Annotated in this window: 50 protein-coding genes and 1 tRNA gene (2 of these 51 cut by a window edge); 30 read left to right on the plus strand and 21 right to left on the minus strand. The window is 64.7% G+C overall.

Annotated elements, in window-relative coordinates:
- The 6 genes from relA to AC0Z2B_RS05310 all read right to left on the minus strand — a co-directional run.
- A protein-coding gene (relA, locus tag AC0Z2B_RS05285) for a GTP diphosphokinase (RefSeq protein ID WP_416426401.1) crosses the window boundary here: on the minus strand, positions 1–1,474 show its 5' portion. 773 nt of this gene lie to the left of the window's left edge; 1,474 of the gene's 2,247 nt are visible here — the first part of the coding sequence; its start codon is at positions 1,472–1,474; its stop codon lies off the left edge, out of view.
- 85 nt (positions 1,475–1,559) lie between these two features.
- Positions 1,560–2,942 carry a 23S rRNA (uracil(1939)-C(5))-methyltransferase RlmD gene (rlmD, locus tag AC0Z2B_RS05290; protein WP_476295435.1) on the minus strand — a complete coding sequence of 461 codons (1,383 nt, stop codon included), beginning with the start codon at positions 2,940–2,942 and terminating at the stop codon, positions 1,560–1,562.
- On the minus strand, positions 2,942–3,844 hold the full coding sequence (cysM, locus tag AC0Z2B_RS05295) for a cysteine synthase CysM (RefSeq protein ID WP_416426405.1): 903 nt from the start codon (positions 3,842–3,844) through the stop codon (positions 2,942–2,944). Before cysM ends, rlmD begins: the two co-directional genes overlap by 1 nt.
- Positions 3,845–3,924: 80 nt before the next feature.
- Positions 3,925–5,280: a histidine kinase sensor domain-containing protein gene (locus AC0Z2B_RS05300; protein ID WP_476295436.1), complete on the minus strand. Its 1,356-nt coding sequence runs from the start codon at positions 5,278–5,280 to the stop codon at positions 3,925–3,927.
- Position 5,281: 1 nt separating this feature from the next.
- Positions 5,282–6,004 carry a response regulator transcription factor gene (locus AC0Z2B_RS05305; RefSeq protein WP_476295437.1) on the minus strand — a complete coding sequence of 241 codons (723 nt, stop codon included), beginning with the start codon at positions 6,002–6,004 and terminating at the stop codon, positions 5,282–5,284.
- An 81-nt stretch (positions 6,005–6,085) separates the two neighbouring features.
- Positions 6,086–6,667, minus strand: a complete 582-nt coding sequence (locus AC0Z2B_RS05310; protein ID WP_476295439.1) for a TetR/AcrR family transcriptional regulator — start codon at positions 6,665–6,667, stop codon at positions 6,086–6,088.
- Positions 6,668–7,207: 540 nt separating this feature from the next.
- On the opposite strand from AC0Z2B_RS05310, the gene AC0Z2B_RS05315 reads away from it, so the two are divergent.
- From AC0Z2B_RS05315 to AC0Z2B_RS05370, 12 genes are all read left to right on the plus strand, one after another.
- Complete coding sequence (locus AC0Z2B_RS05315) at positions 7,208–8,248, plus strand: SDR family oxidoreductase (protein WP_476295440.1); 1,041 nt, start codon at positions 7,208–7,210, stop codon at positions 8,246–8,248.
- A gap of 35 nt (positions 8,249–8,283) precedes the next feature.
- Positions 8,284–9,798, plus strand: coding sequence for a class I adenylate-forming enzyme family protein (locus AC0Z2B_RS05320; RefSeq protein ID WP_476295442.1), 1,515 nt, complete (start codon positions 8,284–8,286; stop codon positions 9,796–9,798).
- On the plus strand, positions 9,788–10,399 hold the full coding sequence (locus AC0Z2B_RS05325) for an HAD family hydrolase (RefSeq protein WP_476295444.1): 612 nt from the start codon (positions 9,788–9,790) through the stop codon (positions 10,397–10,399). The genes AC0Z2B_RS05320 and AC0Z2B_RS05325 overlap by 11 nt, the downstream gene beginning before the upstream one ends.
- Positions 10,400–10,402: 3 nt before the next feature.
- A complete protein-coding gene (locus tag AC0Z2B_RS05330; RefSeq protein ID WP_476295446.1) occupies positions 10,403–12,172 on the plus strand; it encodes an FAD-dependent monooxygenase in 1,770 nt (589 codons plus the stop codon).
- Between the two features lie 91 nt (positions 12,173–12,263).
- Positions 12,264–13,343 (plus strand): acyl carrier protein, encoded by a 1,080-nt coding sequence (locus AC0Z2B_RS05335; RefSeq protein WP_476295448.1) that lies wholly within the window; start codon positions 12,264–12,266, stop codon positions 13,341–13,343.
- A 41-nt stretch (positions 13,344–13,384) separates the two neighbouring features.
- Positions 13,385–16,717, plus strand: coding sequence for a beta-ketoacyl synthase N-terminal-like domain-containing protein (locus tag AC0Z2B_RS05340; RefSeq protein ID WP_476295450.1), 3,333 nt, complete (start codon positions 13,385–13,387; stop codon positions 16,715–16,717).
- A 47-nt stretch (positions 16,718–16,764) separates the two neighbouring features.
- On the plus strand, positions 16,765–17,259 hold the full coding sequence (locus AC0Z2B_RS05345; RefSeq protein ID WP_476295452.1) for an SRPBCC family protein: 495 nt from the start codon (positions 16,765–16,767) through the stop codon (positions 17,257–17,259).
- A 4-nt stretch (positions 17,260–17,263) separates the two neighbouring features.
- Positions 17,264–17,947, plus strand: a complete 684-nt coding sequence (locus tag AC0Z2B_RS05350) for an outer membrane protein (protein ID WP_476295454.1) — start codon at positions 17,264–17,266, stop codon at positions 17,945–17,947.
- Positions 17,948–18,061: 114 nt separating this feature from the next.
- Positions 18,062–20,821, plus strand: coding sequence for a response regulator (locus AC0Z2B_RS05355; protein WP_476295456.1), 2,760 nt, complete (start codon positions 18,062–18,064; stop codon positions 20,819–20,821).
- 118 nt (positions 20,822–20,939) lie between these two features.
- The gene (locus tag AC0Z2B_RS05360) at positions 20,940–21,929 is read left to right on the plus strand and encodes a 2-hydroxyacid dehydrogenase (protein ID WP_476295458.1); all 990 of its coding nucleotides are present in this window, start codon (positions 20,940–20,942) and stop codon (positions 21,927–21,929) included.
- A 42-nt stretch (positions 21,930–21,971) separates the two neighbouring features.
- Positions 21,972–22,409: a hypothetical protein gene (locus tag AC0Z2B_RS05365; protein ID WP_476295460.1), complete on the plus strand. Its 438-nt coding sequence runs from the start codon at positions 21,972–21,974 to the stop codon at positions 22,407–22,409.
- Positions 22,410–22,432: 23 nt separating this feature from the next.
- On the plus strand, positions 22,433–22,807 hold the full coding sequence (locus AC0Z2B_RS05370; protein WP_416427454.1) for an META domain-containing protein: 375 nt from the start codon (positions 22,433–22,435) through the stop codon (positions 22,805–22,807).
- A 127-nt stretch (positions 22,808–22,934) separates the two neighbouring features.
- Here AC0Z2B_RS05370 and AC0Z2B_RS05375 read toward each other — a convergent pair whose 3' ends face one another.
- Complete coding sequence (locus AC0Z2B_RS05375; protein WP_476295462.1) at positions 22,935–23,390, minus strand: TlpA disulfide reductase family protein; 456 nt, start codon at positions 23,388–23,390, stop codon at positions 22,935–22,937.
- Between the two features lie 104 nt (positions 23,391–23,494).
- Here AC0Z2B_RS05375 and arsC point away from each other — a divergent pair, with 104 nt between their 5' ends.
- The 5 genes from arsC to AC0Z2B_RS05400 are packed head-to-tail and all read left to right on the plus strand — an operon-like array spanning position 23,495 to position 26,373.
- Positions 23,495–23,848 carry an arsenate reductase (glutaredoxin) gene (gene arsC / locus AC0Z2B_RS05380; RefSeq protein WP_416426417.1) on the plus strand — a complete coding sequence of 118 codons (354 nt, stop codon included), beginning with the start codon at positions 23,495–23,497 and terminating at the stop codon, positions 23,846–23,848.
- Complete coding sequence (gene wrbA / locus AC0Z2B_RS05385) at positions 23,845–24,450, plus strand: NAD(P)H:quinone oxidoreductase (protein ID WP_476295464.1); 606 nt, start codon at positions 23,845–23,847, stop codon at positions 24,448–24,450. Before arsC ends, wrbA begins: the two co-directional genes overlap by 4 nt.
- The gene (locus AC0Z2B_RS05390) at positions 24,443–24,859 is read left to right on the plus strand and encodes a DUF2069 domain-containing protein (protein ID WP_476295466.1); all 417 of its coding nucleotides are present in this window, start codon (positions 24,443–24,445) and stop codon (positions 24,857–24,859) included. Before wrbA ends, AC0Z2B_RS05390 begins: the two co-directional genes overlap by 8 nt.
- The gene (locus tag AC0Z2B_RS05395) at positions 24,860–25,531 is read left to right on the plus strand and encodes a DNA-3-methyladenine glycosylase I (protein WP_416426423.1); all 672 of its coding nucleotides are present in this window, start codon (positions 24,860–24,862) and stop codon (positions 25,529–25,531) included.
- 8 nt (positions 25,532–25,539) lie between these two features.
- Positions 25,540–26,373: an SMP-30/gluconolactonase/LRE family protein gene (locus AC0Z2B_RS05400; RefSeq protein WP_476295468.1), complete on the plus strand. Its 834-nt coding sequence runs from the start codon at positions 25,540–25,542 to the stop codon at positions 26,371–26,373.
- 69 nt (positions 26,374–26,442) lie between these two features.
- On the opposite strand, the gene ttcA is transcribed toward AC0Z2B_RS05400, so the two are convergent.
- Positions 26,443–27,267 carry a tRNA 2-thiocytidine(32) synthetase TtcA gene (gene ttcA, locus AC0Z2B_RS05405; protein ID WP_027977162.1) on the minus strand — a complete coding sequence of 275 codons (825 nt, stop codon included), beginning with the start codon at positions 27,265–27,267 and terminating at the stop codon, positions 26,443–26,445.
- Positions 27,268–27,480: 213 nt separating this feature from the next.
- Here ttcA and AC0Z2B_RS05410 point away from each other — a divergent pair, with 213 nt between their 5' ends.
- Both AC0Z2B_RS05410 and AC0Z2B_RS05415 read left to right on the plus strand, forming a co-directional pair.
- Entirely contained in the window at positions 27,481–28,080 is a 600-nt protein-coding gene (locus AC0Z2B_RS05410) for a Yip1 family protein (RefSeq protein ID WP_416426428.1), read from the plus strand.
- 83 nt (positions 28,081–28,163) lie between these two features.
- Positions 28,164–28,658 (plus strand): SprT family zinc-dependent metalloprotease, encoded by a 495-nt coding sequence (locus AC0Z2B_RS05415; protein WP_416426429.1) that lies wholly within the window; start codon positions 28,164–28,166, stop codon positions 28,656–28,658.
- 55 nt (positions 28,659–28,713) lie between these two features.
- Here the strand turns inward: AC0Z2B_RS05415 and AC0Z2B_RS05420 are convergent, their stop codons facing one another.
- From AC0Z2B_RS05420 to AC0Z2B_RS05430, 3 genes are all read right to left on the minus strand, one after another.
- A complete protein-coding gene (locus AC0Z2B_RS05420; protein WP_416426430.1) occupies positions 28,714–30,030 on the minus strand; it encodes a dicarboxylate/amino acid:cation symporter in 1,317 nt (438 codons plus the stop codon).
- Positions 30,031–30,431: 401 nt separating this feature from the next.
- Entirely contained in the window at positions 30,432–31,778 is a 1,347-nt protein-coding gene (locus tag AC0Z2B_RS05425; protein ID WP_416426432.1) for an ATP-binding protein, read from the minus strand.
- Positions 31,775–32,452: a response regulator gene (locus AC0Z2B_RS05430; protein ID WP_268149043.1), complete on the minus strand. Its 678-nt coding sequence runs from the start codon at positions 32,450–32,452 to the stop codon at positions 31,775–31,777. The genes AC0Z2B_RS05425 and AC0Z2B_RS05430 overlap by 4 nt, the downstream gene beginning before the upstream one ends.
- A gap of 193 nt (positions 32,453–32,645) precedes the next feature.
- On the opposite strand from AC0Z2B_RS05430, the gene AC0Z2B_RS05435 reads away from it, so the two are divergent.
- Positions 32,646–33,437, plus strand: a complete 792-nt coding sequence (locus AC0Z2B_RS05435; RefSeq protein ID WP_476295472.1) for a dienelactone hydrolase family protein — start codon at positions 32,646–32,648, stop codon at positions 33,435–33,437.
- 80 nt (positions 33,438–33,517) lie between these two features.
- Positions 33,518–34,225 (plus strand): 4'-phosphopantetheinyl transferase family protein, encoded by a 708-nt coding sequence (locus AC0Z2B_RS05440; protein WP_476295474.1) that lies wholly within the window; start codon positions 33,518–33,520, stop codon positions 34,223–34,225.
- A gap of 97 nt (positions 34,226–34,322) precedes the next feature.
- Here the strand turns inward: AC0Z2B_RS05440 and fhuF are convergent, their stop codons facing one another.
- Positions 34,323–35,000, minus strand: coding sequence for a siderophore-iron reductase FhuF (fhuF, locus tag AC0Z2B_RS05445; protein ID WP_476295476.1), 678 nt, complete (start codon positions 34,998–35,000; stop codon positions 34,323–34,325).
- Between the two features lie 476 nt (positions 35,001–35,476).
- Here fhuF and AC0Z2B_RS05450 point away from each other — a divergent pair, with 476 nt between their 5' ends.
- Positions 35,477–38,356: a ribonucleoside-diphosphate reductase subunit alpha gene (locus AC0Z2B_RS05450; protein WP_473004245.1), complete on the plus strand. Its 2,880-nt coding sequence runs from the start codon at positions 35,477–35,479 to the stop codon at positions 38,354–38,356.
- Positions 38,357–38,983: 627 nt separating this feature from the next.
- Positions 38,984–40,231: a ribonucleotide-diphosphate reductase subunit beta gene (locus tag AC0Z2B_RS05455; protein ID WP_416426443.1), complete on the plus strand. Its 1,248-nt coding sequence runs from the start codon at positions 38,984–38,986 to the stop codon at positions 40,229–40,231.
- Positions 40,232–40,390: 159 nt separating this feature from the next.
- Here the strand turns inward: AC0Z2B_RS05455 and AC0Z2B_RS05460 are convergent, their stop codons facing one another.
- Together AC0Z2B_RS05460 and AC0Z2B_RS05465 are read right to left on the minus strand one after the other, a co-directional pair.
- Positions 40,391–41,545, minus strand: a complete 1,155-nt coding sequence (locus tag AC0Z2B_RS05460; RefSeq protein ID WP_476295479.1) for a S8 family peptidase — start codon at positions 41,543–41,545, stop codon at positions 40,391–40,393.
- An 82-nt stretch (positions 41,546–41,627) separates the two neighbouring features.
- Positions 41,628–42,836 carry a hypothetical protein gene (locus AC0Z2B_RS05465; protein ID WP_476295481.1) on the minus strand — a complete coding sequence of 403 codons (1,209 nt, stop codon included), beginning with the start codon at positions 42,834–42,836 and terminating at the stop codon, positions 41,628–41,630.
- A gap of 422 nt (positions 42,837–43,258) precedes the next feature.
- On the opposite strand from AC0Z2B_RS05465, the gene AC0Z2B_RS05470 reads away from it, so the two are divergent.
- Positions 43,259–43,738, plus strand: a complete 480-nt coding sequence (locus tag AC0Z2B_RS05470) for a hypothetical protein (protein ID WP_476295483.1) — start codon at positions 43,259–43,261, stop codon at positions 43,736–43,738.
- Positions 43,739–44,782: 1,044 nt separating this feature from the next.
- Positions 44,783–45,829, plus strand: coding sequence for a PDDEXK nuclease domain-containing protein (locus tag AC0Z2B_RS05475; protein ID WP_476295485.1), 1,047 nt, complete (start codon positions 44,783–44,785; stop codon positions 45,827–45,829).
- A gap of 441 nt (positions 45,830–46,270) precedes the next feature.
- On the opposite strand, the gene AC0Z2B_RS05480 is transcribed toward AC0Z2B_RS05475, so the two are convergent.
- Positions 46,271–46,933 (minus strand): UPF0149 family protein, encoded by a 663-nt coding sequence (locus AC0Z2B_RS05480; protein WP_473004260.1) that lies wholly within the window; start codon positions 46,931–46,933, stop codon positions 46,271–46,273.
- A gap of 123 nt (positions 46,934–47,056) precedes the next feature.
- Positions 47,057–47,133 (minus strand) — tRNA-Val (locus AC0Z2B_RS05485).
- Positions 47,134–47,257: 124 nt separating this feature from the next.
- On the opposite strand from AC0Z2B_RS05485, the gene AC0Z2B_RS05490 reads away from it, so the two are divergent.
- Together AC0Z2B_RS05490 and AC0Z2B_RS05495 are read left to right on the plus strand one after the other, a co-directional pair.
- A complete protein-coding gene (locus tag AC0Z2B_RS05490) occupies positions 47,258–47,509 on the plus strand; it encodes a hypothetical protein (RefSeq protein WP_473004261.1) in 252 nt (83 codons plus the stop codon).
- A 94-nt stretch (positions 47,510–47,603) separates the two neighbouring features.
- Positions 47,604–48,206, plus strand: a complete 603-nt coding sequence (locus AC0Z2B_RS05495; protein ID WP_476295488.1) for a DcrB/PsbP domain-containing protein — start codon at positions 47,604–47,606, stop codon at positions 48,204–48,206.
- 35 nt (positions 48,207–48,241) lie between these two features.
- On the opposite strand, the gene AC0Z2B_RS05500 is transcribed toward AC0Z2B_RS05495, so the two are convergent.
- Both AC0Z2B_RS05500 and AC0Z2B_RS05505 read right to left on the minus strand, forming a co-directional pair.
- The gene (locus AC0Z2B_RS05500; protein ID WP_476295490.1) at positions 48,242–48,421 is read right to left on the minus strand and encodes a hypothetical protein; all 180 of its coding nucleotides are present in this window, start codon (positions 48,419–48,421) and stop codon (positions 48,242–48,244) included.
- Positions 48,422–48,516: 95 nt separating this feature from the next.
- Positions 48,517–49,176, minus strand: coding sequence for a UPF0149 family protein (locus AC0Z2B_RS05505; protein WP_476295492.1), 660 nt, complete (start codon positions 49,174–49,176; stop codon positions 48,517–48,519).
- Positions 49,177–49,447: 271 nt separating this feature from the next.
- On the opposite strand from AC0Z2B_RS05505, the gene AC0Z2B_RS05510 reads away from it, so the two are divergent.
- Positions 49,448–51,061: a methyl-accepting chemotaxis protein gene (locus AC0Z2B_RS05510; RefSeq protein ID WP_416427455.1), complete on the plus strand. Its 1,614-nt coding sequence runs from the start codon at positions 49,448–49,450 to the stop codon at positions 51,059–51,061.
- A gap of 116 nt (positions 51,062–51,177) precedes the next feature.
- On the opposite strand, the gene AC0Z2B_RS05515 is transcribed toward AC0Z2B_RS05510, so the two are convergent.
- Together AC0Z2B_RS05515 and AC0Z2B_RS05520 are read right to left on the minus strand one after the other, a co-directional pair.
- Positions 51,178–52,356, minus strand: coding sequence for a hypothetical protein (locus AC0Z2B_RS05515; protein ID WP_476295494.1), 1,179 nt, complete (start codon positions 52,354–52,356; stop codon positions 51,178–51,180).
- A 30-nt stretch (positions 52,357–52,386) separates the two neighbouring features.
- On the minus strand, positions 52,387–53,379 hold the full coding sequence (locus tag AC0Z2B_RS05520) for a diaminopimelate epimerase (protein WP_476295496.1): 993 nt from the start codon (positions 53,377–53,379) through the stop codon (positions 52,387–52,389).
- 101 nt (positions 53,380–53,480) lie between these two features.
- Here AC0Z2B_RS05520 and AC0Z2B_RS05525 point away from each other — a divergent pair, with 101 nt between their 5' ends.
- Positions 53,481–54,356: an alpha/beta hydrolase gene (locus AC0Z2B_RS05525; protein ID WP_416426460.1), complete on the plus strand. Its 876-nt coding sequence runs from the start codon at positions 53,481–53,483 to the stop codon at positions 54,354–54,356.
- Positions 54,357–54,429: 73 nt separating this feature from the next.
- Positions 54,430–55,302, plus strand: a complete 873-nt coding sequence (locus AC0Z2B_RS05530) for a formate/nitrite transporter family protein (RefSeq protein ID WP_476295498.1) — start codon at positions 54,430–54,432, stop codon at positions 55,300–55,302.
- A gap of 84 nt (positions 55,303–55,386) precedes the next feature.
- Here the strand turns inward: AC0Z2B_RS05530 and AC0Z2B_RS05535 are convergent, their stop codons facing one another.
- Positions 55,387–56,381 carry the 3' portion of an MBL fold metallo-hydrolase gene (locus AC0Z2B_RS05535; RefSeq protein WP_476295500.1) on the minus strand. It continues 70 nt past the right edge of the window, so the window shows 995 of its 1,065 coding nt (coding positions 71–1,065); its start codon lies beyond the right edge, outside the window — the gene reads right to left on this strand; it ends in the stop codon at positions 55,387–55,389.

Consider the following 56,381-nt stretch of genomic DNA (forward strand, 5'->3'; position numbering starts at 1 on the left):
AGCCCAGGTTGGAGTTCAGCCAGTCGCGGCTCGGCGTGCCGTGCTTGCTGGTGATGATCTCCACCTGCTCGCCGGTCTGCAGGCTGTAGTTGAGCGGCACGATGCGCCCGTTGATCTTGGCGCCACGGCAGTTGTGGCCGATCTCGGTGTGCACCCGGTAGGCGAAGTCCAGCGGCGTGGCGCCCTTGGGCAGGTCGATGGCGTGGCCGTCGGGAGTAAACACGTAGACGCGGTCGGGCTCGATGTCCACGCGCAGCTGTTCGGCCAGGCCGCCGATGTCACCCAGTTCCTCGTGCCATTCCAGCACCTGGCGCAGCCACGAGATCTTTTCCTCGTAGTGGTTGGAGCCGGACTTGACGTCGGTGCCCTTGTAGCGCCAGTGCGCGCATACGCCCAGCTCGGCTTCCTCGTGCATGGCGTGGGTGCGGATCTGCACCTCCAGCACCTTGCCCTCGGGGCCGATCACGGCGGTGTGCAGCGAGCGGTAGCCGTTCTCCTTGGGGTTGGCGATGTAGTCGTCGAACTCCTTGGGAATGTGCCGCCACAGGGTGTGGACGATGCCCAGCGCGGTGTAGCAGTCGCGCATTTCCGGCACCAGCACGCGCACCGCGCGCACGTCGTAGATCTGGCTGAACTCCAGGCCCTTGCGCTGCATTTTGCGCCAGATGGAGTAGATGTGCTTGGCGCGGCCGCTGATGTCGGCCTTGACGCCGGTGGCCAGCAGCTCGTTCTGCAGCTGGGTCATCACGTCGCTGATGAAGCGCTCGCGGTCCAGCCGCCGTTCGTGCAGCAGCTTGGCGATCTGCTTGTACTGGTCGGGCTCCAGGTAGCGGAAGGACAAGTCCTCCAGCTCCCACTTGATGTGGCCGATGCCCAGGCGGTGGGCCAGCGGCGCGTAGATGTCGAACACCTCGCGGGCCACGCGGTTGCGCTTCTCCTCGTCGGCGTTCTTCACCGCGCGGATGGCGCAGGTACGCTCGGCCAGCTTGATCAGCGCCACGCGCACGTCGTCGACCATGGCGACGAGCATCTTGCGCAGGTTTTCCACCTGGCCCTGGCTGCCCAGCACCAGCGACTGGCGCGGGCTGAGGCTGGCGCTGATGGCGGCCATGCGCAGCACGCCGTCGATCAGCTTGGTGACCACGGCGCCGAAGCGCTCGCCCACCTCGGCCAGGGTCACCCGGCCTTCACGCACGGCGCGGTAGATGACCGCGGCCACCAGGGTGTCCTGGTCCAGCTTGAGGTCGGCGAGGATTTCGGCTATTTCCAGGCCGGCCTGGAAACACGACGTGCCGTCGGCCCAGGAATGCTTGGCCATGTTGCCTTGCTGCTCGGCCTGCAGGGCGAACTCGCACGCCGCCTTCAGGGCCTCACGGTCCAGTGCCAGGTCGACACTGACAATGTGGTCCAGCCATGCATCGAGATTGATACTGCCGTCAGTGTTGATCGGCTGGTGTGCTCTCACCTGTACCATCTTGTTTACCTTCCCTATGACACGTTGCTAACGCATCAACAGATCGCTGGCTTTGACCTTCGCTGGGCCGGCGAAGGACTTGCTTTCAAGCACCAGTCGGATTAGACGGACCGTCCTGGTCCGCTTCAAATAACGCCATCGCCTCGACATGCGCTGTCTGGGGGAACATGTCGAGGATTGCGGCACGTTTTAACCGGTAGCCCTGCTTGATCAATTCGACCGCGTCGCGAGCCAAAGTTGCCGGGTTGCAGGACACATACACCAATCGCTTGGCACCCAATGCCGGCAGGTTCCTGACCACCTCGAACGCACCGTCGCGCGGTGGGTCCAAGAGTACCGCAGAAAAGCCCCCGGCGGCCCAGTCGGCGCCAGCCAGCGGCTGGGACAGATCGGCCTGAAAAACCTTCACGTTATCCAGCTTGTTGCTCAGGGCGTTGGCCTGCGCGCGGTCCACCATGGCCTGCACACCTTCCACCGCCACTACCTCGGCCACCCGTGTGGCCAGCGGCAGGGCGAAGTTGCCCAAACCACAGAATAGATCCAGCACGCGCTCCTGGGGTTGCGGCTCGAGCCAGGCCAGGGCCTGTTCGATCATCGCGGTATTGACCCCTTCGTTCACCTGCACGAAATCGCCCGGGCGGTACGCCAGGGTCAGGTCCCACGGCCCCAGGGCAAAGCCCAGCGTGGCGTTGGCATCCACCGGTTGCGGCGCGCCTTCGCCTTGCAGCCACAGCTGCGCGCCGTGCTGGGCACAGAACGCCAGCAGGGCTTGCAGGTCGGCGTCGGGCAACGCTGCGGTATGACGCACCAGCACGCACAGCGCGGTGCCGGCGAACAGTTCCACATGGCCGATGGCCTGGGGTTTGTTCAAGCCGGCCAGGGCCGCGGGCAGGCCGCTCATGATCGGTTGCAAGGGCTGTACCAGCACCGGGCATTCGTCGATGGCGACGATGTCCTGGCTGGCAGCGGCGCGGAAGCCGACGTCGAGCTTGCGCGCCTTGATGTCCCAGCGCACAGCCACGCGGGCGCGGCGGCGGTAGGCGAATTCAGGCCCGGTGAGGGGCGCGTCCCACTGCAGCGGGGCGATATTGCCCGCACGCTGCAGGTGCTCGGCGAGCATGCGCTGTTTCAGCGCCAGCTGCTCTTCACGGGGCACGTGCTGCACGCTGCAACCGCCGCAGCGGTCGGCATGCTTGCAGGATGCGGGGCGGCGCATGGCGCTGGCCTTGAGCACCTTTTCGGTGCGTGCTTCCACCACCTTGCCGTGGGCGTTGAGCACCCGGGCTTCCACCTGCTCGCCCGCCAGGGCGCCCAGCACGAACCAGGTGCGGCCTTCGAGGAAGGCGATGCCGCGGCCATCGTTGCTCAGGCGCTCGATGTCCAGGCGCTGTTTCTTGCCGGTAGGGACCTGCACGGCGCGCTGCCCGCCCGTGGGCTGGAAGCGCAGGCCGACGTTCTTCTTAGCCATCAGTTGGTCGCATCGAAAATGCCGCTGGACAGGTAGCGGTCGCCGCGGTCGCAGATGATCGCGACGATGGTGGCGTTTTCCACTTCCCGGGACAGGCGCAGCATGGCCGCGACGGCACCGCCCGAGGACACGCCGCAGAAGATGCCTTCCTCGCGCGCCAGGCGGCGGGTGACGTCCTCGGCTTCGGCCTGGGCCATGTCGACGATACGGTCGACGCGGTCGGCCTGGTAGATTTTCGGCAGGTACTCGGTGGGCCAGCGGCGGATGCCGGGAATGGCCGAACCTTCCATCGGCTGCAGGCCGACGATCTGCACGTTGGGGTTCTGCTCCTTGAGGTAGCGCGAAGTGCCCATGATGGTGCCGGTGGTGCCCATGGAGCTGACGAAATGGGTGATGGTGCCGTTGGTCTGCCGCCAGATCTCCGGGCCGGTGCTCACGTAGTGGGCCTCGGGGTTGTCACCGTTGGCGAACTGGTCCAGCACCTTGCCGCGGCCTTCGGCCTGCATGCGCTCGGCCAGGTCGCGGGCGCCTTCCATGCCCTGCTCACGGGTCACCAGGATCAACTCGGCGCCGTAGGCGGTCATGGCCGCCTTGCGTTCGGCAGTGGAGTTGTCGGGCATGATCAGGATCATCTTGTAGCCCTTGATCGCTGCCGCCATGGCCAGGGCGATGCCGGTGTTGCCGGAGGTGGCCTCGATCAGGGTGTCACCGGGCTGGATCTGGCCACGCGCTTCGGCACGGCTGATCATCGACAGCGCCGGGCGGTCTTTCACCGAACCTGCCGGGTTGTTGCCTTCGAGCTTGAGCAAGAGAATGTTGCTGGTCTCGCCGGCCAGGCGCTGCAAGCGCACCAGCGGCGTGTTGCCGACGCAATCGGCGATGGTTGGGTACTGCAGGGTCATGGCGTCTTCGCAATCCGGACTGCGGGGGCGCCTATCATACCGGCAAACGCCCCAAGGCCATATCACGCAAAGTGCGCGACTTATTCCATTGAACTATAAGCAGCCGGCACGCGCAGGTTCAGGCGCAGGCCCACGCCGGTGTTTTGCGCCCACATTGCCCCACCCTGGCGGGCCAGGGCATTGCGCGCGATGCTCAGCCCGAGGCCGAAGCCACCGTCGCCGGGGCGCGAGCCGTCCAGCCGAATGAAGGGGTGGAAGATGCGCTCCAGGTCACGCTCGGCCACGCCGCCGCCCTGGTCGTCCAGCCACAGCAACCATTGGTCGCCTTCGCGGCGGCCGTGCAGGCTGACCACGCCGCGCGGCGGCGAATGGCGGATGGCGTTGCGCAGGATGTTCTCCAGCGCCTGGGCCAGGGCGTTGAGGTTGCCCTGCACCCAGCAGTCGGCGCTCACCGCGCAGTGCAGCTGGCTGCTGGGCCAGCCGCTCTCGTAGCAGGCGTTCTCGGCCAGCATGTCCCACAGCGCCTGCACCTGGATGGGTTCCAGGGCCGGGGCGTTGCGCTCGGTGTCCAGCCAGGCCAGTTGCAGGGTGTCGTCCACCAGCCGCTGCATGCCCTGCACCTCGCGCTGCACCCGGTCGCGCAGGCGCGCGCAGTCCTGCTCGCTGTCGCCGGCCACCCGCAAGCGGCTCAGGGGCGTGCGCAGTTCATGGGACAGGTCGCGCAGCAGCTGGCGTTGCAGGGCCACGGTGCTTTGCAGGCGTTCGGCCATGTGGTCGAAGGCGCGGCCCAGCTCACCCAGCTCATCGGCGCGGCTGGTGGCCTGGGCGTTCAGGCGCCCTTGCAGCGGGTCGGCGCGCCAGGCGTTGGCCTGTTCGCGCAGGCGGTTCAACGGCGCGATCAACAGGCGGTACAGGCCCACGCACAATAGAAAGGTGAACACCCCGGGAATGATGCCGGTGATGGTCAGGTGCCACAGCAGCGCATAGCGGCCGGGCATCAGCCGCTCGGGCAGCTCGATCACCAGGCTGCCGGCGCGGGGGTTGCCGGGGAACGGCACGCGCAGCCACGGCAGGCCCATGCTGCGCCGGCTCACGGGCCAGTCCAGGCCGCGCAGGAAGGTCATGCGCTGGGCCTGGGCGTCGGTCAGGGGCTGGCTGCCCAGCGGCTGCAGGTCGTGGCCGATCACGCCCATCCAGCCCTTCTCACGGCGGGCCATGGTCGCCAGCCAGGCATCCACCCCAGCGCTGCCGCCCTGCTGCCAGGCCCGCTCGGCGTCTTCGGCGTAGTCGGCCAGCAGCGCCTTGGCGTCGCGGGAGAGGAAGGCGTTCTGGGTCTCCATGTAGCGCCCCCACGACCAGCTCAGCCAGATCATCAGCAGGCAGAAGGCGACCAGCAGCACCACCAGTTTCCAGAACAGCGACTGACGCCCCGGCACCTCAGACGTCCTCGTTGGCGGTGAACACGTAGCCCTTGCCCCACACCGTGCGCACCTGGCGCGCCAGGTAGCCCACGGCCTTGAGCTTGCGACGGATCTGGCTGATGTGCATGTCCAGGCTGCGGTCGTGCTGGGCGTAGCCGCGCTGCAGCACGTGCTGGTAGAGGAAGGCCTTGGTCAGCACCTCGTCGGCGCTGCGGTTGAGCGTGTCCAGCAGGCGGAATTCGCTGCGGGTGAGGCCGGCGGCCTTGCTTGCGAACGTCACGTCGAACAGCGTGTCGTGGAAGTGCAGGCCGTCGCCCTCGCTGCGCTGCAGCGGTGCCTGGCTACGCCGCCGTTCCAGCGCCACGCGGCGCAGGATGGCTTCCACCCGCGCCTGCAACTCGTCGACGCTGAACGGCTTGGGCAGGTAGTCGTCGGCGCCCCGGCGGAAGCCGGTGATGCGGTCAGCCTCGGCGCCCAGCGCCGACATCAGGATCACCGGCGTGGCCGAGTGCTCGCGCAGGTGCTGCAGCACGTCCAGGCCGTTCATGCCGGGCAGCAGGATGTCCATCAGCACCACGTCGAAGCCTTCGCCGCGGGCCAGGGCCAGGCCGTCGCTGCCGTTCTGGCACCAGGTCACCTGGAACCCGCAGCGGCCCAACTCCTCGTGCACGTAGGCGCCCAGCACCGGGTCGTCTTCGATGGCGAGGATGTGGCCGACACAACTGATTGCAGGATTCATTGGCATCTAGAAGTGATTATCAATAACTAATTATCATTGATCCCACTGCTAGCAGGCAACCGCTCGTCGTCCAACCAGCGTTCAGAGAGGCGCGGCGTGTTCCAGCAAGGCGTCCAGCACCAGCTTGATCTGTTGGGCCGGGTCCTCGTGGCCCTGCAGCACCAACCCCTCGGACAAGGCGGTGAACAGCATGGCGAGGACGCTGCGCTCCATGGGTGCGTGCTTGCCGTGGTGGTTGAAGATCATCTCGATCAGCCTGCCCAGTGCTTCACTGTTTTGCTGGTGCAGGTCGTGGTAATGGCGCGCAAAAGACTCGTCACGGGCAGCGATCAGTTGCAGTTCCACGTCCAGGATCACGCACGCCTTGTTGTTCTTCAGGTTATCGATATAGACAACCAGCCCCTGGCTAAGCTCGGCGGCCGAGGCGCCCGAATTCAGCGCAGCGGCCAGACGGTCGATCTCCACGCCCTTGAAACGCTGGGTCAGCGCCACCAGCAAATCGGCCTTGCTGGCGAAGTTGGAAAAGAAGGCACCTTTGGAAAAGCCAGCCGTTTCTGCGATGTCGCTGACGCTGGCCGCATGATAGCCCTTGCTCACCATGAGTTCGGTAGCAGCCTCGAAGAGTTTCTCGCGGGTATATTGCTGTTTTTCTTCTCGACCCATTCTAGTTTTTATCAACACTTGAAACTCCAGACCTTAACGCTGAAAGGATGCATAGTTGGCCAGGCATCCCAAACCCACAACAACAAGCAAGTTACATTTTATTTCAACACTCATGATAACCCATCACTCCGAGGTTGGGGATGTACCGCCCGAAAAAGCGTTCGGTAGATGATTCCAAAATAATGGCCAAGTCACCTTATGCGAACCCTCCTGAGGCGAGGCCCGCACACCTGAGACCATCGTACCACTGACAAAAAAGCACGGTCACCCTGAAGCAATTTTCATGCTGCTAGCTATTTTAGCAGGCATCGAGCAAGCCTGGAAAATCGCCAAAACATTAGTATTTATCCTTATAAAACATGTACTTATGTAAATAATAAGACTTTAGTACTGAGCCTTAATGACAAATTAAATACCGCTTGATTTTTGAATACCGAATGGTCTTTAATCGTTTCAGCCGCGGATCCGGCGCCGCCCACAGGGCATGGGACACAGGTCTGGGTCCTCCCCACCAAAGCGTGTTATCAGGCAGGTCTTTCAATGGAATGTGCATTTGTTACCGGTGCAACCGGTTTATTGGGCAATAACACCGTACATACACTTTTGCAGCGCAACATCAAAGTCAAAGCACTGGTGCGCTCCGTGGAGAAAGCCAGGAAGCAATTTGGCGACTTGCCGGTCGAATGGATACAAGGCAACTTGTTGGATGTCGAAAAGTTCAGCCAACACTTGCACGGCTGCGACACGTTGGTGCACACCGCTGCTTATTTCCGTGACAGTTACAAAGGCGGCAAGCATTGGCAGGTTCTCTATGACACTAACGTCAAGGCCACCGAACTTCTCCTGACTGCCGCCTATGAGGCCGGCATTCGTCGCGCCGTGCACGTTTCCTCCATCGCCGTGCTGCAAGGCGGCCCGGACGACCTGATCGACGAGACCATGTCGCGCCCCGAGCAAGGGGCCGATGATTACTACCGCAGCAAAATCCTGTCCGAGCAGGTGGTGCATGAGTTCCTGCGCAAACACCCGGACATGGCGATCAGCATGGTGCTGCCCGGCTGGATGTTTGGCCCAGGTGACATCGGACCGACATCCTCGGGGCAATTTCTACTCGATTTCGTCCAGCGCAAGTTGCCCGGCGTACTGCCTGGAACCTTCTCGGTGGTGGATGCCCGCGACGTCGCCCTGCACCTGGTAGCGGCTGTCGAGAAAGGGCGCAGCGGCGAACGCTACCTGGCCGCCGGCCGCCACATGGACATGGGCAGCATTTTCAAGGCCCTGTCCAGCGTCAGCGGCGTGCCTGCCCCCCAACGCAAAGTACCGTTGGCAATGCTGCGCCTGATCGCCTCGGTGTACGAGGTGTACCACCTGATCACCGGCAAGCCGGTGCTGATCAGCACATCGACGGTCAAGCTGATGGCCCAGGAACGCGGGCGCACCCACTTCAGCCACGACAAGAGCGCACGGGAGCTGGGCTGCAATTTCAGGCCCGTGGAGCAGACCCTCTCCGACACGCTGCAGTGGTACCGCAAGAACGACTATCTGACCGACAGCGGTGTGCCGCTTTCAACGCTCGACTAAACACAGTCCCCATCCAGGAAGGAGGTTTTGCAGCAATGGCACCCATCACACGCCCAACCGGCTTTGTGCATCGTTTCGTTGAGTTCGCCCATGCCCAGCCCGACCAGTGCGCAATCCGCAACCTGGACGAAAGCAACGCCGACTTCACCTACGGGCAACTGCATGACTACGCGCGCCGGTGCAAAGGTGCCCTGGACACGCTGGCGGTCAGCGAAGGCGAGCGCGTGGCGCTGGTACTGCCCAACGGCGCGGCATTCATTGCGTACTACCTGGCCTTGCTGGGCAGCGGCGCAACGCCGGTGATCCTCAACTGCAAATTGACCCCCTTCGAGATGGCCGGCGTGCTGCGCGCCGCACGTCCTGCGCTGGTGATCACCCTGGCCGAATTGGCCGAGCAGCATGCCACCGCGCTGGAAGCTGCGCCGGTACGCCAGACGTTGCTGATCGATACCCCGGCAGCGGGCGCCGCCCTGCCGGCTGCTGCCGTGGCCCTGGACAGCCTCGCGGTACGAGAGGCTGCGCTGAACCTGCCCCAGGGCAACCCCATCGCATCCCTGCAATACACCTACCGCGGCCTGGGCCGGCCACTGGGGGTGCCGCATCGCTACCTTGACCTGACCCAGTCGAGCGATGGCCTGCACGAGCACTTTCACCCCCAGGGCCCGGGCTCGGTGCACCTGGTGACACTGCCGCTGTACGCGATATTCGGGCTGTCGGTCATGCTGGTGTTCCCGCTGAGCATCGGCGCCACGCTGCTGATGACCAACACCCTGCTCAACCGTGACCTGGCCGAGGTGCTCTCGCAGCACCAAGTGAGCTTTGCCTGCCTGGTGCCGGACGTGATCCGTTATTTCAACCTGCGCCTGGCCAAGCGCAAGGCCGCCCCACTGCCACTGCACCCGCAGCTGATGCTGTACTCGGGGGGCAGCCATTTGCCCGCCGAGGAAGGGCAGAAACTGGGCGAGCTGCTGGGCTGCGCGCCCGTGCTGCAAGGCTATGGCCTGACCGAAAGCATGCCAATGCTGGTGCAGAGTTCGTTGCAGCCCGCCTCGCGTGGTGCCATGGGCTTGCCCGTGCGCGACGTGCAGTTGCAGGTGGTGGACAGCGAAGGGCAGCCGGTGCGAACCGGGCAGATCGGTGAATTGCTGATTCGCGGCCCCATGGTAACCCTGGGCTACGACAACGAACCTGAAGTCAGCGCCCGCTTTATCCGCGACGGCTGGCTGCACACCGGCGACCTGGTATGGCGCGATGCAAGCGGGCACGTGTTCTTCTACTGCCAGCGGCTGCGCATCTCGAAAATCAAGGCGCAAATGATCGACTTCAGCGAGATCGAGGCCGTCGCCCTCAGCCACCCAAGCGTCATCGCCGCCAAAGCCTACGTGGTGGCTGACCACAAGCAGGTCAACGCCCTGTACCTCAGCGTCCAGTGCCGCGGGCCCCTCGCCATCGCCGAACTCAACAGCGTGCTGGCCAGCCGCCTGTGCAGCTTCAAGCTGCCGCGCGCCATCGAAATCGTCCCCCACAAGGAGCCTGCCCATGCAAGCTGAAACCTCACGTCCGGTGCTGGCCGTCTTCGACTTCGATGGCACCCTGACCGACCGCCACACATTCTGGCGCTACATGCGTTACATCCAGGGCAGCCCGCGTTTCTGGCTGCGCATGGTGCCAATGCTGCCGAAAATGGCGGGGGTATTGCTGGGCGTCGTGCCGTTGATGGAGGCGCGCCTGTCGTTCATCCAGCGTTACCTCAAGGGCCTGAGCGTGGATCAGGAGCGCGAGCACGCACGTTTTTTCATCACCGAACACCTGGCCCACTGGCTGCGCCCCGAAGCGTTGCGTCGCCTGCAGTGGCACCAGGCACGGGGTCACGTCACGGCATTGGTCAGCAACTCCCCCGAGAATTACCTGGCTCCCTGGGGCGCACTGGTGGGGTTCGACCACGTGTGCGGCACCCGCCTGGCCGTCGACAAGCACGGCCTGACCGGCGGCCTGGACGGCCGCAACTGCGTGGAGCGGGAAAAGGTTTTGCGGCTGCGCGCCTGCGTCGGCAACCTCGACGACTACGACATCTATGCCTACGGCGACTCTTCTGGTGACGCCGCCTTGCTGGACGTCGCCACTTTCCCTTTCTACCGCAACTGGTACTGACCGATGAACAGCCCCAAGCCCAGCGCACCCGACACCCGCAACCCGTGCCAGCCATCGCCGACCGTGCTGATCGTCGGTGCCGGCCCCGTAGGCCTGACGCTGGCTATCCTGCTCAAGCAGCGCGGCGTAGCCTTTCGCATCATCGAAAAGAACGCCGGGCCGTCGACCGCCACCAAGGCCATTGCCGTGCATTCGCGCACCCTGGAGATCTTCCGCACCATGGGCGTGGCCGAACAGGCCGTGGCGCAGGGGTTCAGCATTAACCAGTTCTCGGTGCAATCGGACGGCAAGCGCATCCTCAACTACGACTTCGCCCAGTTGCAGGCGCCCTACCGCATGTTGTTAAGCCTGCCGCAGCCCAAGACCGAAGCCATTCTGCTACAGCGCCTGCAGGCACTGGGCGCAGAAGTGGAATGGAACACCGAGCTGACCGAGCTGCTGCAGGGTGACGACCACGCTGCCGTGCGCCTGCTGCACGCCGACAAGGGCGAAGAACACCTGAGCGCCCGTTGGGTCGCCGCGTGCGACGGCGCCCGCAGCCCTATCCGTAAACAACTGGGCATGACGTTCGAGGGCGCGTTCTACGACCGCTTCTTCATGCTCGCCGATGCCGACATCCAGTGGAACGGCAGCCAGGACGAAGGCGCCTTTTTCCTGGGCGCTGCCCAGGGGTATGTGGCCGTGGCGCCCATCAACGCCCAGTCACGCTACCGGCTGTTCATTGAAATGCCCTACGAACTGCCTGCGGACGAAGCCGACCGCCCGCCCCTGACGCTGGAAAACTTCCAGCGCCTGTGCGAAGGCCGTGGGCAGACCATGACCCTGTCCAACCTGTCGTCCACCACCATTGCCTCGTTCCAGCACCGCCGGGTACAGAGCATGCACAAAGGCTCGGTTTTCCTGCTTGGCGACAGCGCCCACATCGGCAGTCCGATCGGTGGCCAATGGATGAACCTGGGGATCTCCGAAGCCTTCAACCTGGCATGGAAACTGGCGTTCGTCGACCAGGGCCATGGCGACGTTGCCCTGCTCGACAGCTATCACCAGGAACGCTACCCGGTGGCGCTGGAGGTGGAAAACACCGCCCACCGGCTGACGTCGCTGATTACCGTGCAAAAGCGCGCACTGGTGTGGGCGCGTGACAACCTGCTGCCACTGCTGACCCGCCGCAAGAAAGTCCAGCGCGTGCTGCCCTCGATGATTTCCGGCCACCAGTACCACTACACGCCCAGCGAATATATCCAGCAGTCGCTGACTGCCAAACAGCGCAATAGCTGGAAACGCAAGGGCGACAAGCAGCACGACAGTGGGCGCGCGCCGCTGGCCGGCCAACTGGCCCCCGACGTGCAGCTGTGGCAGAGCCAGGTCGATTCGCTGCCCAGCCACTTGCTGGACCTGTTCGGCCAGGGCTTCACCCTGCTGATATTCACCGGCGCCGACCAGTTCTCTGCGCTTCTGCCGGGGCACTTCCAGCTGGCCGCCCAAGTGGAGCGCGACTACCCCGCCGTGCAGGCGTTCTGTGTGCTGGACGCGTTGGACAGCAACGACTTTGCCCCCCACCAGCGCACGCTGCTGGACCCCGACTGGCGCCTGCACAAACGCTACCACGCGCCGGCCGGCAGCCTGATGTTGATACGCCCCGATGGCTACATCGCCTTCCAGGGCCTGGAACCCTTGGCACTGACCAGCTTCCTGCAGCTGCGCTCAGGCCTCATAAAAACAATAACACCCGCCGCCGCCACGGCACGGGTGCCGGTGCCCCAGCCCGCCTGAGCACCCCCTGCCTGCTGTCATTGCCGATACGACCTGCCGCACCACTGCTGCGGCAAGGCCAAGTTCATCCCAAGTTTTATGAGGCGACTCCATGCGTGTAGCACTTGATAATGTGGTTCAGGATTTCATCGTTTCAAATGGCAAGATTGCCCAGAGCTACTTCGATCTTTCGGGCAAGATCATCGATTCGCTGTGCGATACCCATGAATCACGCGAAAGCGTGCTGATGCGCCTGCTGGAGCAGGCCCAGACAGTCACTTCGCACTATCTGGACGCGCACCAGCAAGTGGTGCAGAGCCTCTACCTGAACCAACACAGCCCGGCCGTGCGGCTGGTCACTGCGCCCGTGGCGGCGCCCACCGTGGTGGCCAGCGTCCCCGCCCCCCAGGCGGCCGCCAACAGCCCGCTGCCTGAACCAGCAACAGGCCCGGAACAGTGGCTGCGAGACGAAATCAGCGCGGTCAATGGCCAGCCTTGCGTCGACATCGACCTGGGCCAGCGCTTCGATGCACTTGGGCTGGACTCCCTGGGCCGGGTCGACCTGTTCGATGCCATGGCCAAGGCCTTCCCCGACGCCTGCGAACACACCAGCGCCTTTTTCGACCTGGCGACACCGGCCGCCGTGCTGGCCTTGCTGCACGCCCAACCCATCGCGCAGGCCGCCGCCGGCGAACAGCCCGATGATGATGAAGAAGACGTGCACACCCGCGTCATGGCACACCTGGCCAGCATCACCGGTTTCGCCATGGCCGATCTCGACCCGCGGCAGGCGTATGAAGAGCAGGGCCTGGACTCCCTGATTCGCCTGGATTTCCTCGACCTGCTCAGCCAGCAGTGGCCTCGCCTGAAGGCCCATGAAAGCGCCCTCACCGATAGCCGCTGCGCCCAACACACGATCGAGCAGATCAAGGCCTTGCTGCGCAACGATACTGCCGCCCCGCTTCCCGACCACGACACCTTGCTGCACGACGCCATGTCGCCACTGCTCAGCACCGCGGCCGCCAGCGACAGCACCCGTCCTTTCGCCGAGCTGGGCTTGAACGGCTTCGACCGCGCGGCGCTTTGCCAGAACCTGGCCCAGGCCTGCAAGACCAGCGCTTTCGCCGGCGAGGCACTGATGTCGCGACGCAGCTCCAGCGAAACCCTGGACCTGCTGGCCCGCATGAGCTGAAGCCGCCTTCGGCAGCACCGTCGCACAATAAGGAGATCGTCATGACGGCAACCGCCTCGAACAAACCCGCGCTGTGCTTCAGCGCCATGGCCGGCCGCTTCCCGGGCGCCGATAGCGTCGACGGCCTGTGGGAGCTGCTGCAAAGCGGCCGCAGCGCTAGCAGCCAATCCATGCTGCCGCGCTGGAACCTGGACGCCGCCAGCATTTACCACCCACGTCCCGGCAGCAAGGACCGCGTCTACCTGCACAACGCCTTTGCCGTGGCCGATGACGAACACACTCAAGGGCTGCACCAGGGCCGGCAATTGAACATCGGCCAGCAGGTGCTGGGCAACCTGCTCGCCCAGTGCCAGGGCCTGGATCGCCAACGTACGGCGCTGATCGTAGCCACTTCCTGGAGCGACGAGAGTTACTTCCTCGCCAGCGCCGGTGACGTTGCCGCCGCAGGCCTGACGCCTGGGCAACAGATTGCCCGCCTGGCAGCCGAGGCCCACCTGGGGGGGCCGGCCCTGACCGTAGACACCGCCTGCAGCTCGTTCCCCTATGCCTTGGACATGGCTGGAGCGCTGATGCGCAGCGGCCAGGCCGACCAGGTGGTGGTGATGGCGCTGAACACGCTGATGCCACCCGCGCTCTTCCTGGGTTTCTCGCAACTGACCGCCTTCTCGCCTCGAGCCCGGCTGCAGGCATTCGGCCAGGACGCCGACGGCATCGTGCCAGGGGAGTGCGCGGTAGCCTTCCTGCTCGAACCCGAAGCCTGCGCCGTGCACGCAGGGCGTAAACCACTGGGTCGGCTGCAGGCCGTCGGGCTGTCGGCAGATGGCGCCGAAGGCTCGGCGTTCGCGCCTGGCGCGCGTGCCCAATACACCGCCTACCAGCGGGCTTGGGCCGACCTGGACCCCGCCAGCGTCAGCTACCTGGAAAGCCACGGCACTGGTACGCCCCTGGGCGATGCCACCGAGCTGGGCTCGTTGCAACGTTTCTTCGGCCCGCACAGGGCCGACGACCACCCCCTACCCCTGGGTTCGGTCAAGACCAGCATCGGCCATACCCTGGCTGCGGCGGGCGGCCCGGCGCTGGCCAAGGCGCTGTTGATGCTCGCCCATCGGCAGGTGCCACCCCAGGTCGACTATGCCCCCAGCGACAAACTGGCCGCCACCTGCCTGCGGCTGGCCACGTCTGCGGCCTGCCCACTGCCCACGGCCGCCGAACCGCTGCGCATCGGCATTTCCAGCTTTGGCTTCGGCGGCGCCAACGCCCATGTGGTGGTCGAAGAATACCGGCCAAACCCCGCCGCCCTGGCGCCTGCCACCTCGGCGGTCGTGCCCCTGGACCTGATGGTGGTCGAGGCCGAAGCCGCTTTCGCCCACGCCGCATCGCTGCAGGAACTGGGCGGCCAGCTTGGCCAACCACCGGCGCAGCCGCGCGCCTTTCCGGCCGGGCGCTTCGGCGACAGCCTGGCCGGCCAGCCGGCCCTGCACGGGCACTTCCTGAGTGACAATCGCGTCATCGACATCGATGGCTACGGCATGGGGCCCAAGCCGCTGAACCATGTCGATCCGTTCAAACTGTTGATCACCGACCGTGTCGGGCACCTGCTGCGCCGGCTCCCCGGGGTAGCGGGCAACAGCAGCACCGCGATGATCATGTGCTGCAACCTGGGCGGTGAGCGCTTCACCAATGCCTACAGCGATGCAAGCCGGCATTACGGCGACACCACCGGCGCCGCGCCCGGCATCGAAGTGGCGGACGTAGCCACCATGTTGCCCTGCATGCTGTCCGGCTACCCGGCAAAGATCTTTGACCTGCGCGGCTTCCACCAGACCCTGGCGGGCAGTGCCGGGCTGTTCTGGCAAACCCTGCTGGCCGCGCCACAGTGGTTTGACCAGGGCATCGACACCCTGTTGCTGGGCGCCGGGCGCTTTCTCAGTGGCGCCGTGGAAGTGCGGCAGGCCCAGCAGGCTGCGGGTGCCGAAGGTGAAGGCATGGGTATCCTGGCGCTGCGCCGCTATCGGCAGGACGATACACACAAGCCGCTGCTACGCCTGCACTCCGCCCTTCCCGGCCACGCCGCGGCTAGCCTGGAACAGGCCCGCAAGCAGCTTGGGGTAGCAGCCCACGCGCCCGTCAGCCGATGCCAGCTACTGGCCACGCCGGCCGACCCATTGCAGCGCGTCACCGGCTACCTGGCAGAGGCCACCGGCATCACCACCCTGTTGGCAGCCCTGCTCGATGGCCCCGGCCACCGCCTGATTGAAGTCCGGCAAGGTGGCCAGGTGGTGCTATGGCTACACGCCGAACAGCTCAACGCCTGGCAGCCGCCGGCCACCGCCGTGCCCGTCCGCTCACCATTCACGCTCAGGTTCGCGCCAGCGCACACGGTCGTCGCACCGCCGCAGCCCCGGCAGACCCTGCAGGTAGCCGAGGGCGTGGATATGCTGGCGCTGGGCGAAACCATGGCCCAGACCTTGCTCAGCAGCCTGCACCTGCGCAGCCGTGCGCTGCGGGCGCTGCTGGAACACAACCACGCCCCGGCAGCGCCCCAGGCCCTGCAGCGCCACCCGCGCCACTGTGTGATCCAGCATGTGGTGCGCCGCAGCCCCCAGAGCCTGCACGCGCAATTATTGGTAGACGAAGCGCATCCTTACTTCTTCGATCACCCGCTGGACCACGTCCCAGGCATCCTGCTGATCGAGGGTGCCCTGCAACTGGCCGAATACGCAGTGCCAGGCCTGCAGCAGGCGCACTTTATCCATGGCTTGAGCATCCGCTTCCATCGCTACGTGCAGAAAGAGCGGCCAGTCACGATCGAGCTGCAACAACAAAGTGATGCCCAAGTGTTCGTCGCGCGTCTGGTGCAAGATGAGCAACTGATGTGCTTGTGCACCTTGTCCATTGCCCGCGGCGACGCCCAGGCCGGACAAACTCAGCCCAACGCGGTCGCCCCCTGCACGCACCAGGCGTGGCTGCACAAAGTGCGTGCGGAGAACATTCTGGTGGGCGACATGGACGCCCGCGGCCACGTGCTGACCACGGCGATCGCGCCCGGGCACTTTTTCCACGAAGGCCACCCAACCTGGCACTCCATGGTGTATTTCCTGGAGATCGCCCGCCAGGCCTACATGCAGGTCGCCCACGGGCCCCTGGGCATTGCCGTGAACACCCCGATGAACCTGCTGGCCCTGGATTTCAGCCTGCACCGCCCGCTGCCTCGCGGGCAAGTGTTGACGCTGGCCACCCCGAGCGGGCCTGCCCTCACACAACGGGCCTTCAAGACCAACCGCACGGTGATTCAGTTGCTGGCCGACGGCACGCCCATAGGGCAAGCCAACCTGACGGCCCAGGTCCTCAGCGAGCAACTGCAACCCGCATGAACCTGCAATCCAAGGCTCACCCCTGAATTCATTGCCCAGGTGCAACCATGAACGAGCTACGACTGGAAATACGGGTGCAAGCGCCCGCTGCCGAAATCTGGCATCTGTGGAGCGATGTCGCCAGCGCCCCGCTATGGGACACCGATGTGCGCCACTGCACCCTCGACGGCCCTTTCGTCACGGGCACGCGCGGCCTGTGCACCCTCAAGAACGGCCTGAAAATGCCGCTGCGGCTGGAGGACGTCAAGCCCACCTACAGCTACACCAACAGTGCCCGCCTGCTGTGGATGGACCTGAACTTCAGCCATCACCTGCGGCGCATCGGCGCCCGCGAGACGCATGTCATCCACACCGTGCGGCTCGCCGGGCGTTTCAGCTTCCTGTACCGCGGGCTGGTGCACAGCCTGTTGCGCGCAGCCATGGGCAAGGCGTTGCGCAACCTGCGCACCTTGGCCGAACAGCGCGCCGCCAAAGCCCTCACGCCGCCATTGGCGTCCCCGACAGCAACGCCCCTGGCGTTCCCACCTGCCCAAGCGAACTGACCTCATGACAGCATTGCCACTGCGTTACCTCTGCACCCCACTGTTGCTGGGCCTGGCCTGCACGGCCCAGGCCGACGACAGCGGCCTGTACGCCAGCCTGCTGGGCGGCGCCAACTGGGTTGCGCCACAAGACTTGCGGCAAAATTCGCTGAATTTCGTGCAGATGCACTACGACCAGCCATTGTCTTCGGGCTATGCCGTGGACGCGGCAGTGGGCTGGCGCTCGCCAATCGGCCTGCGTCCGGAACTGGCGCTGGCCTACCGCAAGAACTCCCTGGATCGCTTCGAGAACCGCGTCTATGAAGGCGGCAGCACTGCATCAGGCAGCGGCCAGGAGGCGGGGAGCAGCCTGATGGCCAACCTGTGGTACGACCTGCCCATGCCAGACGCACTCTCCCGGGTCCGACCTTACGTTGGCGGTGGCCTGGGCTACACCCGCCTGACCATCAAGGGCCTGTCGGCGAACGGCGTCTCGTTCGGTGCCACGCACCGCGACGATGTGCCCACCTGGCAACTGGGCGCAGGGGTGGCCGTGCCGTTGACCAGCCACTGGTCGGCGTCGGTCGACTACCGCTACCTGCAGACTCGCTCAGCGCACTTTGGCGACATCAATGGCCTGCCTGCAGGGGACGTCAGTACTCGCTACAACGCCCAGTCCTTGATGTTCGGCGTGCAATACTGGCTGTAAAATCGATATAAAGCGCCCTTAACGGATGCACGCGTGCCCACGGCAAGGTATTTTGCCGTGTGGCGCGCGGCTGTGTGCGCCCATTATCGAAAGCCATGGCCGGGAGAGACAGGCGTGCTGAAACGACTCGGGATCCGCGGCCGCGTGCTGTTGCTGGCGCTGCTGCCCGCCACCTTGATGGCGGTGCTGCTGGGCGGCTATTTCAGCTGGATGCAGCAGGCCGAACTGCAGGCGCAGCTGCTGCGCCGCGGGCAGATGATTGCCGAGCAGCTGGCGCCGCTGGTGGCCCGCGGCATGGCACGCAACGACTCGCCGCTGCTGGAGCGCATCGCCGCCCAGGCGCTGGAACAGGCCGACGTGCGCGCGGTGTCGTTCCTGGCCGCCGACCACACGCCCCTGGCCCACGCCGGGCCGAGCATGCTCAACCCGGTGCCCATCGGCAACAGCACCCACCTGCTGCTGCGCAGCGGCAACGACGCCACCCGCTACCTGCTGCCGGTGTTCGGCCACCACCGCGACCTGGCAGGCGAGGTGGTGCCCAGCGAGGCCGACCTGCTGCTGGGCTGGGTGGAGCTGGAGCTGTCCCACGACGGCACGTTGCTGCGGGTGTACCGCGGCCTGTTCGCCAGCCTCATGCTGATTGCCGGCGGGCTTTTGGCCACGGGCCTGCTGGCCATGCGCATGAGCCGCGGCATCAACGGCCCCATCAGCCAAATCAAGCAGACCGTGGTGCAGCTCAAGGACGGCAACCTGGAAGCACGCTTGCCGGCGCTGGGCAGCCACGAACTGGACGAGTTGGCCGCCGGCATCAACCGCATGGCCGAGACCCTGCAAGGCGCCCAGGAAGAACTGCAGCACAGCGTCGACCAGGCCACCGAAGACGTGCGCCAGAACCTGGAGACCATCGAGATCCAGAACATCGAGCTGGACCTGGCGCGCAAGGAAGCCCTGGAGGCCAGCCGCATCAAGTCCGAGTTCCTGGCCAACATGAGCCACGAGATTCGCACCCCGCTCAACGGCATCCTGGGCTTCACCCACCTGCTGCAGAAAAGCGACCTCACGCCGCGCCAGCTGGACTACCTGGGCACCATCGAGAAATCAGCCGACAGCCTGCTGGGCATCATCAACGAGATCCTCGACTTCTCCAAGATCGAGGCCGGCAAGCTGGTGCTCGACAGCATTCCGTTCAACCTGCGCGACCTGCTGCAGGACACCCTCACCATCCTCGCCCCCGCCGCCCACGCCAAGCAGCTGGAGCTGGTGAGCCTGGTGTACCGCGACACGCCCATCTCGCTGATCGGCGACCCGCTGCGGCTCAAGCAGATCCTCACGAACCTGGTGAGCAATGCCATCAAGTTCACCCGCGAAGGCACCATCGTCGCCCGCGCCATGCTGGAGGATGAAAGCGACGACGGCGTGCAACTGCGCATCAGCGTCAAGGACACCGGCATCGGCCTGTCCAGCCAGGACGTGCGCACCCTGTTCCAGGCCTTCAGCCAGGCCGACAACTCCCTCAGCCGCCAGCCCGGCGGCACCGGCCTGGGCCTGGTGATTTCCAAGCGCCTGATCGAACAGATGGGCGGCGAGATCGGCGTTGACAGCACCCCCGGCGAAGGCTCGGAGTTCTGGATCAGCCTGCGCCTGCCCAAGGCGCGCGACGACGCCGAAGACCTGCCCAGCGAGCCGCTCAACGGCCGCAGCATCGCCGTGGTCGAACAGCACGAATTGGCGCGTCAGGCCCTGCAGCACCAGCTGGAAGACCTGGGCCTGAACGTGGTGACCTTCGCCTCGGTGGAAAAACTGATCACCGCCGCCGACGCCGCGCACCTGGCCGGCCAGCCCATCGACCTGGCCGTGCTGGGCCTGACCAGCTACGACGTCGGCCCCGACCGCCTGGCCCAGCAGGTGCGCGACGTGGAGAAGTCCGGCTGCCGGGTGCTGGTGCTCTGCCCCACCACCGAGCAGACGCTGTTCCACCCCGCCGTGCCCAACCCGCATAGCCAGCTGCAGCCCAAGCCGGCCTGCACGCGCAAGCTGCGCCGCGGCCTCAGCGACCTGATCAACCCCAAGCGCCTGCGCCACGACAGCCCCGACGGCAGCGAACCGCTGATCAACCGCGCCCCACGGGTGCTGTGCGTGGACGACAACCCGGCCAACCTGCTGCTGGTGCAAACCCTGCTCGAAGACCTGGGCGCCGAGGTGCTGGCCGTGGACAACGGCGCCAGCGCCGTGCGCGCGGTGCAAGAGGAGCGCTTCGACCTGGTGCTGATGGACGTGCAGATGCCGGGCATGGACGGCCGCGAGACCACCGAGAAAATCCGCCTGTGGGAAGCCGCGCAGCCGGGGCCGGCGCTGCCCATCGTGGCGCTCACCGCCCACGCCATGGCCAACGAGAAACGTGCCCTGCTGCAAAGCGGCATGGACGACTACCTGACCAAGCCCATCAGCGACCGACAGTTGGCCCAGGTGGTGCTCAAGTGGACCGGCCTGGTGCTGCGCACGCGCACCAGCGAGCGCGGCGAATGGGCGCAGGAAGACGACGTGCTGCACGTGCTCGACCCTGACGAAGGTTTGCGCCTGGCGGCCGGCAAGGAAGACCTGGCCGCCGACATGCTGGCCATGCTGCTGGCCTCGCTGGAAGAGGAGCGCCAGGCCATCCAGGCCGCCCGCAAGGACGCCGACCACACCCTGACCATCGAACGCGTGCACCGCCTGCACGGCGCCACCCGCTACTGCGGCGTGCCGCAACTGCGCGCGGCCTGCCAGCGCAGCGAAACGCTGCTCAAGCAGAACGACAGCGAGGCCCAGGACGCACTGGATGAGCTGGATGCCGCCATCCTGCGCCTGGCCGAGCACGCCCGCATTTCTGCCTGAAGACCGCGTTGGCCCCATCGCGGCCAAGGCCGGCTCCTACCACGATCCGCGTAGGAGCCGACCTTGGTCGCGATAGCCGCGCCACGGTTCCAAACCTCCCGCCAAAGGAAGCCCGACCATGCGCACCCTCCTGTTCAGCAGCCAGCACTACGACCAGGACAGCTTCCTGGCCGTGCCTCGCGACCTCGATATCGACCTGCACTTCCAGCCCGCGCGCCTGACCCCGGACACCGCGCCTCTGGCCGCCGGCTTCGAGGTGGTATGCGCCTTCATCAATGATGACCTTGGCGCTCCGGTGCTGGAGCAACTGGCCGCCGGCGGCACGCGCCTGATTGCCCTGCGCTCGGCCGGCTACAACCACGTGGACCTGGCTTGCGCCCGGCGCCTGGGCCTGGCCGTGGTGCGCGTGCCGGCCTATTCGCCCCACGCCGTGGCCGAGCACGCCGTGGCGCTGATCCTGGCGCTGAACCGCCACCTGCACCGCGCCTACAACCGCACCCGCGACGGCGACTTCACCCTGCACGGCCTGACCGGCTTCGACCTGGTGGGCAAGACCGTGGGCGTGGTCGGCACCGGCCAGATCGGCGCCGCCTTCGCGCGCATCATGCACGGCTTCGGCTGCCAGCTGCTGGCCTACGACCCCTACCCCAACGACGCGGTGCTGGCCCTGGGCGCACGCTACCTGCCGCTGGACCAGGTGCTGGCGCAGGCGCAGATCATCAGCCTGCACTGCCCGCTGACGGCCAGCACCCAGCACCTGATCAACGCCCACAGCCTGGCGAACCTGCAGCCCGGCGCCATGCTCATCAACACCGGCCGTGGCGCGCTGGTGGACACCCCGGCGCTGATCGACGCGCTGAAAAGCGGCCAACTGGGCTATCTGGGCCTGGACGTGTATGAAGAGGAAGCCCAGCTGTTCTTCGAGGACCGCTCCGACCTGCCCCTGCAGGACGACGTGCTGGCCCGGCTGCTGACTTTCCCCAACGTGATTATCACCGCGCACCAGGCGTTCCTGACCCGCGAGGCCCTGGCCGCCATCGCCAGCACCACCCTGGCCAATATTTCCGACTGGGGGCGTGGTTGCCCGCAGAATCTGGTCGAGGCTTGACCCGCCGCCCGTGCTAGCATGTCGCGCAGATTTGGAGGACCCATGGTCGAACACGATTTTCGCTACAGCCTGCTCAACCCGCACCACACCCTGATTGAATGCCGCGCCCTGGCGCCAGGCCGCTATCAGGTCACCGGCAACGGTGGTTCGATTCACAACGACGACGTTCTGCTGGTGACCCTCAAGGGCAGCAAGACCCTGTCCATGCGCCTGACCATCGAAAAAGTCCGCCACCTGATCAACCCGCCGGGGCAATGGGTAGCCGTGGCCCGTGGCCCGGTGTTCGGCGAGCTGGCCATTCATCAGTGGCACGTGCAGTGCGACGCCTGTGAAGCGGACCTGGAGTTCGAATTCGCGGTCGACGCCAAGCTGGGCACCAAGGCGCAGAAGCCTGCCGCCACGGCGCGCATCGCCGAGCTGGGCTGGAGCACCGAGGGCGACAAGCACCTGTGCCGCAAATGCCAGGAGCCGCGCCCGTGAAACAAGCCCTGCTGCTGGCGGCAATGACCGCCACCCTCGCGGGCTGCGCGTCCGGGCCCAAGCTGCAACAGGAACAGGCGTACACCCTGGAGTGGATCGGCGACAAGCCGCTGATGGACTACAGCCACATCAGCCTGACCCTGGGCGAAGACGGCCGCGCCTACGGCAACGCCGGCTGCAACCACTGGTTCGCGCCGTACACGCTGTCGCATCACCACCTGACATTTGGTGCAGTGGGCAGCACCCGGCGCCTATGCGACCCGGCCACCATGGAGCAGGAACAGCGTTTCCTGCAGGCCCTGGGCGGCGTGCAGCGCTGGAGCGTGTCCAAGGAAGGCCAGATTCGCCTCTGGCCCGAGGAAGGCAAGCCGCTGCGCCTGTGGCCTGACGAAGGCTGACCGAGCCGGCCCTGACGCGCCTGTAGCCGCTGCCGTCCGGCTGCGCTGGCCCTGTGCCTCACTGGAGATTTCCAGGGTTCACACGGGCCAGCGCAGCCGGGCGGCAGCGGCTACGGGCCGCGTCGGCTCACGAACTCTTCAACTTCGCCAGCTTCTCGCTGATCCCCGCCGCCGTCTGCTCCCCCACCAACTGCTCGCGCACCTTGCCCTTGGCATCGATGATGTAGGTGATGGGCAGCGCGTCATTCTGCGGCAGGTCGAAACGCGGCGCTGGGTCGTCGGCCAGCACCGTGAAGGTGATGCCCAGCTCCTGGGCGGCCTTCTTCAGGTCATCGCCGTGCAGGCCGTCGAAGTTCACCCCCAACACCGCCACACCCTTGCCCTTCATCTGCTCGGCCAGGGCGTTGAGCTGTGGCACCTCGCTGCGACAGGGCCCACACCAGTCGGCCCAGTAATTGACCACCAGCCATTGATCGTCCAGTTGCCGCGCCTTGACCAGCTTGCCGTTCTGGTCCACCCCGTAGTCCGCCCCGCACCCGCTCAACAACACCAGGGCCAGACACACCGCCACACGCCATGCCATGATTGCTACCTTCCTTAAAGTGCTGCCAAAAAGGCGGCGAGCGGTTAGACACCGCCCGCCACAGGGTTAGAATAGCCCCCACTTGACTCAAGGTGCGACCGCAAATGACCGACCTGACGCTTTATCACAACCCGCGCTGCTCCAAGTCCCGTGCCGCGCTGGAACTGCTGCAGGCCCGCGGCCTGGAACCCAACGTGGTGAAATACCTGGAAACCCCGCCTGATGCCGCCGCCCTCAAGGCCGTGCTGGCCAAGCTGGGCCTGCACGCACGGGCCCTGCTGCGCACCGGCGAAGACGAATACAAGGCCCTGAACCTGGCCGACGCCACCCTGGGCGAAGACCAGTTGATCGCGGCGATGGTGCAGCACCCGCGCCTGATCGAACGGCCCATCCTGATCGCCGGCGACAAGGCCGCCATCGGCCGCCCACCGGAGAAAGTGCTGGAGATCCTGTCGTGACCCAGCCGTACATCCTGGTGTTGTACTACAGCCGTGGCGGCGCCACGGCGCAGATGGCCAAGCACATCGCCCGCGGCGTGGAGCTGAGCGGCATCGAGGCGCGCCTGCGCACCGTGCCGCCGGTGTCTGCCGACCACGAGGCCACCGGCCCCAGCATTCCCGAGCACGGCGCGCCCTACGCCAGCATCGACGACCTGAAAAACTGCGCCGGCCTGGCCATGGGCAGCCCTACCCGCTACGGCAACATGGCGGCGCCGCTCAAGTACTACCTGGACGGCACCAGCAGCCTGTGGCTGAGCGGCGCCCTGGTGGGCAAACCGGCCTCGGTGTTCACCTCCACCGCCAGCCTGCACGGCGGCCAGGAAACCACCCTGCTGTCGATGATGATGCCGTTGCTGCACCACGGCATGCTGATCAGCGGCATTCCCTACAGCGAATCGGCGCTGCTGGACACCCGCGGCGGCGGCACGCCCTACGGCGCCAGCCACCACGCCGGGGCCGACAGCAAGCGCGCCCTGGACGAGCACGAGATTGCCCTGTGCCGCGCCCTGGGCCAGCGCCTGGGCGGCATCGCCCAGAAGCTGGAGCCGGCGCGTGGCTAAACGCGCCAAGGTGCTGCCCGGCGTCGACTGGTTGCAACCGCGGGTGCGGGCCGCGCGTTGGGCCAGCCTTGGCTGCTTCCTGGGCTTCATCGCGCTGCTGTGCGGCTACTACCTGCTGGTGGCCGACCTGCACGGCGCACGGCCCTGGGTGATCTTGCTGATCGAGCTGGTGCCACTGCTGCTGCTTACCCCGGGCATGCTGCTGGGCAGCCCGCGCGGGCATTCGTGGACCTGCTTTGCGGTGAACCTGTATTTCATCAAGGGCGCCCTGGGCGCCTTCGACCCCAACCGCCAACTGTTCGGCCTGCTGGAAATGGCCGCCAGCCTGGCGGTGTTCACCAGCGCCCTGCTGTACGTGCGCTGGCGCTTTCAATTGAATCGGAAACTGGCCGGAGAGGGCCTGGTGTGAATGCAGGACTACAAGTGGCTACACGAATACTGCCTTAACCGTTTCGGCTCGGCGCAGGCACTGCAAGACCATCTCCCCGACGCGAAAACCCCGGCACAACTGCGCAAGATCCCCGCTGACCGCTACCTGTCGACCATGGCCCTGCGGGTGTTCCGTGCCGGCCTCAAGCACAGCCTGGTGGACGCCAAGTGGCCGGCCTTCGAGCAGGTGTTCTTTGGCTTCGACCCGGAAAAAGTGGTGCTGATGGGCGCCGAGCACCTGGAACGGCTGATGCAGGACACGCGCATCATCCGCCACCTGGGCAAGCTCAAGAGCGTGCCGCGCAACGCCCAGCTGATCCTCGACATAGAGCACGAACACAAGAGCTTCGGCGACTTCATCGCCGACTGGCCAGTGACCGACATCACCGGCCTGTGGCAGTACCTGGCCAAGCACGGCAACCAGATGGGTGGCCTGTCGGCGCCACGCTTCCTGCGCATGGTGGGCAAGGACACCTTCATCCCCACCTGGGACGTGGTGGCTGCGCTCAACGCCCAGGGCATCGTCGACAAGGTGCCCAGCAGCAAGCGCGACCAGGCCAAGGTCCAGGAAGTATTCAACCAGTGGCAGGCCGAGAGCGGGCGCCCCATGTGCCAGCTGTCGGCGATGCTGGCCTACACCGTCAACCATTAAGGACAATGATGAAGTTCAAATCGCTGTTGTTGCTGGCCGCCGTCCCCGTAGTCGGGGCACTGGGTTTCCTGGGCTGGCAACATTACTGGCCGGTGCAGGCTGCCTCCGGCTGGAGCACGCGCCTGGTCTACGACAAGGTCGAGAAGGCCGCCGGCCTGGGCCTGGACGGCGCCAACGTGCTGGTCACCGAGGAACTGCGTGACGACAAGGGCCGCCTGAGCAGCATCGCCCCCGACGGCACCCGCACTCTCATCGTCGACGGCCTGAGCAAGCCCGATGGCTTGGCGCCCTTCCTCGGCGGCCACGCCTTCAGCCAGGAATACGACAACAGGCCAGTGCAGCTGCTCAAGGACGGCAAGGTCACCCAGCTGTTCATGGGCCGCGACGTGCAAGGCCTGAAGGCCGACGGCGACAAGCTCTATGCCATCGAGGACCGCCACGACGACGGCCGGCTGATGCGTTACGACGCCGCCGACGGCTCGCTGACCGTGCTGCGCGACAAACTGGCACAGACCGAATCGGTGGAAATCTGCCCCGGTGGCAAGCTGCTGTACACGGTGAAGAAGGAAGGCGTGATCCGCCAGTTCGACGAATCGGGCAAGGACCCGGTGTACGCGGACGGCTTCACCAACCCCACGTTCATCCTGTGTGACAAGCGCGGGCTATGGATAGTGGAAGACCAGACGCACCTGGCGCGGCTGTGGCTGCGCACGCCGGATGGCAAACTGCAGGTGATCCTGTCGCATCTGCGGGCGCCGCAGGAGTTGCTGCCAACGGGCGACAATACGTATCTGCTGGCCGAGGGTGGGCGTAACCGGGTGATCGAGCTTAAGGCGGAGTAGTGACGGGACGCGGCCTTTGGCCGCTGCTACGGGGTTTGTAGCAGCGGCCGAAGGCCGCGTCCAGCAACCTCAGATATTCAACACGTTCAACACGCGCGAAGGCGCGCTTTCGTCGATCGCCAGGTTGACGAAGTCGAACAGGTTGCGGTCCGCCAGCTGCGACGGCACCACGTTCTGCAGGCCGCGGAAGATGCTCTCGGTGCGCCCCGGGTGCTTGCGCTCCCACTCCACCAGCATGTCCTTGACCACCTGGCGCTGCAGGTTCTCCTGGGAGCCGCACAGGTTGCACGGGATGATCGGGAACTGCTTCAGGTCCGAATAGGCCTGGATGTCCTTCTCGTTGCAGTACGCCAGCGGGCGGATCACCACGTTGCGGCCGTCGTCGGCGCGCAGCTTGGGTGGCATGGCCTTCATGCTGCCGTTGAAGAACATGTTCAGGAAGAAGGTCTCGACGATGTCGTCGCGGTGGTGCCCCAGGGCCATCTTGGTGGCACCGATCTCGTCGGCGAAGGTGTACAGCGTGCCACGGCGCAAGCGCGAGCACAGCGAGCAGGTGGTCTTGCCTTCCGGAATCAGCTCCTTCACCACCGAGTAGGTGTCTTTCTCGACGATGTGGTATTCCACGCCCAGCTCTTTGAGGTAGGCCGGCAGCACGTGCTCGGGGAAGCCAGGCTGCTTCTGGTCCATGTTCACGGCGACGATGTCGAATTTGATCGGCGCAACCTTCTGCAGGTGCAGCAGCACGTCGAGCATGGTGTAGCTGTCCTTGCCGCCCGACAGGCAGACCATGACCTTGTCACCGTCCTCGATCATGTTGTAGTCGGCGACGGCTTCGCCCGCCAGCCGGCGAAGGCGTTTCTGCAGTTTGTTCTGGTTGACCGAAAGGGTGCCCATGGCGCTTGAAATCCGCGTGGTGAGACGAAAAGCCGGGCATTTTACCTGTAAAGCCGGCGCGGGGGTACGGTATCTGGTCAACTCACCTGCCCGCCCAGGCAAATACTGCAAAGTCATTACAGCCCGCCCCTACAGCGCGATTTGCTCTAAAAGTGCCGACATCTGCGCCCTATACTCCCGTGTGAGGCTGTAACTACCGTAGGAGTGACTGGCATGATCCATCACGTCGTGGGGTTGTTCACCCATCCCGATCAAGAATGGCACCAGATCCGTGGCGAAGAAGAATCCATCGGCCACATGTACCTCACCCACACCCTGATATTGGCGGCGATACCGCCCATATCGGCGTTCATCGGCACCACCAAGGTGGGCTGGGTGATCGGCAACCGGGCGCCGGTGATGCTGACCCTCGACAGCGCCATCTGGATGACCATCATGTCGTACATCGCCATGCTGGCCGGCGTGGCGGTGATGGGCGCGTTCATTCACTGGATGGCCCGCACCTACGACGCCAGCCCCAGCCTGGCGCGCTGCATTGCCTTTGCCACCTACACCGCCACGCCGCTGTTCATTGGCGGGTTGGCGGCACTGTACCCGCACCTGTGGCTGGGCATGATGGTGGGCACCGCCGCCATCTGCTACACCGTGTACCTGCTGTACGTGGGCCTGCCCACCTTCATGAACATCCACGCTGACGAGGGTTTCCTGTTCTCAAGCTCGGTGCTGGCGGTGGGCCTGGTGGTGCTGGTGGCGATCATGGCGTTCACGGTGATCATCTGGGGGCTGGGCGTAGGCCCGGTCTACACCAACTGAACAGCGCTGGCCGCCCGGCGACGGGCGGCTCGGCATGCCCTTGTGGTTGCGGCATAATCGGCACATATGGAGTGTCGTCTAGCATGCCCGAAGTACTCAATTCCCGCGTCGAATCCTGTTTCCAGCAAGCCGAAGCCTTCTTCAAACGTTCCTTCGCCCGCCCCCAGGTGAGCTTCAAGCTGCGCGGGCAGAAAGCCGGCGTTGCCCACCTGCACGAGAACCTGCTGCGCTTCAACCCGCAGCTGTACCGCGAGAACAGCGAAGACTTCCTGCGCCAGACCGTGCCCCACGAGGTGGCCCACCTGGTGGCGCACCAGCTGTTCGGCGACCGCATCGCGCCCCATGGCGAGGAGTGGCAGCTGATCATGCGCGGCGTGTACGAGCTGCCGCCCAACCGCTGCCACACCTACGAGGTCAAGCGCCGGCGGGTGACGCGCTATATCTACCGCTGCCCCTGCGCCGACAGCGACTTCCCGTTCAGCGCCCAGCGCCACAGCCTGGTGCGCCAAGGCCGGCGGTACCTGTGCAGGCGTTGCCGGCACACGCTGGTGTTCACCGGCGAGACCCGCGTCGAATAACTTGCAGGCATGAAAAAACCCATCCGAAGATGGGTTTTTTCTTTTGCGCCAGCGCTTAACGCGGAGCGTCGACTGCCACGGCTTCGTGGGCTTCAGCCACTTCGATGGCGGTAGGGCCTGCAGCCAGTTGCGCCTTCATGGTGTCTTCGTCCAGCTCACCGACCCACTTGGCAACCACCAGGGTGGCCACGGCGTTGCCGACCAGGTTGGTCAGGGCGCGGGCTTCGGACATGAAGCGGTCGATGCCCAGGATCAGCGCGAGGCCAGCCACCGGCAGGTGGCCAACGGCCGACAGGGTGGCGGCCAGCACGATGAAGCCGCTACCGGTAACGCCGGCGGCGCCCTTGGAGGAGATCAGCAGCACGGCCAGCAAGGTCAGCTGGTGGAACAGGTCCATGTGCGTGTCGGTGGCCTGGGCGATGAACACTGCGGCCATGGTCAGGTAGATGGCGGTGCCGTCCAGGTTGAACGAGTAGCCGGTAGGAATCACCAGGCCAACCACCGACTTCTGCGCGCCCAGGCGTTCCAGCTTCACCAGCATGCGCGGCAGGGCCGATTCCGACGAGGAGGTACCCAGTACGATCAGCAGTTCTTCACGGATGTAGCGCACCAGCTTGATGATGCTGAAACCGTGGAAGCGTGCGATCGAGCCCAGCACCAGCAGCACGAACAGGATGCAGGTGATGTAGAAGCAGATCATCAGCTGGCCCAGCTGCACCAGCGAGCTCACGCCGTAGGCGCCGATGGTGAAGGCCATGGCGCCCAGCGCACCCAGGGGTGCCAGCTTCATGATCATGCTGATGATGTTGAACATCACGTGGGCGAAGCGATCGATCAGGTCCAGCAGCGGCTTGCCGTAGGCACCCAGGCGGTGCAGGGCGAAGCCAAACAGCACGGCGAACATCAGCACTTGCAGGATGTCACCGGTGGCGAAGGCGCCAACGATGGTGTTGGGGATGATGTTCAGGAAGAACGCGATCACGCTCTGGTCTTTACCGGCGGCCACGTAGGTGGCGACCTTGGAGGCGTCCAGGGTGGCGGGGTCGATGTGCATGCCGTTGCCCGGGCCAACCACGTTGACCACGACCAGGCCGATCAGCAGGGCGATGGTGGAGACGATCTCGAAGTACAGCAGCGCGTAGCCACCGGTCTTGCCCACGGCCTTCATGCTTTCCATGCCGGCGATGCCGCTGACCACGGTGCAGAAGATGATGGGGGCGATGACCATTTTGATCAGTTTGATGAACCCGTCGCCCAGTGGCTTCAGGGTTACCGCGGTGTCAGGGTAGAAGTGCCCCAACGCGATACCGATGATGATCGCGATGATCACCTGGAAATACAGCGATTTGTACAGTGGCTGACGAGTCGTCATTGCAAGTTCCTCAAGTGCATCGCCTGGCATCCATTCCTGTGATGCACACGACACCTAAAGCACGAACCCTCCTGTACTGGAGGGATTTATTGTCGAGCTGCGCGCGGCAGACCTTGCGTGTTGTATCGCAAGGGCCGTGCCAGGTCGCGCGCCAAGGCGAACGGTCAATGATTGTGGGGGTTGGGTGCCATCATGTTAGCCACTATTGGGGAACTTACCTGGCGGAAATCCGCCATTTGCCCGGGACAACTTCCGCCACATGGCGGATTTCCGCCGCAATATCGCGACGCACATTCTCTGTAGCAGCGGCCGAAGGCCGCGTCACAGCCACCCCGCAATTCCCGTAGCAGCGGCCGAAGGCCGCGTCACCGGCTACCCCCTACCTAAAGGTATAGCCCACTTCAGAGCGGTTTAAAGCGCACCCGGAACGCCGCCCCACCCAAGGGCGAATCATCCAGGATCAGCTGCGCGTCATAGCTCTCGATGATGTCCTTGACCACCGCCAGGCCAATGCCCTGCCCCGGGTTCTGCCGGTCCAGCCGCTCACCCCGTTGCAGGATGCGCGCGCGCTGGCTCTCGGGCACGCCCGGGCCGTCGTCCTCGATGCTCAGCTGGGTGCCGAACTCGCCAGAGGCCAGGCTCACCCGCACCTCGCCCAGGCACAGGCGGTAGGCGTTCTCCAGCAGGTTGCCGAGCATCTCCAGCAGCGCGCCCTCCTCCATCGGCACCTGGGCCGAGTCAGCCACATGGAAGCTGACGTGCACGCGCTTGTCGCGGTACACCTTGGCCAGGGTGCTGCAGAGGCTGTCCAGCAGCGGCATCAGCAGCACCTGGTGGCGCACCAGGCCGCTCTTGCGCAGGCTGGCGCGCTGCAGCTGGTAGCCGATCTGCTGGCTCATGCGCTCGATCTGGCTTTGCAGGATGCGCGCCTGCTCGATGTTCTCCGGGCGCTGGGCGATGGTCTCGCTCACGCCCTGCAGCACCGCCAGCGGCGTCTTCAGGCTGTGGGCCAGGTCGCCCAGGGAGTCACGGTAGCGGCCGCGCTGCTCGCGCTCGCTGCTGAGCAGGCGGTTCAGCGAGCCGGTCAGGCGCAGCAGCTCGCGCGGATGGGTCTCGCTGAGGCTGTCACGCTGGCCGGACTCGATCTGGTCCAGTTCCAGGCTCAGCTGGCGCAGGGCGCGCAGGCCCCAGGTCAGGCCGGCCCACAGCAGCACCAGCAGGGCCAGCAAGGCGGCGCCAAAGCCCAACGAGAGCTTCTCGCGCAGGCCCGAGAGAATCATCTTGTAGCCCTTCACCGATTGCAGGGCCACGATGCTGTAGGCCGCGCTCTTGCCGCCCAGCAGCTTCACCTCCACGTCGTAGACGAAGTATTCCTCGCCATTGGGCTCGTGGATGTGCGCGAACTGCGCGCCCATGCCGTCATAACGCGGCTTGTAGTTGATGCTCTGTTCGGTGGTGGCCCGCGAGCGCCACACCAGCTCGCCCTCGCGGTTGTAGATGTAGCCCAGCAGGCGGCTGTCGGGCAGGTTGTAGCGCTCGTCGGGCAGCAGGTCGGGCATCTGCAGCTTGCCGTTCTCGACCCGGGCGGCAGAGATCAGGGTGGTCACGTCCGACGCCAGGCGCTGCTCGATGGACTCGCGCAGGGCCAGGCTGAAGGTGCTTTGCAACGCTGGCAGCAGGCCGATCATGAACAGCACCGACAGCAGGAAGGCCGCCAGCATCAACCGTACGCGCAGCGATCGAATCATTTACACCGCTCGGTGAACAGGTAGCCCAGGCCGCGCACGGTCTCGATGGGCTTGAAGCCGTTGGTGCCTTCCAGCTTGCGGCGCAGGCGGCCCACCAGCACTTCGATCACGTTCGGGTCGCGCTCGTCGTCGTCCGGGTACAGCTGTTCCATCAGGCGGTCCTTGGCCACCACCTGCTGGTGGTGACGCATGAGGTATTCGAGAATGCGGTATTCGTAGGCGGTCAGGGCCAGGGGCTGCTCGTCCAGGCTCGCCTGCTTGCGGTTGAGGTCCAGCAGCAGGGGGCCGGCGACGATGGTCGACTGGATGAAACCGCTGGAGCGGCGCAGCAGGGCGTTGAGGCGCGCTTCCAGCTCTTCGAACTGGAAGGGTTTTACCACGTAGTCATCGGCGCCGGTAGCCAGGCCTTCGACCTTGTCCTGCCAGTTGCCGCGGGCGGTGAGGATCAGCACCGGGAAGGCCTTGCCGTCGGCGCGCAGGCGCCGAATCAGCTCCAGGCCACCCATGCCGGGCAGGCCCAGGTCGACCACGGCCAGGTCATGATTGTACTGCGAGGCCTGGTACAAGGCTTCCTCTGCATTGGCCACGGCCTCCACCACATGACCGCTCTCGGTCAGGCGGGTATACAAGTGGTGCCGCAACAGCGCCTCATCTTCTACCACCAGCAGTTTCATAGTGCTCCCCGGTTGGTGCCCTGCTTTGCGGGCCGCCGTGTTACCTCATCCGTATGACGGCACCGGGCGCTTGCACGAACAAGCCCCGGCGCCAAGAGTGTACCTGTAACAAGCTTAGTCAGGCAGCGCTGAACCCTTACTGAACCAGCCATGGTCTAGGCTGAGCTGACTGCTTATACGAGGAGCCACGAACATGCGTGTACTGTTGATGTGCCTGCTGCTGGCGGCCAGCACCCTGGCCCAGGCCGAAATCAAGACTCAGGAACTGCACTACAAGGACCTCAACGGCACGCCGCTGGTGGGTTACTTTGCCTACGACGATGCCATCCAGGGCCCACGCCCAGGCGTGGTGGTGGTGCACGAGTGGTGGGGCCTGAACGACTACGCCAAGGGCCGCGCCCGCGCGCTCGCCGCCCTGGGCTACAGCGCCCTGGCCATCGACATGTACGGCGAAGGCAAGAACACCGAGCACCCGAAAGATGCCATGGCCTTCATGCAGGAAGCCTCGGCCAACGCCCAGGTCTCCAGCGCCCGTTTCGACGCCGGCGTGCAACTGCTTAAAAAGCAGCCGCAGACCAACCCGGCGAAAATCGCCGCCATCGGCTACTGCTTCGGCGGCACCGTGGTGCTCAACGCCGCCCGCCATGGTGAAAGCCTGGCCGGTGTGGTGAGCTTCCACGGCGGCCTGGCGGCCAAGACCCGGGCCACCAAGGGCAGCGTGAAAACCCCGATCCTGGTGGAGCACGGCGAGTTGGACAGCATGAGCACGCCCAAGGACGTGGCGGACTTCAAGACCGAGATGTCCACCGCCGGAGTCAACTACCAATTCGTGGTGCAGCCCGGCGCCAAGCATGGCTTCACCAACCCCGACGCCGACCGCCTGGCCCATGGCGACCATGGCGGCCCGGACATTGGCTACAACAAGGCCGCCGACGAGAAATCCTGGGCGGACATGCAGGCGTTCCTGAAGAAGGTATTCGGCTGACCCGGACGCGGCCTGTAGCAGCGGCCGCAGGCCGCGTCCCGCCAAACCTGCGCCATAAACATTTATGGCAAACTACCGCCATGAACGCGCCCATCGCCTGCTGCACCGCCCCCCACGCCCACTGGCCCCTGCCCTTCGCCCTCCCCGGCGTGGTGCTGGCCAGCAACCGCTTCGACCCCAAGGCCCTGGCCGCCGACGATTTCGTCCGCGCCGGCATCCAGCCGCCCGCCAACATCCAGCGCTCGGTCGCCAAGCGCCAGGCCGAATTCCTCGCCGGCCGCCTGTGCGCCCGTAGCGCCCTGCAGCAGTTGGCTGGCATCGATCACGTGCCCGCCATCGGCGACGACCGCGCGCCCATCTGGCCAGCCGGCATCAGCGGCTCCATCACCCACGGCACCGGCTGGGCCGGCGCCATCGTCGCCCGCAACGGCGATTGGCAAGGCCTGGGCCTGGACATGGAAACCCTGCTGGGCGACGACCGCGCCACGCGTCTGGCGGGGGAAATCCTCACCCCAGACGAGCTGGCGCGCATGGACCCGGCCCAGGTGTCACTGACCGTGACGCTGACCTTCTCCATCAAGGAAAGCCTGTTCAAGGCGCTGTACCCCATCGTCGGCCAGCGCTTCTATTTCGAACATGCCGAAGTGGTGGAATGGGACGCCGCCGGCAGGGTGCGCATGCGCCTGCTGACGGACCTGTCAGCGCAGTGGTGCCACGGGCGCGAGATAGAGGGGCAGTTCGGGCTGGAGAACGATCATCTGCTGAGCCTCGTGGCGATACAAGCTTGACACCGATCCCGTAGCCGCTGCCGCCAGGCTGCGCTGGGCCGTGTGAACCCTGGAGATCTTCAGCGAGGCGCAGGGCCAGCGCAGCCTTCGGCAGCGGCTACGGGCCAACCAACGGGCAATGCTCGCAATGCCCCACCCAGTCCACCTTGTACGCCAGGCAGCAACTGCGCCGCTGGCGCTTGCCATCGGGCAGGTAGCGCACCGGCTCATATAAAGGGTTGCCACGGCCATCCGCCGCCTTGCGCGAATGCAGCAGCGCCAGCGCCGGCCCCACCGCCACGCCCAGCGCCTGCAGGCGCACCGCGGCCTGCTCCAGGTAATCGCCGGCGTTGCCCCACAGCACCGCCGTCGGCACCTCGCCATAGGCACTCAGGCGCTCGATGAACGGCCGCAGGCTGGCCTGCACCACCGGCTCCAGCGACTCATCGGCCTCGCCCGGCTCGCCCTCCTCCAGCAGCTTCACCGCCAGCGGCAAGCCACGCTCGTTGAGCACCAGCCCCAGCTGGTCCAGCTGCAGCGGCAGGTACCAGCCATGCACCAACTGCGTCACCAGGATGGCCGGCCACCAATGCATGAAAAAATACTTCGACCATTGGGAAACCAACACCGGCTTCTGCTCATCGAACAGCGGCTGCCCATAGATGCGTAAAAGTGCCGCATCCAGCTCGGCCGTCTGCAGGGCCTGGTGCAGCGGTTGCGCTGGCCTTGAGTCGTCCATGGGCAACAGGCCCTGTAGGAAAGCGGCGTAGGGACCAGTGGTCCAGTCGTGGTTCATCGGGACTCCAAAGGGCGCTGCGGGGAGCCGTCGAGCGCTTGAAACAACAGCATGCCAAAAACGTGTCGGTGGCTGTGTTTTTTTGTGTTAGGGTGCGCGCCCGCAAAAAACCGGGCGCCATTTTCGGGGCTAAAAAAAGCCGGACAAATGGTCCCGAGGGTGTGGGACGCGGCCTACATGGGCTACGCAGGTTCTCCCACAAATTACTCACAAGTTATCCACAACCCTAGCGTGTTGCAAAGTTGCCGGAGGGGCCTTATCTTGTATCGATTGCTCGCCGAACCACTACATGTTGGGTTTTTGGCGCATTGCCAACCACATTTTTTACGCTAATCTCAAGCCCGTTTTACCAATTTTTTTTTCTTGAAACCGTACATTTTTGCTCTTTAACACTCCCGAACGGATCCAGCACGACCCAGGGTCGATTGCTGGATTTTTCCGTTTGCGAGTCAAGACTTTTCCTCATGGAGAAACCGATGCAGACCGACACAACTCGCGAGAACCCAGCGGGCAAGGCGCCCCAGGCTACAGAGTCCAACCTGGACCTGAACGCCACCGCGCCGGGCCAACTGCGCGTGATCAAGCGCAACGGCACCGTCGTCGCCTACACCGACGACAAGATCACCGTCGCCATCACCAAGGCATTCCTCGCAGTTGAAGGCGGCACCGCTGCCGCCTCGTCGCGCATCCACGACACCGTGGCGCGCCTGACCGAACAAGTCACCGCTACCTTCAAGCGTCGCATGCCTTCGGGCGGCACCATCCACATCGAGGAAATCCAGGACCAGGTCGAACTGGCCCTGATGCGTGCCGGCGAGCAGAAAGTGGCCCGCGACTACGTCATCTACCGTGACGCCCGCTCGAAAGAACGCGCCGTGCGCACCACCGCCGAAGCCCCGGTCGATGCCCACCCAAGCATCCGTATCACCCTGGCCGACGGTTCCCTGGCGCCGCTGGACATGGGCCGCCTGAACACCATCATTACCGAAGCGTGCGAAGGCCTGGCCGAAGTCGACGGCGACCTGATCCAGCGCGAAACCCTGAAGAACCTGTACGACGGCGTGGCCCTGAAGGACGTCAACACCGCCCTGGTGATGACCGCCCGTACCCTGGTAGAGCGCGAGCCGAACTACTCGTTCGTGACCGCCCGCCTGCTGATGGACACCCTGCGTGCCGAAGGCCTGGGCTTCCTGGAAGTGGCCGACAGCGCCACCCACCACGAGATGGCCGACCTGTACGCCAAGGCGCTGCCTGCCTACGTGGCAAAAGGCATCGAGTTCGAACTGCTGAACCCGGTACTGGCCGAGTTCGACCTGGTGAAACTGGGCAACGCCATCAACCACGAGCGCGACCAGCAGTTCACCTACCTGGGCCTGCAAACCCTGTACGACCGCTACTTCATCCACAAGGATGGCGTGCGTTTCGAACTGCCGCAGATCTTCTTCATGCGCGTGGCCATGGGCCTGGCGATCGAAGAGAAGCAACGCGAAGACCGCGCGATCGAGTTCTACAACCTGCTGTCGTCCTTCGACTACATGGCCTCGACCCCGACCCTGTTCAACGCCGGCACCCTGCGTCCACAGCTGTCCAGCTGCTACCTGACCACTGTGCCGGATGACCTGTCGGGCATCTACCACGCCATCCACGACAACGCCATGCTGTCCAAATTCGCGGGCGGCCTGGGCAACGACTGGACTCCGGTCCGTGCGCTGGGTTCGTACATCAAGGGCACCAACGGCAAGTCCCAAGGCGTGGTGCCGTTCCTGAAAGTGGTGAACGACACCGCCGTGGCCGTGAACCAGGGTGGCAAGCGCAAGGGCGCTGTCTGTGCCTACCTGGAAACCTGGCACCTGGACATCGAAGAGTTCATCGAACTGCGCAAGAACACCGGTGATGACCGTCGTCGTACCCACGACATGAACACCGCCAACTGGATCCCTGACCTGTTCATGAAGCGCGTCTTCGATGACGGCAAGTGGACCCTGTTCTCGCCGAACGAAGTGCCAGACCTGCACGACCTGACCGGCAAGGCCTTCGAAGAGCGCTACGAGTACTACGAAGCCCTGACCGAGTACAACAAGATCAAGGTGTTCAAGACCATCCAGGCCAAAGACCTGTGGCGCAAGATGCTGTCGATGCTGTTCGAGACCGGCCACCCATGGTTGACCTTCAAGGACCCATGCAACCTGCGTTCGCCGCAGCAGCACGTGGGCGTGGTCCACAGCTCGAACCTGTGCACCGAGATCACCCTGAACACCAACAAGGACGAGATCGCCGTCTGCAACCTGGGCTCCATCAACCTGCCGAACCACATCGTCGACGGCAAGCTGGACACCGCCAAGCTGCAGCGCACCGTGAACACCGCAGTCCGCATGCTCGATAACGTTATCGACATCAACTACTACTCGGTGCCACAGGCCAAGAACTCGAACTTCAAGCACCGTCCAGTCGGCCTGGGCATCATGGGCTTCCAGGACGCGCTGTACCTGCAGCACATCCCGTACGGTTCCGACGCTGCCGTCGAGTTCGCCGACAAGTCCATGGAAGCGGTGAGCTACTTCGCCATCCAGGCTTCCTGCGACCTGGCCGACGAGCGCGGCGCCTACGAGACCTTCCAGGGTTCGCTGTGGTCCAAGGGCATCCTGCCACTGGACTCGCAACAGATCCTGATCGAAGCCCGTGGCCAAAAGTACATCGACGTCGACCTGAACGAATCGCTGGACTGGGCTCCGGTCCGTGCCCGCGTGCAGAAAGGCATTCGTAACTCGAACATCATGGCCATCGCACCGACCGCCACCATCGCCAACATCACTGGCGTGTCGCAGTCGATCGAACCGACCTACCAGAACCTGTACGTGAAATCGAACCTGTCGGGCGAATTCACCGTGATCAACCCATACCTGGTACGCGACCTGAAGGCCCGCGGCCTGTGGGACGCGGTCATGATCAACGACCTGAAGTACTACGACGGTTCCGTGCAGCAGATCGAGCGCATCCCGCAAGAGCTCAAAGACCTCTACGCGACCGCCTTCGAAGTGGAAACCAAGTGGATCGTCGACGCCGCCAGCCGTCGCCAGAAGTGGATCGACCAGGCTCAGTCGCTGAACCTGTACATCGCTGGCGCCTCGGGCAAGAAACTGGACGTGACCTACCGCATGGCCTGGTACCGTGGCCTGAAAACCACCTACTACCTCCGTGCCCTGGCCGCGACCAGCACCGAGAAGTCGACCATCAACACCGGCAAGCTGAACGCTGTGTCGAGCGGTGGTGACAGCGCACCGGTGCAGGCCGCAGGCCCAGCGCCAGTGCCTAAGGCTTGCGCGATTGACGAGCCGGATTGCGAAGCTTGCCAATAAGGCTTAGCTAGCAGCACGAAAAGGCCAACCTTCGGGTTGGCTTTTTTGTGCCTGCTATTTCATACCCCGTAGCAGCGGCCGCAAGGCCGCGTCACAACCACCCCCTCTTCACCTGCCCCCCACCCGCACCAACCTCAAACCCAACCGCGACACACAGCCACACACGCCGGAAACACCCCGAAATCCGCCTTGCGATTCCGCCACCAAAACACTATATTTAGTGCCTGCAAACGCACAGCAACACCACATACGCGATTCGCCCGCCTACTCAGGCAAAACCCGTTTGCAAACAAAGGGCTCCATGACGCCCTATCCAAAATAGCGAATTGATTGCGCCACGATGAACACGGACGCTGCAATATTCCGTATAATCGCGTCCCCCAACACAGGGCAAAAACCATGACGACTTGCATACCTGACTTCGGCCTCAACCCCGCCGTTCACCGCAAGCGTCACTGCTGATTCCGATCATGCGCAGCGGTCGCCACGAAACGTAGCGGCCGGGCAATCCGAACAATTTAGCAATGCCATCCGTCCAGCCTTCGTGCGCTAAACGGCCAATGGCAACCTCATCTTAAAATCCATCCGGTCGCCCGCGGGCAGACCCAAGCAGGAGCCTTCATCACCATGCTGAGCTGGGACGAATTCGACAAAGAAGACGGCGAACAACCCGCCAAAGGCGCCAACGCCGGCCACGCCGCTGAAGCAGCCATGGACAAACTCGACAGCGCCGGTGCCGGTGCTGCCCAGGAAGCCCGCGCCGTCACCGCCAACGACTCCGCCGCCGTAGCCCGCGCCAAGGCCGCCCTCGACAAGCTCGACGTCGCCGAAGGCCTGGCCGAGCTGGAAGGCTCCGCCGCCCGCGTCGCCGTTGACGAAAAGCGCATGATCAACTGCCGCGCCGACCTCAACCAACTCGTACCGTTCAAGTACGACTGGGCCTGGCAGAAGTACCTGGACGGCTGCGCAAACCACTGGATGCCGCAAGAAGTCAACATGACCGCCGACATCGCCACCTGGCGTAACCCGGAAGGCCTGACCGACGACGAGCGCCGCATCGTCATGCGCAACCTGGGCTTCTTCAGCACCGCCGACTCCCTGGTTGCCAACAACCTGGCCCTGGCCGTGTACCGCCTGATCACCAACCCGGAGTGCCGCCAGTACATCCTGCGCCAGGCCTTCGAAGAGGCGATCCACACCCACGCCTACCAGTACTGCATCGAATCGCTGGGCATGGACGAAGGCGAAATCTTCAACATGTACCACGAGATCCCATCGGTCGCCAAAAAGGCAGCCTGGGGCCTGAAGTACACCCGCGCCATCTCTGACCCGGAATTCAACACCGGCACCCCAGAGACCGACAAGGAACTGCTGCGCAACCTGATCGCCTACTACTGCGTACTGGAAGGCATCTTCTTCTACTGCGGCTTCACCCAGATCCTGTCCATGGGCCGCCGCAACAAGATGACCGGCGTCGCCGAACAGTTCCAGTACATCCTGCGCGACGAGTCGATGCACCTGAACTTCGGTATCGACGTGATCAACCAGATCAAGATCGAAAACCCGCACCTGTGGGACGCCGAGCTGAAGGAAGAAGCTTCGCAGATGATTCTGCAGGGCACCCAGCTGGAAATCGAATACGCGCGTGACACCATGCCTCGCGGCGTGCTGGGCATGAACGCGGCGATGATGGAAGACTACCTGAAGTTCATCGCCAACCGTCGCCTGTCGCAGATTGGCTTGAAGGAAGAGTACCCAGGGACTACTAACCCGTTCCCTTGGATGAGCGAGATCATGGACTTGAAGAAGGAGAAGAACTTCTTTGAGACGCGGGTTATCGAGTATCAGACTGGTGGGGCGTTGAGCTGGGATTGATTTGATCCTGGATCACTCGAAGAGGCTGCCAATTGGCAGCCTTTTTTGTGCCCGACGATCCAGCGCCCCCATGAGGTGATGGGGGCATGCGTTCATTGCGGCCCGAACTGGTTCTGCCTCTACACGAAAAGCCAGTTCGGCAGCGGCTAAGAGCCCGCTCTAAGGCGCCACCACCACCCCCTGCCCCACATCCACCTCATCCAGCTTCTCGAACCGGCCTACCTGCGCAGTCCCCACCAGTTTGGCCCGCACGTTGCGCGCATTGGCCTTCTTTCCCGTGGCCGCGATCGCTTCCCACCACAGCGCCGCCACGCCCGCCACGTGTGGGCAGGCCATGCTGGTGCCGCTCAGGGTCTTGAGGCCGCCGCCGGGCCAGGCGGAGGTGATGTCGACGCCGGGCGCGCTGAGGGTGGCGAAGCAGTTGGAGAAGTCGGCGACGCTGTAGTACGCGCCGTCACGGCCGATGGCGGCGACGGACAGCACGTCGTCGGCGGCGGCCGGCAGGGAGGCGGCAATGCGGTATTCCGGGTCGGTTTTGCGGCGGCTTTCATTGCCGGCGGCGGCGATGACCAGGGTGCTGCTGCCGAAGGCGGCGCGGGCCTTGGTCATGGCCATGATGGCGTCGAACATGCGCAGGTTGGCACGGTAGGTTTCCAGCGCGTTGGAGGTCGCCAGTTGCACCGGCCAGCCGTTGCCAGCCAGGGTCTTGACCATGCCGGTGAAGTCGAAGCCCAGGGACAGGGAGATGATACCGGCGCGCTGGTCCAGGGCCCACAGCAGGCCGTCGAAGACCATTTCCGAGCTGCCGCTGCCGTCGTTGGCCAGTACCTTGCCGATCAGGCCGCGACTGACGCCCGGGGCGACGCCGATGCGTTCGTCCAGGCCACTGCCGAAAATAGTCCCGGCGCAATGGGTGCCATGGCCTTGGACGTCACCGTTGCCGTCGCCGCTGAAGTCCTTTTCCAGCAGCACCAGGCCGGCGAAGGCTGGATGCGTGGCGTCGATGCCGGTGTCCAGCACGGCAACGCTGACGCCAGCACCGGTGTACTGGCTGGCGGTGGCCCCCACGGCGTCGGCGCCCCAGCAGGGCTTGTGGCGGGCGGCCCGGGAGTTTTGGGGGGCGATGAGCCGGGTCGGCATTTTCGGCGCGACCAGGGCCACGTCGGGCTCGGCGTTGAGCTCGGCCAGGGCGTGGGCGGGTATGCGTTCAAGGGACAGGCTGGGCTCGGCGGGTTCGGCGTCCTTGCTGGCCAGGCTGGCGAAGCCGGTGCGGCCTTGGGGGGCTTCGCGGCGTAGCACGATGTACTCTCTCATGGTGACGGTCCTTGTGGTCGGGATGGCGATGCCATCGGGACCTTAGGCGCCCGGTACCGCACCACGGCAGAGGGAAAGCCGCTTACAGGTAGTCTTGGGTGCAGGCACTGGCGACGATCAGCAGACCAATGAAGGGCACGATCAGCAAGGTGCTGATGGCCATGGACACTACATTCGCCACATAGGGATGTACCCACCGAGGCAGCTTCTGCGCCACCCCATCCGCCAACGGCGCCGCCACCAGGGCACCGAGCACGGCGCTCAGCGCCACCACCAGCGCGCTGCCGCCGTGGGTGAGCACCGCGGCAGGCACCACGGAGACGATGGGGATGTAGGTGGGGTACCAGCCCTTGGCCATCCAATGCCCGCGCCACAGGTAGATGCCGATGGCCGAGCTCAGCGCCTGGCCGATGAGAATCGGCAGCAGCAGGCCTGTGCCGTAGACCGGGCTGGCGGGGTTGAGCCACCAGGCCAGCAGCACGCCGCCGAGCAGGCCAAGACTGGCCAGTTCGTTGCCAAAAAACGGCATCTCGGAGAAGTCGGCGAGCACGCGGCGCAGGCCCCAGACCAGGCCGTGTTTTTGCGCAGGCGCGGGGAGCGCAGTGACGGCTGCCACGCTGCCGGGCTTGACCAGGGCCGGGAACCATTTGCACAGCAGGAACGCGACGAAACCGGCCAGCGCCATGCCGGACACTGCCCCCACCACGGCGGGAATTTTCCACGGCACGCAGACATAGTTGACCAGCACCAGGCTCGCCGGGGTGACCAGCAACGCGCCGAACACCGCACCGGTGACGGTGATGCGCCAGCCGGGGCCATGCATCAGCACCAGCGCAGCGGGCACGGAGACGAAGGCGACGAAAGTGGGCTGCCAGGTGTCGGCGTCCAGGGTCCAGCCCCACAAGAGGTTGCTCAGCACCAGGCTCAGCAACGAACTGGTCACCAGCCAGGGCCACAGGCCGCTGCCGTAGGCGATGGCGAAGCCCTGCCAGCGCTTGCCGGTGCTGTTGGCCCACCAGGCCAGACCGGCACCCGCCAGCAGGCCGATGGCGGCGAACTCATGTTTGTAGAAGGCGAACTCGCTGATGTCGCCGATCCCCCAGCGCAGCCAGGCGCCGGGCTGGTCGAGGTTGTTGACGATGTCGTTGTAGGTGGGCCAGTTGGCCTCCAGCACCAGGCCATGGGCCAGCAACAGCCCGGCGATGAAGCTGAGCGCTGCCACGGCCAGCAGCAGGCAGAGCACCGGACGGGCCTGGATGGGCAAGGTGGGGCTGAGGGTGTCGCGGGGCATGGGAGGTCCTGTTCATTCACCTGGATGGTTTACCAATCAGAAACCAATCGTTCAGGTGTAAAAAATCAGCCGTTTCCGGTTAGTGCGTAGGACCTTTCCCAATAGCGGCTTTTGCTGCATAAACCGCGCCCATGTGCGTATGCCGGGCGGTACACGCATTCATGTTCGGGACAGGTGAAAAGGATTACTGTTTAGGTAGGCCCTGGCTGGCGTGGCAGGGCTGCGGTGCCTGGGGCGCGTGTGCCACCGGGCGCCTGACCGGCTTGGGCATCGGACTTGGGCTATTATCAAGTGGGATGCACGGGTGTTTTCCGGCCACCGCGGCGACCGGATGACCTGGACGCGACTGTCCACTCCCCACGGGAGCGAAGCTCAACCGCCCACGCGAAAACCGCCGTAGGACTTTTCATCTGGCAGGCATCATGAACATCAATCGGATCAAACGCAGTGTGCTTATTGGCGTACTCGCTGCTGCAACCGGGCTGTCGGCCCCGGCGTTCGCCGGCCCCCATGGCGGCGGATGGCATGGTGGTGGCGGCTGGCATCGCGGTGGGGGCTGGGGCGGTGGCGGCTGGTGGGGGCTGGGTATCGGCCTAGGCCTGGGGTATACCGCAGCGGTGGTAGCGGATTCCTACTACTACCCGCGCACGACCTATTACTACCCTGCCACCAACTATTACTACCCAGCGTACGGCTACTACGCGCCGGCGCCGGTGTACCAGGCAGCACCGGTTTACCAGCAGGCCGCGCCGGTACAGACCTCGGCCGTACCGCCGCCACCCGCCCAGGCGAATTCGGACTGGTATTACTGCCGGTCCAGCCAGGCGTACTACCCGAACGTGCGCACGTGCAGCGTGCCATGGCAGCAGGTACCGGCCACCCCACCGGGAAACATCCGCTGACAGCCCTGTAGCAGCGGCCGCCAGGCCGCGTCTGGGCCCCTGCGCAGCATCGGATGCAACGCGTGCGGCCTGACGCAGCCTGGCGGCAGCTGCTACGGGGGGTCGTTTTCCGGGCAATAAAAAACCCGCCGAAGCGGGTTCTTTTGTGGCCTTCCAACATCCTGTCGGAGCGCATCCGTGCTGGCCTGTCTTCCGTGACTGAGCGCGTCCTGCGCATCACCTGTGTAGCTAGATTAAGCCTGGATCCGAGTCGGCAATAGAGGAGATCACTGGCACCGCGTGTAAGCCTTTCGCCATGCCCTATGTAACCTCCGTTTATCACCGGCAACAAAAAACCCGCCGAAGCGGGTTTAGTGTCCTGGCCATTCCAACCTCCCTGTCGGGCTGCGTCCTTTCAATGGCCAACCATCCTTGGCGCTGAAGCGCTTCCTTGGCTTCAGTTGTTGGATCCAGAATATCGATACATCTCCCCCGACAAAAGAGGAGATCGCTGCGCCCGCGTGTAAGCCTTTCGCCATAAAACCACCAAACACAAAATCCCGTAGCAGCGGCCGCAGGCCGCGTCCTAGCCGCCAAGCGTCATTTCAAAGGCAATAAAAAACCCGCCGAAGCGGGTTCTTTTATGGCCTTCCAACATCCTGTCGGAGCGCATCCGTGCTGGCCTGTCTTCCGTGACTGAGCGCGTCCTGCGCATCACCTGTGTAGCTAGATTAATCCTGGATCCGAGTGGGCAATAGAGGAGATCGCTGTGGCGGCGTGTAAGCCTTCGGCTATGGGCGGTGTAACACGACGCTGAGCCTGGTGAAGGGCGCGGCCGAGTTGGCTGGTTTCCATTTCCGGTATTGCTGAAGGACGCTTCCTACGTATGTGAATGAGTTTTCGCATGGCCTGGCGAGAGCCCACGGCTAGAGCGTTTGTCTTATCCCATGGGTTGGCCAACCTGAGTTATCGAAGCGCGGTGGTGGCGCTGGTCGGTGCGTCGACTCACTGCCCACCTGCCCCTATTGTCGTTGGTCTTTTCTGACCATCGAGCAGCGACTGATCATGACCAAGACTTCAAACGACCCGGGCTTGCAGACCAGCTTTACCGAGGTGGCCTTGTTGATTTCAGGGGCACGGCAACGGGCGGCACAGGCGGTGAATACGCAGTTGATTGAGCTGTATTGGCAGGTGGGTGGATATATTTCCAAGAAATTGGAAGAGGCTGAATGGGGTGAAGGAGTTGTCGCTCAACTGGCGGCCTACCTTGAGAAGACCCAGCCAGGGCTCCGCGGCTTTACCGCCCGCAACCTTTTTCGCATGCGACAGTTCTACCAGGCTTACGCAGGCAACGAACTAGTGTCAGCACTGCTGACACAATTGCCATGGACGCAGAACCTGATCATCCTCAGCCAGAGCAAACGCCCAGAAGAAAGGGAGTTTTACCTCAGGATGGCAATCCGGGAAAAGTGGTCGACGCGCGAGCTTGAACGCCAATTCAAAACCGCTCTCTTCGAACGCACCGTCCTGGAGCCCGCCAAATCCACCCCCTCCATCGCCACCACCCACCCTGCCGCTCTCGACGTGTTTCGTGACGCTTATGTAGTGGAGTTTCTCGGCCTGCCCAACAAGCATGGCGAAGCCGACCTGCACGCTGGCCTCCTCCTGAGGCTCAAGGACTTCCTGGCTGAACTGGGCCGCGACTTCTGCTTCGTCGGCTCACAGTACCCGTTGCAGGTAGGCCACCGCGATTTCACCCTGGACCTGCTGTTCTTCCACCGTGGCCTCAACTGCCTGGTGGCGCTGGAACTCAAGGTAGGCCGCTTTGAGCCGGAGTATCTGGGCAAGCTGGAGTTCTACCTGGAAGCCTTGGACCGCGACGTGCGCAAGCCCCATGAGAACCCGGCGATAGGCGTGCTGCTGTGCGCCAGCAGTGATGATGAAGTGGTGGAGTACGCGTTGAACCGATCACTGTCGCCGGCTTTGATCGCGGAGTATCAGACGCAGCTGCCAGACAAGCGCCTGTGGCAGGCCAAGTTGCAGGAGTTCTTTAACCTGGATGCCCCCTGCGCCGAACCCCAGGCAACAAAAAACCCGCCGAAGCGGGTCTAGTGTCCTGGCCATTCCAACCTCCCTGTCGGGCTGCGTCCTTTCAATGGCCAACCATCCTTGGCGCTGAAGCGCTTCCTTGGCTTCAGTTGTTGGATCCAGAATATCGATACACCGCCCCCGACAAAAGAGGAGATCCCCGCGCCAACGTGTAAGCCTTTCGCCATAAAACCACCAAACACAAAATCCCGTAGCAGCGGCCGCAGGCCGCGTCCCAGCCGCCAAACGTCATTTCAAAGGCAATAAAAAACCCGCCGAAGCGGGTTCTTTTGTGGCCTTCCAACATCCTGTCGGAGCGCGTTCCGTGCTGGCCTGTCTTCCGTGACTGAGCGCGTCCTGCGCATCACCTGTGTAGCTAGATTACCCAGCCACCCGGGGGCGCAATAGAGGACATCGCTGGCAGCGCGTGTAAGCCTTTCGCCATGGCGGCTGTAAACGCTGCGATCAGCGCCCGCAGCACTGCTTGTATTTCTTGCCGCTGCCGCACGGGCACGGGTCGTTGCGGCCCACTTTCACTTCGTTGCGCACGGTCTGCAGGTCGATCGGCTCGTCGCCGGTGCGCTGCTCGGCCCAGTAGGCGTGCAGCTCGCGGGCGGCGTTGGCCAGGGCGTCTGGCAGGTCGGCAGCAGGTTTGCCGGCCTGCTTGTCGGCGTCCAGTTGGCTGAAGATGAAGTTCAACGCGGCGGTGGGCGCTTCGGGCATCTGGCTCCAGCCGCTGACCAGGGTGGTGGCGCCACGCAGGTAGCCCACGCACCAGTCCAGCACGTCCAGGCCTTCGCCGTCTTCGGCCTGGTTGAAGATGGGGTGGTAGTCGGCCGGTTGCTCGACCAGCAGCATGGAGATCTGGTTCAGGTGCTGGATCAACGCGTCGAAGAAGCGCTGGTAGGTATCCTCGCTCTTCCATTTCGGCAGGTCGCCGCCGCCCCAGAACGACAGGTACCAGGCGTCGAACGGGATGTCGCTCTTGTAGGACATGACGGCCGTCAGGTAGCCGTCCATTTCCGACACCGTGCGCACGCCGGACTCGACCGCGAACGCGTCCAGCTGAGCCTGGATGAAGTCGAACTGCTCGGGGGTCAGGGGGTCGTTGCTGATGGTGTAGGCCATGGCGGGTGTCCTGTAGGGCAAAGGGGGCACAATCAAGGGTATCAGGGTAAAACGTCAGGCAACAAAAAAGGGTGACCCTTTCGGATCACCCTTTTCTCACCGCCCAGCAGAGCGGATTTTGTTTGGTAGGCGCGATTGGACTCGAACCAACGACCCCCACCATGTCAAGGTGGTGCTCTAACCAACTGAGCTACGTGCCTGCTGTGGGGCGGCATTCTACGGATTTAACGCGGGCTGTCAACACAGGCGTGCGCAATTGTGACAACTGCGCCAGGCAGGGGGCTACACTGACTACCTGGAATGTTGAATCAGGGAGGCTGTCTCGTGAAAAGAACAACGCTGTCACTTGCCCTTTGCTCTGCCCTTCTCGCGCTTTGCGCCTGCTCGCCCGACCCCAACGCACCCAAGGTGGACTACCGCAGCCTGCTCACCGCCGACCAGCAACTGGACCCTGCCAAGGTGCAGGACGCCCGCGCCAAGTGCGCCGCCATGCCCGCCAGCCAACAGAACGACAATGACTGGTGCGCCGCCGTGCGCAAGGCGGCCGATTGCGCCAAGGAAAGACTCTGCCCCTGACGTGCTGCACTTGCGCGCAGGATAAGCTTGCAGCACCCTTGCTTCCCCGCGCCGTGCCCCACCCCCCGGTGGCGCGGCTGTCCAGGAGCAACCGATGGTTCGTACCCTTTCCCACGCCGCGCTGATCGCCGCGGCCCTGGCACTGGCCGCACCGGCCATGGCCCAGACCCACGCCCATGCCCACGCCAAGCACGCTGCCCCCGCGAAAAAGCCTGCGCCTACCGGGCCGAAGGTAGCGACGCTCAAGGGCAAGTTCAGCTTCACCCTGCCGGCCGGCTACGTGGCCAGCAGCATGGACGCAGGTGATGAAAAGGACGGCACCACCGGCGCCACCGGCACCCTGTACCAGAGCGAAAAGGAAAAGCGCGTGGTGATGGCCAGCGAAGGCCCGACGCCGCAGCAGGCCAGCGTCAGCGACTACGACCCGGCGTTCCTCGACGCCGCCGTGCAGGACTTCGTCAAGCAGCAAAGCGCCGGCCTGCCGGACTTCAAGAAGACCGGCGAGAAGGAATTCACCATCAAGGGCCTGGGCGTGCGCGAAATCGACAGCACCGCCACCCAGGGTGGTGGCCGCACGCTGTCGAGCACCTTCCTGGCCGGGTCAGGCACCAGCATGTCGATCGTGCAGGTGATCTCGCGGGCGGATGACCAGAAAGGGCATGAGGCGTTGGTGAAGCGGATTACATCCGGAAAGTAAGCCGGCCCCGCAGCCTTCGGCAGCGCTACGGAGCGTCAGGATTCCGAGGTGATAGCACCGCTCAGGAATTCTTCAGCCACTTCCTCTGAGGCGGCTTCGAACTGATCGGATATCACCAGGCGCCCCTTTAAGCGCCCTGGTATACGTAACACGCTATCACTCTGGTGATGGCGCTCACTGTCTTCAGCATGATGATTGACGGTGGGTTCGCGCATGCTGGGTAGTCCTGTCGTCTAAGGGCGACCATTCAACCACTAAATACACTTCACCAATTCCGAAAACCGTGTGAGCAGTTTCCCAGCGCTTAGCCTCAATGCAAACAGCACTGCTTGAACTTCTTCCCACTTCCACAAGGACAAGGGTCATTGCGCCCCACCTTCTCCCCCGCCCGCACCGGCTCGCTCGGTTTGCGCTGGGCCAGCCAGTAGGCGTGCAGGGTCAGCGCGCCGATGCAGACCATGTCGGCCGCTTCTTCCGGGTCGATTTCTTCCTCTTCGGTTTCGTCGTCGTAGGTGTGGATGAGGATGCCGGCCAGCAACTCCTGTTCCTCTTCCGGCAGGCCCGGCCAGCCGTCGCCCATGACCACGCCGCGCTCGTAGCCAAAGCACCAGTCTTCGACGCTGAGGGTGAAGTGGCCGTCTTCGTGCTCGTCTTCCATGAAGATGGGCGAGAACTCTTCGGCGTTTTCGATCAGCTTGCCGGCGATTTCGTTCATGTGCTGGATGACCAGGCTGATGAAGCGCTCGCACTGCTGATCGCTTTCCCACTTGGGCAGGAATTCGACGCCGCCCCACAGCGCCTCGAACCACTCTTCGAACGGGATCACCACCGGGCCGGACACCAGCGCGGTCAGGTAGCCGTCCAGCTCCGAGGTGTTCCAGACGGAGGTTTCGCTCTTGTGTTGCTCAAGCATCGACTCGATGAAGTCCCATTGGGCATCGGTCAGGGGTGCAGCGCTTGGAGTGGTCATGGGTTTGGGCCGTGGGGAGATAGATAACAGTGTAAGTCGATTTACCGCGCAACGTAGTCCGCTGGGCAATAGCTGGGCGGCATTATGACGGTTTGCCGTGGGAAGCACGGCTTGGATGACACATTTATTTCGCAAAAGTGATGGAGTGTCATAAAGCCATCATGCGCAACTGTTACAACCGCTGGCGTCGTTTTCAAATGAGTCAGCCGCCGTGAACCTTCGTTTTTCCCTGCGCCGCACGCCTTCCTCCCGCCCTGCCCTGCTGCGCCGCATGAGCATCGGCAAGCGCCTGCTGGCCAGCTTCGGCCTGTGTGCCCTGCTGCTGGCCGGGCTTGGCGGCCTGTGCCTGGCGGCGATGCAGCACATTCGCCACCAGGGCGAACTGATTGAACAGGGGCCGCTGTCGAGCATCGCCCAGGCCGATGCCATCGCCATCGACTTGGGCAAGATGCGCACCGAGGCCGCGCTGCTGCTGGTGTACGCCAATGACCCGGCCGAGCTGGTGAACCGCAAGATCAACCTGCAGCAGCTGAGTACCGAGGTGGACCAGGGCTTCACCCAGTACCTGGCCAAGGTACCGGAAGGCACCGAGCATGACTCGATCAAATTGCTGCAGGACGCTTCCCAGCAGTTTGTCAGCCTGTTCAAGCAGGCCATCGACCTGGTGGAACAGAAGCAACTGAGCGAAGCCACCAACCTGTCCAACAACGGCCTGGCCAACCAGGGCGCGCTGATGGACATGCAGGTGCAGTTGCTGCGCGAACTGAACAAGCAGACCAGCGCCCAGGCCCTGGAAAACACCGCCAGCACCTTCGGCAAGGTGCAACTGGTGCTGCCCATCGCCATTGCCGTGGCGCTGGCGTTGATGCTGCTGCAGGCCTGGCGCCTGAGCGTGAGCATCACCCGGCCGCTGCGCCAGGCGTTGCAGGTAGCCACCACCGTGGCCAACGGCGACCTCAGCCAGCCCGTGGTCGCCCACGGCCAGGATGAGGTGGCGCAACTGCTGCAGGCATTGGGGCACATGCGTGACCAGCTGCACGGGGTGATCCAGCAGATCGGCGGCGCCGTGGGCCGGCTCAACTCGGCCACCCAGGAAATGGGCGCGATCATGCACGACAGCGCCCAGGGCCTGCAGCAGCAATACAGCGAGATCGAGCAGGCCGCCACCGCCGTGACGCAGATGAGCCAGGCGGTAGAGGAAGTGGCCGGCAATGCCGTGGAGACCTCCACCGAGTCGCGCAGCTCCAGCACCGCTGTGCGCGAAGGCCAACAGCAACTGGACGAGACCATGGCCGACATCGGCGCCCTGGCCGACCAGGTGGAGCAGGCCAGCCTGCGCGCCCAGGCCCTGGCCACCGAAACCCTGGGCATCAGCAAGGTGCTGGAGGTGATCCGCAACGTCGCCGACCAGACCAACCTGCTGGCGCTGAACGCGGCCATCGAGGCGGCGCGCGCGGGCGAAGCCGGCCGTGGCTTTGCCGTGGTGGCGGATGAGGTGCGCGGGCTGGCCCATCGCACCGGAGCCTCGACGCGGGAGATCGAGCAGATGATGGCCGGCATTCACACCGGCACCGGCCAGACAGTGCAGGCCCTGGCCGAAAGCGCCGCCCAGGCCGGCCGCACCCGTGAGCGGGCGCAGGTGGCCAAGGACGTGCTGGGCAGTATTTCCAGGTCGGTGGCGGGTATCGACGAACGTAATCAGGTGATTGCCACCGCGGCCGAACAGCAGGCGCAGGTGGCCCGTGAAGTGGACCGCAACCTGGTGCGCATTCGCGACCTGTCGATGCAGACCGCCAGCGGCGCGGCGCAGACCAGCACCGCCAGCCAGGAACTGGGCCGCCTGGCGGTGGAACTGGACGGGATGCTGGGGCGGTTTTCGCTGTAACCTTGTAGCCGCTGCCGCCAGGCTGCCCCGGCCCTATGCCTCGCTGGAGATATCCAGCGGACGCCAGGGCCAGCGCAGCCTTCGGCAGCGGCTACACAGTAGCGGTAGCGCCGGGATCAGTTCGCCGGCAGCGCCAGCTTCACCCCACCCGGATGCTGCGCGATCATGCCATAAGGCAACACCGACCACTCCGTGCCCTCGCACATCCGCGCCACCCGCGCAAAGCTTGGGCCGAAGGCGATGCCCTTGTCGGTGAAGTGCCAGGTCGGGAAGTTCCACACCTGGGGGTCGCTGTAATCGCAGTCGTTTTCATCCGCCGGTTTTTTCATCTCGTTGGGGTACAGCTGCTTGAACTGTGCCACCAGCCACGGCGCCAGGGATTTCTCCCGGTAGTTGGAGAATTTGTCGAAATCCACGTCAGCCTCTTCCGATTGCTGCGCACCTTCACGGTCGTCGTAGTGGAACGCCGGGCCCTCGCCCACCCACAGCACATCTTCCAGCGACAACGGCTTGCCGTGGTTGACGTCGAAGTTGATCGGCGCATCGCCGAAGTCCGGGTGCGCGCCGCCGCAGTAGTAGCTGGTGTAGACGCTGACGCTGACGACGGCGGGCGACAGGAAGGTGGGCGTCACGGTCTGGTCGTACTCGCCCTCGCCGAAGCGGGTGCTGCCCAGCATGCACTCGTGGTAGCTGACCACCTCGCTCCACAGCCGCGCCCGCAACGCCTGGTTGACCCGGGTCAGTTGTGGCTCGGGGTAGCCGGACGCCACTTCGAACAGCTGGATCTTCGAGTTGGGCTCGCCGCGCCACTGCAGCGGGTAGCCCATGAAGCTGTCGCGCTTGCCATTCACCAGCGGCAGTTGCAGCAGGCGCAGGTAGTCATAGGGGGCGTTGTCGTGCAACTGCACCCAGAACGGATCGGCGCCGGCGGCGGTGTCGGGTACCTGCGCCGGCTTGAGCTGGACCTTCAGCGCCTTGCCGCCGCTTTTCTGCCACTGGCCCTCCCAGCCGTCATCACTGGCGTGCTGCAGCTGCAGGCGCGGGCGCGGGGTGTCGCTGTTGTCGTCCAGGCCTTCGTCCAGGGTCAGCTGGTCGTCGGCCAAGGTGCCGGACAGGGCCAGGTCACGGTGGTATTTCTCATAGAAATAGCGCCCGCTGACCTGCTCGGGGTTGGTCATGTCGAGGTCGACCACCACCGGCATGCCTCCCAGGGTACCGGTGTACACCTGGGCTTGAACCGCGCCGGCCACCAGGCTCAGCGACAACACACAAGGCCGCAGCCATCCATTGGTCATGGAGAAAATCCTTACAGGGCAATACGCCGATTATGGCTGAAGGCTGGCGGTACCGAACAGCTGCACCGCCACCAGTTCGCCCTGCTGCTCCTGCAACCGCAGCGGCGCGGTGCCGCCGGGCATCTGCACCCGCACCTGCCCGGCCTGCACCAGGCCCACGCGCCAGGCCGCGCAGGCCACGGCGGTGGCGCTGGTGCCAGAGGACTCGGTAGCGCCCTCGCCGCGCTCGAACACCCGTGCCTCCAGGTGCTGCGGGCCACGCCACGCGGCCCATTGCAGGTTGATGCCAGCCGGGCATGGCAGCCCCTTGCCCTGGCCACCGCTGCGCGAATAGGCAATGGCGGTCAGCGCCGCGTCCAGGGCCGGGGCGCGCAACTGGGCCATGCTCGGCAGGGCCTCGGCGCTGTCGAGCCACGTCACGCAGTGGGGGTTGCCGATGCGCACGAAGACGCTGCGCTGCCAGTGCTCGTCGATGGCTGCCAGGCTCGGCACGGTAAACACCTGCTGGCCGTTGAACGTGGCCGCCTGCACCTGCTCGGCGCCCACGGCCTGGGGCCCGAACGCCGGCGCGCCCAGGTCCAGCCAGAAGCCCGGCACGCCCTCGACGCTGGCCGGCTCGACGCTGACCGATACTGGCGACGGCGCGTCGGTTTTGTCATGGTGCACGTTGAGGGTGAAGGCCTGCCCGCCGCTGACCTGGCCCTGGTCGCTCAGGGCCTGGGAGAAGATGGTCAGGCCGTTGCCGCTGCGTTCGGCCAGGCTGCCGTCGGTGTTGACGATCAGCAGGTCAAACGGCGCCTGCGCCTGGAAGGGTCCCACCAGCAGGCCGTCGCTGCGGTGGGCCTTGGCGCCAGCCGGGCGCGCGCCTTCGGGCCAGTCGCACAGGGCGGCGACGGCGACCTGGGTCCACTGCTCGCGTGTGGCGGCGGCCTGGGCAGCGCTGGCCGGCACGTCGACGCCCAGGCGGCGCAGGTGTTCGGGGGAGCTCACTACGTAGCGATTGCCACGTGCGTCATACAACATGGGGACAGCCTCGCAATGACTGGAAATACACCGACCTTACCGGGAAACGCTGCCGCTGAGTACACTCCTACCTCTTGCCTTTCAACCCCAGGAGCGGCGCCATGCCCTCGCTGATCCGTCGCCGCTGGCGCGCCCTGAGCCTGCTGGTGCTGATACTGCTCGCCCTGCCCTACGGCTGCTCGCGCCTGGCCTACAAGGAGCGCGAGCTGCTGTACAGCATCGAACCGGGCACCGCCAGCTGGTTCAACGGCGTGCCCGCGGGCGTGCAGCAGATGAACATCCCGCTGGACAACGCCCAGCACCTGCACGCCTGGTGGTGGCCGGCGCCGGGCCGGCACGCGCCCACGGTGCTGTACCTGCACGGCACGCGCTGGAACCTCACCGCCCAGGTGCGGCGCATCACCGAGCTGCGCAACCTGGGCTTCTCGGTGCTCGCCATCGACTACCGCGGCTTCGGCGACAGCCCCGGTGGCCTGCCGTCGGAGGCCAGCGTGTACGAGGACGCCCAGGTGGCCTGGCAGCGCATGAGCCAGCTGCAACCCGACGCCGACAAGCGCTTCATCTACGGCCACTCACTGGGCGGCGCCATTGCCATCGACCTGGCCCAGCGCCTGACCCGGCAGCCCGAACCCCAGGCCGCCGGGCTGATCATCGAGTCCACCTTCACCGACCTCGGTGACGCCGCGGCGGCGGTGATCCACACCTCGTTGCCGGTGCGCTGGATCATGTCGGAGAAGTACGATTCCATCGACAAGATCGGCAGCGTCGGCCTGCCGGTGCTGATCGTCCACGGCACCGACGACCGCTACGTGCCGCCGCGCTTCAGCCAGGCGCTTTACGACGCCGCCCACGGGCCCAAGCAGCTGCTGCTGGTGCCCGGCGGCACGCACCTCAACAGCATGACCCTGGGCAGCGCCGACTACGCCCGTGCGCTGCACCAGCTATTCGGCCTGAAGGCCACGCAGGGCGCTGGCTGACGCAACTTTCGGGGGCCGCGCGGGGTCATCTTCATAGGCATCCGCCGGTCCCGTGAACGCAGTCAGGAGCCCCATGGACAGTCAACAAGGCAAGACCCCGGGCCTGTCGCCCGACGAGGAACAGGAAGTCCATGAGAACCAGCCGCCGCGCGCGGCCGTGCTGCACGAAATCATCCGCACCCAGGGCGAGCACGAGCTGTCGCGCAGCGTCGCCGCGCTGTGGTGGTCGGCGCTCGCCGCCGGGCTCACCATGGGCTTGTCGCTGATGGCCATGGGGCTGTTCAACTCACGGCTGCCGGACGTGGAAGCCAGCAAGGTGATCGCCAGCCTGGGCTATTCGGCCGGGTTCCTGGCGGTGATCCTGGCGCGCCAGCAGCTGTTCACCGAGAACACCCTGACGGCGGTGCTGCCACTGATGAGCCACCCTACCCTGGCCAACGCCGGCAAGCTGCTGCGGCTGTGGGCGGTGGTGCTGGTGGGCAACCTGGTGGGGGTGCTGCTGGTGTCCTACGTGATGCTGCACCTGCCGATCTTCGACACCCAGACCGACAAGGCCTTCCTGGAAATCGGCCGCAAGGTGATGGAGAACGACGTGTCGCAGATGTTCGCCAAGGGCATCGTCTCGGGCTGGATGATCGCCACCATGGTGTGGATGATCCCGTCCCAGGAAAGCGCGAAAATGTGGATCATCATCCTCATCACCTACCTGATGGCGCTGGGGGACTTCACCCACATCGTCGTCGGTTCGGCGGAGGTGTCCTACTTGGTGTGGGCCGGCGAGCTGGGCTGGAAGGAGTTCTGGCTGACGTTCGCCGGGCCTACCCTGGCGGGCAACATCATTGGCGGCAGCTTCATCTTCGCGCTGATCAGCCACGCGCAGATCCGCAGCGACAGCGGCACCCCGCCGCCAGACAAGCCCGCGAAAGGTGCGCCGAAAACCCTGTAGCCGCTGCCGCCAGGCTGCGCTGGCCCTCGCATACACTCGAGATCTCCAGCGCGGCCCAGGCCCCGCGCAGCCTGGCGGCAGCGGCTACGCGATCGATACCGGCCGTGCCTCCCCCGGCACACCCTCCCACCACGCCACGCCCTGTTGCGGCGCACGCAGGTTCACCCGCTCACCCATCTGCGGCGTGCTCACCGGCACGCCTTGTGCCCGGGCCAGTGCCACGATGCGCTGGAACGGCTCTTCCCAGTTGTGCGAGGACAGGTCGAAGGTGCCGTTGTGGATGGGCAACAGGCAACGCCCGCGCACGTCCAGGTGCGCCTGCAGGCTTTCCTCCGGTTGCATGTGCACGCTGGGCCAGTTGACGTTGTAGGCGCCGGTTTCCATCAGCGCCAGGTCGAACGGCCCGTAACGCTCGCCAATCTGCTTGAAGCCGTCGAAATAGCCCGAGTCGCCGCTGAAGAAGATCCGCAGGTCAGGCTCCATGATCACCCACGACGCCCACAGGGTGCTGTTGCTGTCGAACAGGCTGCGCCCGGAGAAGTGCTGGGTGGGCGTGGCGGCGAAGCGCGTGCCAGCGACCTCGGTCTCCTGCCACCAGTCCAGCTGGCGTACCTTCGCGGCCGGGATACCCCATTCGATCAGGCGGTCGCCCACGCCCAGGGTGGTCAGGAAGCACTCGGTCTTGTCGGCCAGCTGGCGAATCGCGCTTTCGTCCAGGTGGTCGTAATGGTCGTGGGAAAGAATGACCGCGGTGATGGGCGGCAGCTGCTCGATACCCAGCGGTGGTTGGTGGAAGCGCTTGGGGCCAGCCCATTGCACCGGCGAGGCGCGCTCGGCGAAGACCGGGTCGGTAATGAAGAAGCGCCCGCGCAACTTCATCAGCAAAGTGGAATGGCCCAGGCGCCACAGGCTGGCATCAGGTGATGCAAGCAACTGCTGTTTGTCCAAGTTGTGTACAGGTATTTCCTGATGCGGCCGGGTGCCCGGCGGCTTGCGCAGCAGCAGGTACTTGAAGCCGATGCGCAGCTTCTTGAGAAAACCGTCACGGGGCAGCACCGTGGCGTTGCGGAACTGGCCGT

Source organism: Pseudomonas sp. GYB4201, assembly GCF_056312595.1.

What these genes read in the sequence shown, in the direction of transcription:
- rlmD (WP_476295435.1), bottom strand. Translation starts at nt 2,942, where the DNA reads ATGGCTAAGAAGAACGTCGGCCTGCGCTTCCAGCCCACGGGCGGGCAG.
- cysM (WP_416426405.1), bottom strand. Translation starts at nt 3,844, where the DNA reads ATGACCCTGCAGTACCCAACCATCGCCGATTGCGTCGGCAACACGCCG.
- AC0Z2B_RS05305 (WP_476295437.1), bottom strand. Translation starts at nt 6,004, where the DNA reads ATGAATCCTGCAATCAGTTGTGTCGGCCACATCCTCGCCATCGAAGAC.
- AC0Z2B_RS05310 (WP_476295439.1), bottom strand. Translation starts at nt 6,667, where the DNA reads ATGGGTCGAGAAGAAAAACAGCAATATACCCGCGAGAAACTCTTCGAG.
- AC0Z2B_RS05315 (WP_476295440.1), top strand. Translation starts at nt 7,208, where the DNA reads ATGGAATGTGCATTTGTTACCGGTGCAACCGGTTTATTGGGCAATAAC.
- AC0Z2B_RS05320 (WP_476295442.1), top strand. Translation starts at nt 8,284, where the DNA reads ATGGCACCCATCACACGCCCAACCGGCTTTGTGCATCGTTTCGTTGAG.
- AC0Z2B_RS05325 (WP_476295444.1), top strand. Translation starts at nt 9,788, where the DNA reads ATGCAAGCTGAAACCTCACGTCCGGTGCTGGCCGTCTTCGACTTCGAT.
- AC0Z2B_RS05330 (WP_476295446.1), top strand. Translation starts at nt 10,403, where the DNA reads ATGAACAGCCCCAAGCCCAGCGCACCCGACACCCGCAACCCGTGCCAG.
- AC0Z2B_RS05335 (WP_476295448.1), top strand. Translation starts at nt 12,264, where the DNA reads ATGCGTGTAGCACTTGATAATGTGGTTCAGGATTTCATCGTTTCAAAT.
- AC0Z2B_RS05340 (WP_476295450.1), top strand. Translation starts at nt 13,385, where the DNA reads ATGACGGCAACCGCCTCGAACAAACCCGCGCTGTGCTTCAGCGCCATG.
- AC0Z2B_RS05345 (WP_476295452.1), top strand. Translation starts at nt 16,765, where the DNA reads ATGAACGAGCTACGACTGGAAATACGGGTGCAAGCGCCCGCTGCCGAA.
- AC0Z2B_RS05350 (WP_476295454.1), top strand. Translation starts at nt 17,264, where the DNA reads ATGACAGCATTGCCACTGCGTTACCTCTGCACCCCACTGTTGCTGGGC.
- AC0Z2B_RS05360 (WP_476295458.1), top strand. Translation starts at nt 20,940, where the DNA reads ATGCGCACCCTCCTGTTCAGCAGCCAGCACTACGACCAGGACAGCTTC.
- AC0Z2B_RS05365 (WP_476295460.1), top strand. Translation starts at nt 21,972, where the DNA reads ATGGTCGAACACGATTTTCGCTACAGCCTGCTCAACCCGCACCACACC.
- AC0Z2B_RS05370 (WP_416427454.1), top strand. Translation starts at nt 22,433, where the DNA reads ATGACCGCCACCCTCGCGGGCTGCGCGTCCGGGCCCAAGCTGCAACAG.
- AC0Z2B_RS05375 (WP_476295462.1), bottom strand. Translation starts at nt 23,390, where the DNA reads ATGGCATGGCGTGTGGCGGTGTGTCTGGCCCTGGTGTTGTTGAGCGGG.
- arsC (WP_416426417.1), top strand. Translation starts at nt 23,495, where the DNA reads ATGACCGACCTGACGCTTTATCACAACCCGCGCTGCTCCAAGTCCCGT.
- AC0Z2B_RS05395 (WP_416426423.1), top strand. Translation starts at nt 24,860, where the DNA reads ATGCAGGACTACAAGTGGCTACACGAATACTGCCTTAACCGTTTCGGC.
- AC0Z2B_RS05400 (WP_476295468.1), top strand. Translation starts at nt 25,540, where the DNA reads ATGAAGTTCAAATCGCTGTTGTTGCTGGCCGCCGTCCCCGTAGTCGGG.
- ttcA (WP_027977162.1), bottom strand. Translation starts at nt 27,267, where the DNA reads ATGGGCACCCTTTCGGTCAACCAGAACAAACTGCAGAAACGCCTTCGC.
- AC0Z2B_RS05410 (WP_416426428.1), top strand. Translation starts at nt 27,481, where the DNA reads ATGATCCATCACGTCGTGGGGTTGTTCACCCATCCCGATCAAGAATGG.
- AC0Z2B_RS05415 (WP_416426429.1), top strand. Translation starts at nt 28,164, where the DNA reads ATGCCCGAAGTACTCAATTCCCGCGTCGAATCCTGTTTCCAGCAAGCC.
- AC0Z2B_RS05420 (WP_416426430.1), bottom strand. Translation starts at nt 30,030, where the DNA reads ATGACGACTCGTCAGCCACTGTACAAATCGCTGTATTTCCAGGTGATC.
- AC0Z2B_RS05425 (WP_416426432.1), bottom strand. Translation starts at nt 31,778, where the DNA reads ATGATTCGATCGCTGCGCGTACGGTTGATGCTGGCGGCCTTCCTGCTG.
- AC0Z2B_RS05430 (WP_268149043.1), bottom strand. Translation starts at nt 32,452, where the DNA reads ATGAAACTGCTGGTGGTAGAAGATGAGGCGCTGTTGCGGCACCACTTG.
- AC0Z2B_RS05435 (WP_476295472.1), top strand. Translation starts at nt 32,646, where the DNA reads ATGCGTGTACTGTTGATGTGCCTGCTGCTGGCGGCCAGCACCCTGGCC.
- AC0Z2B_RS05440 (WP_476295474.1), top strand. Translation starts at nt 33,518, where the DNA reads ATGAACGCGCCCATCGCCTGCTGCACCGCCCCCCACGCCCACTGGCCC.
- fhuF (WP_476295476.1), bottom strand. Translation starts at nt 35,000, where the DNA reads ATGAACCACGACTGGACCACTGGTCCCTACGCCGCTTTCCTACAGGGC.
- AC0Z2B_RS05450 (WP_473004245.1), top strand. Translation starts at nt 35,477, where the DNA reads ATGCAGACCGACACAACTCGCGAGAACCCAGCGGGCAAGGCGCCCCAG.
- AC0Z2B_RS05455 (WP_416426443.1), top strand. Translation starts at nt 38,984, where the DNA reads ATGCTGAGCTGGGACGAATTCGACAAAGAAGACGGCGAACAACCCGCC.
- AC0Z2B_RS05460 (WP_476295479.1), bottom strand. Translation starts at nt 41,545, where the DNA reads ATGAGAGAGTACATCGTGCTACGCCGCGAAGCCCCCCAAGGCCGCACC.
- AC0Z2B_RS05465 (WP_476295481.1), bottom strand. Translation starts at nt 42,836, where the DNA reads ATGCCCCGCGACACCCTCAGCCCCACCTTGCCCATCCAGGCCCGTCCG.
- AC0Z2B_RS05470 (WP_476295483.1), top strand. Translation starts at nt 43,259, where the DNA reads ATGAACATCAATCGGATCAAACGCAGTGTGCTTATTGGCGTACTCGCT.
- AC0Z2B_RS05475 (WP_476295485.1), top strand. Translation starts at nt 44,783, where the DNA reads ATGACCAAGACTTCAAACGACCCGGGCTTGCAGACCAGCTTTACCGAG.
- AC0Z2B_RS05480 (WP_473004260.1), bottom strand. Translation starts at nt 46,933, where the DNA reads ATGGCCTACACCATCAGCAACGACCCCCTGACCCCCGAGCAGTTCGAC.
- AC0Z2B_RS05495 (WP_476295488.1), top strand. Translation starts at nt 47,604, where the DNA reads ATGGTTCGTACCCTTTCCCACGCCGCGCTGATCGCCGCGGCCCTGGCA.
- AC0Z2B_RS05500 (WP_476295490.1), bottom strand. Translation starts at nt 48,421, where the DNA reads ATGCGCGAACCCACCGTCAATCATCATGCTGAAGACAGTGAGCGCCAT.
- AC0Z2B_RS05505 (WP_476295492.1), bottom strand. Translation starts at nt 49,176, where the DNA reads ATGACCACTCCAAGCGCTGCACCCCTGACCGATGCCCAATGGGACTTC.
- AC0Z2B_RS05510 (WP_416427455.1), top strand. Translation starts at nt 49,448, where the DNA reads ATGAGCATCGGCAAGCGCCTGCTGGCCAGCTTCGGCCTGTGTGCCCTG.
- AC0Z2B_RS05515 (WP_476295494.1), bottom strand. Translation starts at nt 52,356, where the DNA reads ATGACCAATGGATGGCTGCGGCCTTGTGTGTTGTCGCTGAGCCTGGTG.
- AC0Z2B_RS05520 (WP_476295496.1), bottom strand. Translation starts at nt 53,379, where the DNA reads ATGTTGTATGACGCACGTGGCAATCGCTACGTAGTGAGCTCCCCCGAA.
- AC0Z2B_RS05525 (WP_416426460.1), top strand. Translation starts at nt 53,481, where the DNA reads ATGCCCTCGCTGATCCGTCGCCGCTGGCGCGCCCTGAGCCTGCTGGTG.
- AC0Z2B_RS05530 (WP_476295498.1), top strand. Translation starts at nt 54,430, where the DNA reads ATGGACAGTCAACAAGGCAAGACCCCGGGCCTGTCGCCCGACGAGGAA.